Annotated in this window: 47 protein-coding genes and 1 pseudogene (1 of these 48 only partly in view); 19 read left to right on the top strand and 29 right to left on the bottom strand. The window is 37.9% G+C overall.

The genetic code is table 11. The features are described from left to right. Window positions 1-144: 144 nt before the first annotated feature. From AC27E9_RS11630 to AC27E9_RS11580, 11 genes are all read right to left on the bottom strand, one after another. Complete coding sequence (locus AC27E9_RS11630; protein ID WP_487130338.1) at window positions 145-1371, bottom strand: class I SAM-dependent methyltransferase; 1227 nt, start codon at window positions 1369-1371, stop codon at window positions 145-147. Between the two features lie 9 nt (window positions 1372-1380). Beyond that, a complete protein-coding gene (locus AC27E9_RS11625) occupies window positions 1381-2151 on the bottom strand; it encodes a DUF1365 domain-containing protein (RefSeq protein WP_487130336.1) in 771 nt (256 codons plus the stop codon). Beyond that, complete coding sequence (locus AC27E9_RS11620; RefSeq protein ID WP_487130334.1) at window positions 2151-3428, bottom strand: NAD(P)/FAD-dependent oxidoreductase; 1278 nt, start codon at window positions 3426-3428, stop codon at window positions 2151-2153. Before AC27E9_RS11620 ends, AC27E9_RS11625 begins: the two co-directional genes overlap by 1 nt. Continuing rightward, a complete protein-coding gene (locus tag AC27E9_RS11615; protein WP_487130332.1) occupies window positions 3425-4150 on the bottom strand; it encodes an SDR family NAD(P)-dependent oxidoreductase in 726 nt (241 codons plus the stop codon). The genes AC27E9_RS11620 and AC27E9_RS11615 overlap by 4 nt, the downstream gene beginning before the upstream one ends. Further along, the gene (locus tag AC27E9_RS11610) at window positions 4150-4611 is read right to left on the bottom strand and encodes a nuclear transport factor 2 family protein (RefSeq protein ID WP_487130330.1); all 462 of its coding nucleotides are present in this window, start codon (window positions 4609-4611) and stop codon (window positions 4150-4152) included. Before AC27E9_RS11610 ends, AC27E9_RS11615 begins: the two co-directional genes overlap by 1 nt. A 52-nt stretch (window positions 4612-4663) precedes the next feature. Beyond that, entirely contained in the window at window positions 4664-6049 is a 1386-nt protein-coding gene (phrB, locus tag AC27E9_RS11605) for a deoxyribodipyrimidine photo-lyase (protein ID WP_487130745.1), read from the bottom strand. A gap of 15 nt (window positions 6050-6064) precedes the next feature. Continuing rightward, complete coding sequence (locus AC27E9_RS11600; protein ID WP_487130328.1) at window positions 6065-7024, bottom strand: YbgA family protein; 960 nt, start codon at window positions 7022-7024, stop codon at window positions 6065-6067. Between the two features lie 25 nt (window positions 7025-7049). Beyond that, the gene (locus tag AC27E9_RS11595; RefSeq protein ID WP_487130326.1) at window positions 7050-7736 is read right to left on the bottom strand and encodes a ChrR family anti-sigma-E factor; all 687 of its coding nucleotides are present in this window, start codon (window positions 7734-7736) and stop codon (window positions 7050-7052) included. Then, window positions 7729-8355 carry a sigma-70 family RNA polymerase sigma factor gene (locus AC27E9_RS11590; RefSeq protein WP_487130743.1) on the bottom strand — a complete coding sequence of 209 codons (627 nt, stop codon included), beginning with the start codon at window positions 8353-8355 and terminating at the stop codon, window positions 7729-7731. The genes AC27E9_RS11595 and AC27E9_RS11590 overlap by 8 nt, the downstream gene beginning before the upstream one ends. Before the next feature lie 71 nt (window positions 8356-8426). Continuing rightward, entirely contained in the window at window positions 8427-9005 is a 579-nt protein-coding gene (locus AC27E9_RS11585) for an LON peptidase substrate-binding domain-containing protein (RefSeq protein WP_487130324.1), read from the bottom strand. 138 nt (window positions 9006-9143) lie between these two features. Next, window positions 9144-10946, bottom strand: coding sequence for a fasciclin domain-containing protein (locus AC27E9_RS11580; RefSeq protein WP_487130742.1), 1803 nt, complete (start codon window positions 10944-10946; stop codon window positions 9144-9146). Window positions 10947-11168: 222 nt separating this feature from the next. Here AC27E9_RS11580 and AC27E9_RS11575 point away from each other — a divergent pair, with 222 nt between their 5' ends. After that, the gene (locus AC27E9_RS11575; protein WP_487130322.1) at window positions 11169-12071 is read left to right on the top strand and encodes a TIGR01777 family oxidoreductase; all 903 of its coding nucleotides are present in this window, start codon (window positions 11169-11171) and stop codon (window positions 12069-12071) included. A gap of 152 nt (window positions 12072-12223) precedes the next feature. Here AC27E9_RS11575 and AC27E9_RS11570 read toward each other — a convergent pair whose 3' ends face one another. The 4 genes from AC27E9_RS11570 to AC27E9_RS11555 all read right to left on the bottom strand — a co-directional run bounded on the left by AC27E9_RS11570 (window position 12224) and on the right by AC27E9_RS11555 (window position 14890). After that, on the bottom strand, window positions 12224-12784 hold the full coding sequence (locus AC27E9_RS11570; protein ID WP_487130321.1) for a DUF3833 domain-containing protein: 561 nt from the start codon (window positions 12782-12784) through the stop codon (window positions 12224-12226). After that, entirely contained in the window at window positions 12774-13334 is a 561-nt protein-coding gene (locus tag AC27E9_RS11565; protein WP_487130319.1) for a chalcone isomerase family protein, read from the bottom strand. Before AC27E9_RS11565 ends, AC27E9_RS11570 begins: the two co-directional genes overlap by 11 nt. Next, window positions 13324-13818, bottom strand: coding sequence for a DUF2878 domain-containing protein (locus tag AC27E9_RS11560; RefSeq protein ID WP_487130317.1), 495 nt, complete (start codon window positions 13816-13818; stop codon window positions 13324-13326). The genes AC27E9_RS11565 and AC27E9_RS11560 overlap by 11 nt, the downstream gene beginning before the upstream one ends. Before the next feature lie 247 nt (window positions 13819-14065). Next, complete coding sequence (locus AC27E9_RS11555) at window positions 14066-14890, bottom strand: DUF2059 domain-containing protein (protein ID WP_487130315.1); 825 nt, start codon at window positions 14888-14890, stop codon at window positions 14066-14068. Window positions 14891-15184: 294 nt separating this feature from the next. Between AC27E9_RS11555 and AC27E9_RS11550 the strand changes: the two genes are divergently transcribed. From AC27E9_RS11550 to AC27E9_RS11510, 9 genes and pseudogenes are all read left to right on the top strand, one after another. Then, entirely contained in the window at window positions 15185-16120 is a 936-nt protein-coding gene (locus AC27E9_RS11550) for a M61 family metallopeptidase (RefSeq protein ID WP_487130314.1), read from the top strand. A 135-nt stretch (window positions 16121-16255) separates the two neighbouring features. Next, window positions 16256-16645, top strand: a complete 390-nt coding sequence (locus AC27E9_RS11545) for a response regulator (RefSeq protein WP_487130312.1) — start codon at window positions 16256-16258, stop codon at window positions 16643-16645. A 237-nt stretch (window positions 16646-16882) separates the two neighbouring features. Next, on the top strand, window positions 16883-17542 hold the full coding sequence (locus AC27E9_RS11540; RefSeq protein WP_487130310.1) for a peptidylprolyl isomerase: 660 nt from the start codon (window positions 16883-16885) through the stop codon (window positions 17540-17542). 37 nt (window positions 17543-17579) lie between these two features. Continuing rightward, window positions 17580-17948 carry a VOC family protein gene (locus tag AC27E9_RS11535; protein WP_487130308.1) on the top strand — a complete coding sequence of 123 codons (369 nt, stop codon included), beginning with the start codon at window positions 17580-17582 and terminating at the stop codon, window positions 17946-17948. Window positions 17949-18084: 136 nt separating this feature from the next. Next, window positions 18085-18885 (top strand): annotated as a pseudogene (locus AC27E9_RS11530) (trypsin-like serine protease). A gap of 31 nt (window positions 18886-18916) precedes the next feature. Then, a complete protein-coding gene (locus AC27E9_RS11525) occupies window positions 18917-19588 on the top strand; it encodes an adenosylcobinamide amidohydrolase (RefSeq protein WP_487130306.1) in 672 nt (223 codons plus the stop codon). Window positions 19589-19772: 184 nt separating this feature from the next. After that, entirely contained in the window at window positions 19773-20252 is a 480-nt protein-coding gene (locus tag AC27E9_RS11520) for a DM13 domain-containing protein (protein ID WP_487130304.1), read from the top strand. A 494-nt stretch (window positions 20253-20746) separates the two neighbouring features. Beyond that, window positions 20747-23992 (top strand): S41 family peptidase, encoded by a 3246-nt coding sequence (locus AC27E9_RS11515; RefSeq protein WP_487130302.1) that lies wholly within the window; start codon window positions 20747-20749, stop codon window positions 23990-23992. Window positions 23993-24212: 220 nt separating this feature from the next. Next, the gene (locus AC27E9_RS11510) at window positions 24213-24716 is read left to right on the top strand and encodes a GNAT family N-acetyltransferase (protein WP_487130300.1); all 504 of its coding nucleotides are present in this window, start codon (window positions 24213-24215) and stop codon (window positions 24714-24716) included. A 74-nt stretch (window positions 24717-24790) separates the two neighbouring features. Here the strand turns inward: AC27E9_RS11510 and AC27E9_RS11505 are convergent, their stop codons facing one another. Both AC27E9_RS11505 and AC27E9_RS11500 read right to left on the bottom strand, forming a co-directional pair. Then, window positions 24791-25042, bottom strand: coding sequence for a DUF2999 family protein (locus AC27E9_RS11505; protein ID WP_487130298.1), 252 nt, complete (start codon window positions 25040-25042; stop codon window positions 24791-24793). Window positions 25043-25159: 117 nt separating this feature from the next. Next, on the bottom strand, window positions 25160-26359 hold the full coding sequence (locus AC27E9_RS11500; RefSeq protein ID WP_487130296.1) for a DEAD/DEAH box helicase: 1200 nt from the start codon (window positions 26357-26359) through the stop codon (window positions 25160-25162). 298 nt (window positions 26360-26657) lie between these two features. On the opposite strand from AC27E9_RS11500, the gene AC27E9_RS11495 reads away from it, so the two are divergent. From AC27E9_RS11495 to AC27E9_RS11480, 4 genes are all read left to right on the top strand, one after another. Further along, window positions 26658-26990 (top strand): GIY-YIG nuclease family protein, encoded by a 333-nt coding sequence (locus AC27E9_RS11495; RefSeq protein WP_487081559.1) that lies wholly within the window; start codon window positions 26658-26660, stop codon window positions 26988-26990. 120 nt (window positions 26991-27110) lie between these two features. After that, window positions 27111-28568 (top strand): Gfo/Idh/MocA family protein, encoded by a 1458-nt coding sequence (locus AC27E9_RS11490; RefSeq protein WP_487130294.1) that lies wholly within the window; start codon window positions 27111-27113, stop codon window positions 28566-28568. Window positions 28569-28596: 28 nt separating this feature from the next. After that, the gene (locus AC27E9_RS11485) at window positions 28597-29520 is read left to right on the top strand and encodes a sugar phosphate nucleotidyltransferase (protein ID WP_487130292.1); all 924 of its coding nucleotides are present in this window, start codon (window positions 28597-28599) and stop codon (window positions 29518-29520) included. 9 nt (window positions 29521-29529) lie between these two features. Next, window positions 29530-30624, top strand: coding sequence for a phosphotransferase enzyme family protein (locus tag AC27E9_RS11480; protein WP_487130290.1), 1095 nt, complete (start codon window positions 29530-29532; stop codon window positions 30622-30624). A gap of 145 nt (window positions 30625-30769) precedes the next feature. Here AC27E9_RS11480 and AC27E9_RS11475 read toward each other — a convergent pair whose 3' ends face one another. Continuing rightward, window positions 30770-31132 (bottom strand): DUF4156 domain-containing protein, encoded by a 363-nt coding sequence (locus AC27E9_RS11475; protein ID WP_487130288.1) that lies wholly within the window; start codon window positions 31130-31132, stop codon window positions 30770-30772. Window positions 31133-31386: 254 nt separating this feature from the next. On the opposite strand from AC27E9_RS11475, the gene AC27E9_RS11470 reads away from it, so the two are divergent. Together AC27E9_RS11470 and AC27E9_RS11465 are read left to right on the top strand one after the other, a co-directional pair. Then, entirely contained in the window at window positions 31387-32757 is a 1371-nt protein-coding gene (locus tag AC27E9_RS11470) for an MATE family efflux transporter (RefSeq protein WP_487130287.1), read from the top strand. A gap of 158 nt (window positions 32758-32915) precedes the next feature. After that, on the top strand, window positions 32916-33656 hold the full coding sequence (locus AC27E9_RS11465; RefSeq protein ID WP_487130286.1) for a PEP-CTERM sorting domain-containing protein: 741 nt from the start codon (window positions 32916-32918) through the stop codon (window positions 33654-33656). Between the two features lie 110 nt (window positions 33657-33766). Here AC27E9_RS11465 and AC27E9_RS11460 read toward each other — a convergent pair whose 3' ends face one another. Continuing rightward, on the bottom strand, window positions 33767-34915 hold the full coding sequence (locus AC27E9_RS11460) for a helix-turn-helix domain-containing protein (protein WP_487130284.1): 1149 nt from the start codon (window positions 34913-34915) through the stop codon (window positions 33767-33769). A 226-nt stretch (window positions 34916-35141) separates the two neighbouring features. Between AC27E9_RS11460 and AC27E9_RS11455 the strand changes: the two genes are divergently transcribed. After that, complete coding sequence (locus AC27E9_RS11455) at window positions 35142-36005, top strand: alpha/beta hydrolase (RefSeq protein WP_487130282.1); 864 nt, start codon at window positions 35142-35144, stop codon at window positions 36003-36005. Next, complete coding sequence (locus AC27E9_RS11450; RefSeq protein WP_487130280.1) at window positions 36005-36613, top strand: TetR/AcrR family transcriptional regulator; 609 nt, start codon at window positions 36005-36007, stop codon at window positions 36611-36613. Before AC27E9_RS11455 ends, AC27E9_RS11450 begins: the two co-directional genes overlap by 1 nt. 273 nt (window positions 36614-36886) lie before the next feature. Here the strand turns inward: AC27E9_RS11450 and AC27E9_RS11445 are convergent, their stop codons facing one another. Beyond that, window positions 36887-37789, bottom strand: coding sequence for a LysR substrate-binding domain-containing protein (locus tag AC27E9_RS11445; RefSeq protein WP_487130278.1), 903 nt, complete (start codon window positions 37787-37789; stop codon window positions 36887-36889). A 299-nt stretch (window positions 37790-38088) separates the two neighbouring features. Here AC27E9_RS11445 and katG point away from each other — a divergent pair, with 299 nt between their 5' ends. Next, on the top strand, window positions 38089-40311 hold the full coding sequence (gene katG / locus AC27E9_RS11440; RefSeq protein WP_487130276.1) for a catalase/peroxidase HPI: 2223 nt from the start codon (window positions 38089-38091) through the stop codon (window positions 40309-40311). Window positions 40312-40566: 255 nt separating this feature from the next. On the opposite strand, the gene AC27E9_RS11435 is transcribed toward katG, so the two are convergent. From AC27E9_RS11435 to AC27E9_RS11395, 9 genes are all read right to left on the bottom strand, one after another. Beyond that, complete coding sequence (locus AC27E9_RS11435; RefSeq protein WP_487130274.1) at window positions 40567-41388, bottom strand: M90 family metallopeptidase; 822 nt, start codon at window positions 41386-41388, stop codon at window positions 40567-40569. Window positions 41389-41950: 562 nt separating this feature from the next. Then, the gene (locus AC27E9_RS11430) at window positions 41951-44533 is read right to left on the bottom strand and encodes a glycoside hydrolase family 3 protein (protein ID WP_487130272.1); all 2583 of its coding nucleotides are present in this window, start codon (window positions 44531-44533) and stop codon (window positions 41951-41953) included. Next, entirely contained in the window at window positions 44533-45804 is a 1272-nt protein-coding gene (locus AC27E9_RS11425) for a sugar MFS transporter (protein WP_487130271.1), read from the bottom strand. The genes AC27E9_RS11430 and AC27E9_RS11425 overlap by 1 nt, the downstream gene beginning before the upstream one ends. Before the next feature lie 169 nt (window positions 45805-45973). Continuing rightward, complete coding sequence (locus tag AC27E9_RS11420) at window positions 45974-48976, bottom strand: TonB-dependent receptor (RefSeq protein ID WP_487130269.1); 3003 nt, start codon at window positions 48974-48976, stop codon at window positions 45974-45976. An 89-nt stretch (window positions 48977-49065) separates the two neighbouring features. After that, entirely contained in the window at window positions 49066-52236 is a 3171-nt protein-coding gene (locus AC27E9_RS11415; protein WP_487130268.1) for a family 16 glycosylhydrolase, read from the bottom strand. Window positions 52237-52498: 262 nt separating this feature from the next. Next, window positions 52499-53329, bottom strand: a complete 831-nt coding sequence (locus AC27E9_RS11410; protein ID WP_487130266.1) for a LytR/AlgR family response regulator transcription factor — start codon at window positions 53327-53329, stop codon at window positions 52499-52501. Between the two features lie 8 nt (window positions 53330-53337). After that, window positions 53338-54444: a sensor histidine kinase gene (locus AC27E9_RS11405; protein ID WP_487130264.1), complete on the bottom strand. Its 1107-nt coding sequence runs from the start codon at window positions 54442-54444 to the stop codon at window positions 53338-53340. Window positions 54445-54754: 310 nt separating this feature from the next. Next, window positions 54755-56359, bottom strand: coding sequence for an ABC-F family ATPase (locus AC27E9_RS11400; RefSeq protein ID WP_487130262.1), 1605 nt, complete (start codon window positions 56357-56359; stop codon window positions 54755-54757). A 475-nt stretch (window positions 56360-56834) separates the two neighbouring features. Next, window positions 56835-57671 carry the 3' portion of an MBL fold metallo-hydrolase gene (locus AC27E9_RS11395; protein WP_487130260.1) on the bottom strand. It continues 30 nt past the right edge of the window, so the window shows 837 of its 867 coding nt (coding positions 31-867); its start codon lies beyond the right edge, outside the window — the gene reads right to left on this strand; the stop codon is at window positions 56835-56837.

Raw genomic sequence — 57671 nt, 5'->3', positions numbered from 1 at the left:
TAATGATTGCTTTCAGTGTGCACTTAACTGCACCTGAAAAGCAAACATTAACGAGTAAATGACAAATAAAGTGTTGAGATAGATTGATAAGACATATTTTTAATTATATGCCCTATGCCGGCTTTAAAAACCAGTAACAACTGTTTATTTTCGTGCGACCAAATGCACAGTGCTGGTAGAGCGCTCTAAAAATGCACCTTCACAATAAGCAAAATAATAAAGCCATAAGCGCTTAAATTTTTCATCGTAGCCATATTTAACTAATTCTGACCAAGCATTTAGAAAGTTTGTTCGCCAATCATGTAATGTTCTCGCATAATCGAGACCGATATCATCAAGTGACTCGACAACAAGCTGACTGTGATCAGTTATATGTTGCGTTAAGCAATTTATGGATGGTAAAAAACCACCCGGAAAGATATAACGCTGTATAAAATCAACATTGTTTTTATAATGTTCAAATCGTTGATCGGCAATGGTTATCGATTGAATTAATAGTTTACCACCTGGCTTTAAACGCTGATTACATTGCTGGAAAAAGCTAGGCAAAAATTCAAAACCAACCGCTTCAATCATTTCTATAGAAACAACCTTATCAAAGCTCCCCAACAAGGCCCGATAATCTTTTTTTAGCAAGGTTATTTTATCTGTTAAACCTAGGCTTTCAACGCGCTCCTTAGCGTATTCATACTGAGCGTCTGAAATCGTTGTCGTTGTAACATTGCAACCATAATGCTGCGCGGCATAAATGGCAAGGCCGCCCCAACCTGTGCCTATTTCTAATAACTCATCGGTACTTTTCAACTCAAGGCGTTGGCAAATAGTTTCCAATTTAAAAAGTTGAGCTTGCGACAGTGTTGTCTCTTCTCTTTGATAAATAGCTGATGAGTACATCATTTCCGGATCTAAAAATCGCGTATATAACTCATTACCTAAATCATAATGGGACAAAATATTGCGCTTTGAACCTGCTTGCGTATTCCTGTTTTGCCAATGACTAACAGCATTTTTTATTTTATTTGACCAAGACTTTTTAGTTTCCAAGCTATCAGTTGCTTGCTGCGCTTTCGCGAAAATACGAATAACATCAGTTAAATTTGGGCTACTCCATTTTCCATCAATATATGCCTCAGCAGCGCCTATACTGCCGCCTTTAACAAAGTCACGATAAACACTAAGATCATGAATATGAATTTTACCTTTAATAGATGCTTCATGGACGGCACTTGGAAAATATAAATGAACTGTACCTTCGACAACCTCCAACTGGCCATAATCGAATTTCGAAAATACCGAATGAACAATACTGCGACAGCGCTTATCTAGCCAATTAAGCTTCTTTGTTACGCTGATATCCTCAATTTGTTCCATAAAATACTCCTAATTATTTTTTTGGTAACCTAAAAAAGGTACTCGCTTAATCAACAGTCTTAACGCTTGCCAATAAATACCGGCAACAACCTTTATGGTCATAACAGGCAGCTGACACCAAACCTTCAACAAATTATGTTTAGTAAATGCCTTACGCTTCATTCGTAAATTAGCATCAAATAATTTTGTCGTTTCACCATTTTGATTATCAATGCGTTTGTTTTCGATATTGATCATCAATTTGTCATTATCATTGTTTGGCGCTTTAACTTGCCAAAAATAAGACATGTCTAAATTCATAAATGGCGAAACCTGAAATGCTTTTTTGTTAACTTTTTCGCCCTTGGCAAGTAAATCAATTAAGTAGCAATGCCTTTCATTCCAAGGCGTATTACTCACTTCAGCGAGCATTTGAGTACAATTTCCATCTTGGTCATAACAAAAGTAAAAATTTGCTGGACTGAAATAAATGCCAAAACACCGTACTTGCACTAACATCACTATTCTTTGGATATCGTGATGTCCATTTAACTGTTGTACTTTTTCAGTAATACGGTGACGTAATGATTTTGGTTCACCCCGCAAGTAATCTTTTTCAACAAAGCGAAGCGGGTAAAACCATGAAAAACCGAATAAACCTAACTTTTGCTCTTTATTTTCGAGATCAGTTAAATCAAGTGCCAACATAAACAAAGAGTAATTAAAACTATGCTTTTTTGGGGCAAATCGTCGATGTGCAATATGGCCGCTATAGATGTAGCTATTTTTAAAAGCTTTCATTAGGTAACGCCATTGGCATGTTCATCTAAATAACAATCAAAACGCTGCGCAACTTCTACCGCACTTCTTACGCCATCTTCATGAAAACCATTGTGCCAATATGCGCCAGCAAAATGGGTATGATTAACGCCGCAAATTACCTTTCTTTGTTTTTGAGCTTGGATAGAGTCAGTTGAGAATATCGGGTGGTGATAGGTAAACTCTTGCAATATCTCGTTAGGGTCAATGGCGGATTTTTGGTTTAAGGTAACGCAAAAAGTATGTTCACTACTGATTCCCTGAAGAATGTTCATATTATAGGTAACACTTGCCGGTTGATGGCGATCTTGGCTAAGCTGATAGTTCCAACTCGCCCAGGCTTTTTCTCGTTTAGGAAGCAGAGCTTTATCGGTATGTAACACCACCGAATTTTCACTATATGGCATTGCAGAAAGTATCGTTTGTTCATTTTCACTGGCATCACTTAACATTGCTAATGCTTGATCAGAATGGCAAGCTATCACCACATCATCAAAAATTTCACTATGGCCATCATCAAAATCTAACTGCACTTTATTATCAACTCTAGTGATGCCAGTAATATTAATATTTAATTTAATATTTTCCTGAAAAGGCTTACATAGTGGCGGTAGATAACTTCGAGAGCCATTTGGAATAACGTACCACTGTGGCCGATCAGCAATATTTAACAAGCCATGATTATGAAAAAACTGCACAAAAAACTTAAACTCGAAATCCTCCATCTGCGCCAATGAACTTGACCAAATAGCCGCTCCCATAGGTAAAATGTAGTGCTCAGAAAAATAAGCACTAAATTTATTTTCACTAAGAAAACTGCCTAATGTATAACCACTGATATAGTTTTCTTGTTGATAAACCGCTTTACATAACTTATTAAATCGCAAAATTTCTTTTACTAACAACCAAAATTTTGGTCGAAAGATATTGCGCCTTTGCGCAAATAGCGTATCTAAATTATGTCCGTTGTACTCCATTCCCGATTGACAGTTATGCACTGAGAAACTCATTTCAGTTGCCTGTTTACCGATACCAATTTCATTTAACAACGCTAGGTAATTTGGGTATGTTTTGTCATTAAAAACAATAAACCCTGTATCAATAGCATAGCGTTTACCGTTTTTTTCGACATCAACTGTGGCAGTATGACCACCAATTCTGTCACTTTTTTCGAAAACAGTGACTTGGTGCTTTTTTGACAAGAGATAAGCAGCAGTTAAACCTGATACGCCTGAGCCTATAACAGCAATATTTTTCATGTTGTTTGCTTCCTTGTCAGCATCGCTTGCCATATTGGCGATGGAAGAAATGAAATTAACTTGAGCAATAAAGTTAATCGTTTAGGAAAGTGTAAATAGCGCTTACGCTTTTCAACACCTTTAATAATCCGCGAGGCCGCTTGTTCACTGGAAATTAAAAATGGCATGTCAAAAGTGTTTTTGTCTGTTAAAGGTGTTTTTACAAAACCAGGATGTACAAGCGTTACCTCAATAGACTCAGTTGCCAAATCAATCCGTAAACTATTGGCGAGATAATCCATACCTGCTTTAGATGCTCCATACGCTTCACTGCGCGGAAAAGGTAAAATTGTCGCACTTGAACTAACAAATACCACCTGCCCGCCTTTGGCAATTTTAGGCAGCAGAAATTGCAATAAGGCCCCCATTGAAGATAAGTTGGTTGCGATAATGTCAGAGAACAATTTGCCATCAAAATGCTTAGCATCGTCAATATATTTACAATCACCAGCATTTAAAATGAGTATATCAATTGTGTCGATATGCCGAGTTGCCGCCGCTATTTCTTCGACATTATTAATATCAAATAAGCAAAGTTGCTCTGCAGTTTCACTTAAGGCAATTAGCTTTGATTGATCACGACCACAGGCAATCACTTTGTCACCACGTTGCGCATATTGCTCAAGCAGAGCTAGACCAATGCCTGACGTAGCACCTGTGATCAAAACATTTTTGGCAGCCATTACTTAGCAGCCTTCGTTTTAATCCATTTGGTGAGCTTGCCAAATAAAGGCAGTTGCTCGTACAGCATGGCTCCTAAATCAAGATAATCACGATGATAAATGACTTTGTCTTGCATACCTCTAATATGAGAGTGGCCATCAACAGTAACAGTATTCCCCTTATTCAACTTAGGGTGCTGATAAGACATCTGCCAATAAATTGCTGCGCTATCATGTTCCAAAAGCACTTTTTCTATAGAGAAATGACAAGTGCTCAAGTTCTGATATAAGTTCGCAAAATAACACTGTAATTGCTCAAGCCCCTCTATTTGATGCATAGGGTCAATAAAGACAATATTTTCATGATAAACAGTTGTCAGTAAACCAAGATTAGTCGTTGATAATGTTTGATAAACATTGACAAAATTACTTAACCATAGTGGCTGATTAGCTGTTTTAGTTATGACGGCAACATTTTCCATTTTAACTACCATTTGTTTAGAAAACTCATTAAAAAATAGACACTACAAGCCATTACCTTTTATAAAAAGCTAACGCCTTAAGCCGTGCTTCTTTATGTTCAACCACAGGGCTCCAATATAACGTCTGTTGAAGTTCTTTAATATACTGATGTGGAAAATGTATATGCTTTACAGGAACTTCCATTAACTCTGGTATATATTTACGAATAAAATCACCATTAGGATCAAATCTTTCACTTTGTCTAATAGGATTAAATATTCTGAAATATGGCTGAGCGTCACAACCGGTACTTGCCGCCCATTGCCAACCACCATTATTGGCAGCTAAATCGCCGTCAATAAGTTTCTGCATAAAGTACTTTTCACCTAAGCGCCAATCAATAAGCAAGTGCTTGGTTAAAAAGCTTGCCACCACCATACGCAAGCGGTTATGCATCCAACCCGTTTGGTTTAATTGTCGCATGGCAGCATCAACCAAAGGGTAACCTGTTTTGCCATCACACCAAGCTTGAAATAAAGCTTGCTCAGAACGCCATTCAATATCCTGATATTTTTCGTTAAAGCTTTGATGTTTACATAAGCGTTGTTCATGAAACAGCAAGTGCCGATAGAATTCTCGCCATATTATTTCATTTAACCAAGCAAACTCGGGGCTATCTGTCGCCACTAAAATATCTGGAAATTTATTGATAAGTGAAAACAGCACAAAGCGAGGACTAATCGCGCCAATAGCTAAATATGGCGAAATTCCAGAGGTACCTTTAATTGACGGAATATCACGGTCGTTAGCATAAGCAGTTAGCTTCTCATTAAAAAAGTGAGGCATTACTTTTGTTTCAAATTCACCCGCAAGTGGCCAAGCACTTGAGGCACCATTATCTAACAAAGCTGTTGCTGAAGGCCCTTTATGATAATCAACGCCTATTTTACCTAAATATTCAAAACCAAACCTTTGAACATATCGCAGCCATGCTTTTTTAAAAGGCGTAAAAACTTTAAAAAATTGCCCTGATTGATTAAGTACCTTGCCTTTTGGCACAATAACGTCAGCTTCGAAAAGCTTTAGCACAATGCCCTGTTTTATGCACTCTGCATCTCGTTGCTGCTCATTGAATTCAAGTTCTCTATTAGCAATGACTTGTTGAATACTATGTTTTTGGCAATAATTTTTTAAATAAGATACTTGGCTTTTAAAGTCATCAACATAAACTATCTCTAAGGCAATGTTTAACTCAGCTAACTCAGCAACAAGTGCAAAAGCATGTCTTTTTATAAAGTCTATTTTAATTACTGACCAATCGTGCTGTTGCCACTGACTTTCACTAACAAAAAAAAACGCCTTACGAGATGATTCTGAACGACTATTATTCAGAAAATAATGTAAGGCGGGGTTATCGTGTGTTCTTAAATCATTACGAAACCAAAGTAACAAGGGAATTCCTTTTATTAACTATTAATATGCATATCTCAGTCTAAGTTCATCGGGATATGGCGATAAATAAGCTTGTTTTGATAAATAGTCTTTTGGGTATTGCAATAAATAGTGTTTTATCAGCGTTAATGGCGCAAAAAGTGGTATTAACCCTTTTCGGTAGGCATCAATTTGCTGACATAATTCTTGTCGCTCATTACTCTTCAAATGTTTAGAAAAATAGCCTTGGATATGCGCTAACGTATTGGCGTGCATTTTACGGGTTGCTTTAACTTTTAACGCAGCCATTAAACCGCCAATATATGTTTCAGCCATTAATTCTAAAGACATGTCAGCGCTTGCCAACAGTTGCCCTAACTTCTTATAAGCAACTAAATCATGACTCATTACGGTATATTTATATTGGCTATGAAACGTTGTTAATTTGTGTTTGGTTAACCCTGACGCTACAAGGTTTTGCCAATGTTTGTATGCGTAAATTCGGGCGACAAAGTTCTCTCTGATTAGAGGGTCATTCAAACGGCCATTTTCTTCACATGGCAATGACGGATTAGCAAGCATAATTTCTTTGGCAAAAGCGCCTATACCATCTGATGCAAGCGCATTACCTTCAGGACTATACACTTTCACTCTTTCCATTCCGCAACTTGGGCTTTTTGCGCAAAATACATAGCCACTTAAATGTTTCGTCATTGATGCGACCTTTTTACCATAGGCACTAAGTGCTTCGGTCACATCGCCAGTGCCATCAGGTCTAGCAACGCTAATTATATTGTCTGTTTTAATCTGACGAATAGTTGGACGTGGAATAGGCAAGCCAACCGCAACCTCAGGGCAAAACGATTTATAGGTAACGTGTTGTCCTAATTCCTTAATACAGAAGTTAGACGGTTTATTACTGGCATCAAAGCGAACTTTTTCACCAATTAGGCAAGCACTGATACCAATATGTAAATCTTTTTTATCAATAGAATGAATCATTATCTCAGCTCCTTCTTGCTTGCTTTTAATAAATAAACGAACCAATTGGATTAAGCAGTTTGTTTATCCCTTGCGTAAAATGTAATGCATCATTTGCAACCGTATAACATAAACAGCCATTGTCAGATATTGGGTGGTGTTGATGAGAACCATCTAACATAATGAAATCACCTTTTACGTACTCTCCTTGCTCGTCGTGAAATGAGCCATCAAGCAACACGGTTAATTCAAAGCCCTTATGGGTGTGTTCAGGCACTGAGCCTCCGGCTTCAATTTGTAGTAAGCTGGTATGAATTTCATTTTCTTCCAATTGAATTCGTGCTCTTGATAACTTACCAATATGTGAAGTTTTACCCATAACCATATTTTGTAACGCCCGCGGTAATTTATAAGTTTTGTCATTAAAAACTATTGTTTTATCAAGTTGCTCATTGGCGACGAACACTTCATTTGATGCAGTAATTTGCTCAGCCATTACATCAAAGTCAAATTCCGCTAAAACGTTTACGTCTTCACTGTCGTCAACAATAAATCTATCAAGAAATGCTTCCTCAAAACTTGCTTCTGCTACTTGGTCAGTTAATTGAGCGATTTGTTTTTGACACTTAGGACACATATCAGCATGAATAGCGATACCTGCTGATAATGAAGCAGGTAAATCACCATTGACAAAAGATTGAATTAATTCAAATGTTGGGTGATGTTTAATCATGATCTTCTCCTAACTGCATTTTCAGTTTCGCCAATGCTAAACGCAATCGAGACTTTATCGTGCCCAATGGCAGGTTTAAGTGCACCGCAAGTTGTTCTTGAGACATTTCCATAAAGTAAAACCCTTTAACCACTTGCTGTTGTGCTTCCGGTAACTTTTCAATGACATGCAGCAATTGTTTATTTTCTAAATGGTCATCAAAGCTTTCATTTTCACTCACCATGCTTTCTGCCAACGGCCAAATATCGTCACTAAGATTATCTTCTTTATTACCTTTAATTTTTCGTAACATATCGAATGTAACATTACGCATTACGGTATATACCCAAGTGGTAGCTGCGCCTTTATCTTTGTTAAACAAGTGCGCTTTTTTCCAAACATTACTCATGGTTTCTTGCACTACTTCACTTGCTTGCGCTTCGTTTGGGAATCTGTTGCGGGCTATTCGTTGAATTTTGGGTCCAAAAAATTGAAACAAGTGCGTAAAAGCCTGCTTATCTCTTGAGGTTGCAACGGCATTAAGCCATTGACAAAGCTGGGGATGATCTATTTTATCTGACATTATACTAGGTTTAGCATTTGTCACTTTGCTTCGCAAGTTAGTTTGCATTGCTTTTATCACCAAATTACCGTGTAAACTATAGGTCAATACGCGCAGTAATAATTTGAGATCACTTTTTTAAAATTATTTTATTTCTGGTGTTTCGTGATAATAGATTGCACTAAGTTTTTCACTTCTTCAAAGTTATGCTGGCGAAAAAATTTAATTTTATCTGATAAGCTAATGGGTAATAATTCTATCCACCTTGCAGTAACCCAGCTCGTATTTTGAAGAGGCTTTTCTGTATACATTTCGTTGAGTAAATCGTTATTTTCAAAGACGTACTGTAAAGATTCAGACAACTCATCAGCAACATTTGCTACAGGCTTCTGTGACCAATGTTCTATCTCAAGAGCATTGGCATATTGCAATTTTTCGTTATCAATATTAACAGATAAAATCTTCATCAATGCCCGACATTTGACGTCAATTTCTAACACGCCATCTTCACCTTTATCAAAATTAATAATTTCAACCCAACTACCCCATTTGTTCTGCACAGGTTCAGCGTCATTATTGGTTAGAATAATCAGAAAACCGTGCTCTTTACTTGCTACTTTAACCAATGTTAAGTAGCGTGGTTCAAATACTCTCAACCGCGTTATGCCGCCAGGAAGTATGAAAACGGGCAGGGGAAAAACTGGCAATTTAAGGTTATGTTTGTTCATGTAGTTTTCAATTTGTCTGTCATATCCTTATATACGAAGCAGCTCTAGGCTTTGATCAATAGATTAAAAAAAAGCCCCTAGTGTAAGGGGCAAATGTCGAGCATGGTTGATGTAAATACGGATTAAAAACCTATTATTTTAGTCGAGAATTACACTATCAATAACGTGAATAACTCCATTGGTAGTATAAATATCCGAAATCACGACATTAGCTCCACCAATTATCAACATACCGGTTTCAGCATCAATTGCGACATCAATTGCAGTGCCTGACGCTGTTGTAAGCATTTTTCCGTTTGCAGCAAATGCATCTAGTGAGCTTAAAGTAGCACCACCAACAACATGAGTAAGTAGTACATTTGTTAACGCGTCAGTATCGGCTAATAAAGCAGATAACGCATCCGGGTCTACGGCCGCAAAAGCAGCATTTGTTGGCGCAAACACAGTAAACATAGCATCTTCATCTGATAATGTTGTAACTAAGTCAGCCGCACTTAAAGCAGTTACTAACGTTGAAAAGTTATCAGGGTCAGCAACCGCTACTTCAACAATGTTTTGGCTTGGTGTTGTCATTTCCGCTGGTGGTAGTAAAACATTATCAATAACATGGATCACACCGTTATCTGCCATAACATCTGCGGTACTAACCTTGCTACCATTGACAAATAACATACTGTCAACAAATGATAATGAAGCCTTATCACCATTAGCCATAGTAATCATGTTTTCCATTGACTGTGCAACAGTAATTGCACCATCTGCGAGTACCTCACTAGGTAGTACATGATACAGCAGAATATTAGTTAATTGCTCGCTTGTTAAACTGTCTAACGTACCTGCAGGTAGTTTAGAAAATGCGTCATCAGTTGGTGCAAATACGGTAAAATCACTATCAAGATCGCTTAATACAGTATCTAATCCCGTTGACTGCAGCGCTGCAACAAGCGTAGTAAAATTTCCGTTAGCTATTGCTACATCAACTAAGGTCATCGCAGGAGCTGGAATATCAATATCACCGACAATTACCGTGTCAATCACATGAATAATGCCATTGGTAGTATAAATATCTTTCATCACAATATTCGCGCCACCAAACATTAATAAGTCCGTCGTTGCATTGATTTGTAACGCTATACTTGTCATCGCAGCAGTTTCAACATTAGCACCATTTAACGAGAACGCTGTTACTGAATCAACAGCACTATCAACAATGACATGTTGAAGTAAAATATTTGAAAGTACGTCGGGGTTTGCAAGCAAGGTGTTGATTGTTTCTTCACCAATTAAGGCAAAGGCTGCGTCTGTTGGTGCAAATACAGTAAAAGTAGCACTTTCATCAGCAAGTACCGTATCTAAGCTTGTCGCTTGTAAAGCCGCCACAAGGGTAGTGAAATTACCGTTCGCAATAGCCGTTTCTACAATACTACTTGTTGGCATGCCCATATCAGCTGGTGGTAACAGTACAGCGTCAATCACATGAATAATGCCGTTATCGGTTTGAATATCTGTCGTTATTACTGTAGCTGTATTAACTAATAAATTACTGCCATCAAGTGATAAAGCAAGAGAATCACCATTGACCATATCAACCTTGGTACCAGCTAAACCAATTGCTGTTGATGCATTAACCTCTCCAGAAATCACGTGATAAGTTAAAATATCAGTTAACGTTTCTGTGTCGGCTAAAAGCGCATCTATAGTTTCCTGTCCCAGTAAAGCGAACGCATCATCGGTTGGTGCGAAAACTGTAAAATCACTGGCAGTATCTGCCAATGTTGCGTCCAAACCTGTTGCTTGCAAAGCAGCAACTAAGGTAGTAAAACTGCCATTGGCAATGGCTGTATCAACAATAGTAGTAGGTGTTTGTGTTGGTGCAACCGCAGCTTCAACAACTTCTGTTTTTTTATCATCGTCATCATCACAAGCTTGTAAAAATAACATAGTAAATAGGGTTAAACTTAGTACTTTAAAATATTTCACTGTCTGATCCTCGTGTTAAATTACACTAAAACCTACGCAGAAAAAACAAGCTAAGATCAGAATATTACAGTAATAAAATTTATATTAATTTTGATGATCTAAGGCAAAATTCAAACGTATTAATGGTGTTAATCCATTTAAAATTTATACTGATAAAAACATGCAAATAAGGTGGTACTGGTTATGAATATTCTTATTACGGGTGGCAGTGGTTTGATTGGGCAACACTTAATTAGCAGTTTAATTCAAACAAAAAACCACATTACAGTACTAACTCGGGATAGCGTTAAATCTGCTCGAAAGTTACCTATCGGCGTGAACTTGATTGAATCACTTTCTCAGAAAAATATAGATAATCACGAAGTCGTTATCAACCTAGCTGGCGAGCCCATAGCTGAAAAGCGTTGGAGCAAAACACAAAAACAAAAAATTTGTCATAGCCGCTGGCATACAACAACACAGCTCGTTGAATTGATTAAAAATGCTAACACGCCACCCAAAGTTTTTATTTCAGGCAGTGCTATTGGTATCTATGGTCGACAAGATCATAAAAAAATTGATGAAAACTTTACCGATTTTCACCAAGAATTCACTCATGATGTTTGTAGTAAGTGGGAAGAAATAGCGCTAGAAGCAATGTCAGCCACAACTCGAGTTGCTGTGATCCGCACTGGCATTGTGCTTGATCCCAATGGTGGAGCCCTGGCAAAAATGCTACCGCCTTTTAAGTTAAGTATCGGTGGTAAAATAGCATCTGGTCAGCAATTTATGTCGTGGATTCATATTGAAGATATGGTGGCAGCGATATTACATATCATGAATACACAAACACTCGCTGGTGCAATTAATATTACGTCAGAACATGCTGTCAGCAATCAAGAGTTCTCCAAAACTTTAGCTCGTACTTTAAATCGCCCTAGCGTTTTTACAACACCTAGTTTTATGCTGAAAGTGCTATTTGGGGAGATGGCTGACTTACTGCTATTTGGTCAAAATGTTATACCCCAGAAACTGGTAAATACTGGTTTTACATTTAAATACCCAACTCTTGATGCCGCTTTAAATAACTTAATTAAGCAGCAATAAAGTTATACCAATTGAAATAAATAATCGATCATTCTAAGACGGCTTAAATATCCAACACCTTCGTTGCTTTCAATCCCAATAGCCAGCTATTATTCATTCAGCGCCTTGCTCTTAAATATTTACTCTCAGTTATAATTATTCACTTACTTAATTCAATTGGAATTACAACGCTTATGCGGTAATTCCTTATCGAAAAATAATGTGATTTTTGCAACTTCAACACCAAATTTTGACATAGAAGTAGTATTCATGACCTTATGTTGATCTATTTGATACATCCAGTCGTCCATATTAACTTGGTATGTTTCGTTATCTAAAGTGAGTAAAAGTTGATACTGAAATTGGAAAGCAAAGCCTTTATGCTTGCCTATTGCAATACCTACAACATCTTCAGCCACTCCTTGATAACTGCCATCAGCCATTAACGTTAACTGCCAGTTTCGATATGAAACTTCACCATCATCAAAATAAAAGGTTTCAGCCAAAACGCCGTTATTATCTTGCCAACTGCCATCAATTTCGACGCAAAAACGTCTTTTCACTTCATTGCTGTAATCTTGTACGATTCCCCAAGCAATAACGTTGCCATTGAAATAGCTTTTGATATTAAACGGCGTCTTACTTTGCTGATATTCTTCCAATTGCACAGAACAACTTGAAATAAGGAGTGCAGTAAAAATACTTAAACATTTCTTTATTGCTTCACTCATCATTAATCTCTCCTAACAGTTCTCGTCTCAATTCAGGTTCACTAGTTTTCTCTGACAACCAAATAGCTAAAAAATCAATAGCAAATGCTGGCTCAACGATTTTGCCAATATATTCACCATTAAAATAAAAGCGACTATGATCCGCTTGCACGAACAGTGCTAAAGTATCACCTTCACTAATATCAGGCCATATTGCGGATAGCTCGGTAATGTACTTCTGATAAACATTGGCACTAATACCTAAGTGCTGCCATTGCTCAACTGTGCTTTCAAGCAAATTTTCTTGAGTAATATCTATCAAGTACTGTATTTCATAAAAGATGCTTTCTCTTTCGATATCAACTGGATATTGACCCGACGAAGTTTGTAATTGGCTTTGATAAATGTCCCAAAATAGAAATGAAAATCTAGCTTCTCCAACGGGCTCTAAAGCAACACTTTTCTTTAATGAGCCAACATTAAAAAAACTGCCTTTTGGGGCACTATTATTGGCAATTGCGTGATTCGAAATTAGAAATAACAAAACCAAGATGACTAAAACTTTAAATCGCATCGTTATTCTCCTTAATCAACAAAAACTCTAATCTAAAAAATAACAGCATTAGAACACTCCAAATAACGCCCAGCATGAAAAAGGTAATTAGCGGCGAATAACTAAACTCAACGGCGTTAAATTTATTACCGGCGAAATAACTAAATGGAGCGATAAAAAGCCCGGTAACCACTTGCAGTACAGGCCAGTTTTTAAGAAAAGATAAGCTATGAGTTATTGTGCAAGCAAAACATGCCCACAAGACAATAAGCCATACAGGTATAAATAAAACTGAATTGAACACAAAAATATCACTTAGCGTTAGAAAGGTATCAACGAGGCTGCCAATGCAAATAATGGTTATCACTAACAAAACCTCATATTCTCCCTTTGAAAGAAAAAATAGATGAATAGCCAGTAGAATAATGGCGAAAGGCACAAAGCTGTTTCCTAACAACACTAATCCAAGCCAACACATTTGAAAACCAAGAGCATTTAAAATCATACAAATAAATATCAGTTAATATTTACTTGATACGAACAATAATCGCCTTAGGTTCATTTCAACTGTAAATGGATTTGCAAAAAGTAAGGAAGTTACTTTCTGCCTATAATCGTAAGTAAAAGGTTTTAAATTTATAAAAAAAGCCTACTTGATGGGCAAGTAGGCTTTATTATAAATTGAAAGTTTCCAGTACAACGCAAGTAATTCTATAACGCCTTACATGGGTACTAAAATAAACTAGGAATATTTATTCAGAAAACTCATTAGCAATTTTGCTAAATGCTTGAGTAGACCAGTGCGTAAGCGCTTGGCCTATGCCGTCATACATTACCGTTAACTCTTTTTTACCAAGTGGTTGCTGATAAAACTGACTGTATTGCTCAATTTCTTGGTCAGTTAAAGAATCATAAATATAATAAGAAACCATAATCATTTGCTGTTCTAACGCTGGTCTCATCATAGCTTCCATTTGACCAATTTGCGCCATAACAGCTTCTTCACTAACTTCGTCTTGTGGGTTAGCCGCTTTCAAGCCTTTAATTGTGCCTTTAGCAACTGACATTACAATATCAACTGTGTGATCAATCATATCTGTAGTTTCAACAAAGGTTCTGATCACTTTTACACGTTCAGCTGTCGGCGGTGTTGATTGCAACTGCGCCATATATTGCATAAATTCTTGGTTAAAGTTTGCAGCCGATGCTTTTTCTTCTGATGATTTAATTCTGCGAGCTAAATCACTATTCAGCCAAGTTAACAGGCTTTGCATTTCTGTTGCTGTAAACTTAGTTTTAATATGATTAGCAACAATCTGCTCAACTTCTTGTTGCTGCCACGACGATTCCAACAATTGCATAACTTTTTGTGCTTCAGCCGGATCTTCAGCCGTCATCTGCATTTGTTGACCCATTGCGCCCATTTGTGCAGGAATGCCGTTAAGCGCCGAATCAACGCCTGATAACGCCATATATTGCTTAACATCTTGATCACTGATACTTTTTGCTGAACTAAGTTGGCTAAATGTACTAAGAAGTAAAAATAAAATGAAGTGGAATGAACTGATTTGTTTCATTGCTAGTCCTTTAACGAGTTAAATATTTAAAGCGGCACCATAGCATAAACACAGACTAGGTTACGAATGGTAATTATTGAAAACTAAAATATAGCAATTAGTTGTTACATAAAATTAGCAATAAAGGCTCAATATATATTAGAAATAGTGCAATTATTAAACAAGCCTTTTAACCACAATTAATCATGATAAATGAAGTTTTTCAAATCAAAAAAACATAGTAACGGATTAATTAAAATAGCATTATCTTGCTCAGCATTATGCAGTTTCATTTTTAATTGCTATGCAGATGATTTGACAAAAGCTAGCTACCTTTCTTTCCCTGAACCAAATACTATTAATGCAAAACACCTAGAATCCTCGGCATCGTCACGGATAAAATTCGATAAAAATTTTCCCATTAACAAAAGAGCTGATATCAAAGCTTGGGTTGACCATGCCGCACAATCCTTACGCTTAGTCTATGGAACATTACCCGTAGAGAATTTTATTACGGTAATTAAAACCAGTAACAGAGGTTCAAGTGCTGTGCCATGGGGTGAAGTAAACCGTTACTCACCACCAGAGGTCATGTTAGTCGTCAATCCCCAAAGTAGCCTTGAGGCATTAAAAGCTGACTGGACAATCTATCATGAACTTAGTCACCTACTTATCCCTTATGACGCAGGCGATTCAAGATGGTTCTCTGAAGGGTTAGCAAGTTATTATCAAAATATTACCCAAGCGCGTATCGGTATGTTCAACGAACAAACCATGTGGCAAAAACTCTATGATGGCTTTGAACGAGGAAATAAGCAGCAAAACTATCGTCATCAAACATTAGATTATGTCAGTGATAACATAGCGACAAACCGCAATTATATGCGCATCTACTGGAGCGGAGCTTTGTATTGGTTACAAGCAGATATTGCCCTAAGAAAAGATTCTAAAAATTTCGATAAGTCTTACTCACTTGATATTGCATTGAAACAGCTACAATCATGCTGCTTTGATACTTATTTAAGCACGTCTGAAATAGTGGAAAAGCTTGATAAATTAAGTCAAAGCAATATTTTTAGCTCTCTATTGGCTGAATTTTCATCAAGTTACGCTATCCCTAATTATCTTCAACTTTTCAGTAATTTAGGTGTTGAAGTAAAAAATAACCAAGTGGTATTAAATAATAGAGCAGAGTTAAGTCATCTTCGAGCCGATATTTATAACGGTCCCCTTAAAAATAAAACAAATTAATTTACAAACTGTATATAGAAAACAAGCAATTAAACTTGAAGTGTATAAAAAACATGCTAAACATTAAGTAATGGATTTATATGATTAACCTAATTGATTTAGCACTTAATCAACATTGCAAAAGGAATCGCAACAATGAGAATATTAGTCGTCGATGATATGGTATCAATGCGTCACGTTATGCTGCATATGCTAAGAAGCCTTGGTCATACAGATATTGACGAAGCTGCAGACGGCCTACAAGCGCTAAATTTACTTAATAAAAAACGTTATGATCTCGTTCTTACTGACTTTCATATGCCTAGAATGGATGGCAAACAATTGCTCAAATCAATTCGAGGCAGCAAAAATTTAGCGGACCTACCTGTTTTAATGATCTCTTGCGAAGATGAGAAAAAACAAATCCAAGCGATTATCACTAGTGACGTAACCGACTTTATTCTCAAACCATTTAGCTTACAAACATTAGAGCGAAAAATTGAGCATATTGAACAACTTTGCAATCCTAATATTCATATAGTGTAATTAGGTGCTATAAATATTCTGTTAATGTTTTATTTAAATTTACTCAATAGCGTTAAGGCTAAGCCTTATCGCTGTACTCCCTCAATAAATACTTAAGCTGTTTTCATACTCACTTTAAGCCATTGAGTTTCAAGTTGAACAACGCTCAATTATTCTCTATTCTGTCGCTTACTATTATTTCTGCCCTACTGCCGCTAACAAATATTTCGGCAAAAAATACTGAAAAGGAAGAGAAAATTGAAAGCAAGATTTTCATCATTAAAAGCTTATTTAATCATTGCAGTTTTAACCGCTGTTGTTGGTTGTTCAAAACCAGATCCGGCAATGGAATCAGTTAATAGCTTTATTGAAACTCAAAAAATAGATAAAACAAAAGCTGACTGGAAAACTACACTTGAAAAGCCTGAATTAGCAACTTTTAATCCTGAAGCAAAATATTTTTGGGATATAGAGACAACCGAAGGCAAATTAGTCGTAGAGTTATTTCCTAAAACTGCACCTATGCATGCCACAAGTACAATTTATCTTACTAACCTAGGTTTTTATGATGACTTAATTTTTCACCGAGTGATCAACCAATTTATGGCACAAGGTGGTGATCCATTAGGCAATGGTAGAGGCAACCCTGGTTATAAATATGCTGGTGAATTTGAAGGCACATTAACCCACGACAAACCTGGTTTATTAAGCATGGCAAACGCTGGCCCTAATACCGATGGTAGCCAATTCTTTCTGACCTTCGTACCAACGCCATGGTTAGACGGAAAACATACCATATTTGGCCAAGTTGTTGACGGTTTAGAAACGACATTGCCAGCGATAGAAGCACTAGGTAGTCGTTCCGGCAGAACTAAAAAAGAAGTAAAAATCATTAAAGCCACTATTCGCGTCGAGTAACAGCGAAGCTAACACTTTGTTAGGGGATAATTAACCTATGATTTCTCATACGACTTTAGGCACTAATGATCTTGAAAAAGCTGAATCATTCTATTTCGAAATACTAGGCTTAATTGGTGGAACACAAATATATAAATCAGATAAGGTAATGTTTTGGGAGTTTGAAAATGGTAGTTCTAAATTAGCTCTCACAGTGCCTTTTGATGGTAAACCAGCATCTAATGGTAATGGAACAATGGTTGCTTTTACTCTTTCTAGTGTTGATAAAGTAAATGAAGTTTTTTCTTTGGCTTTAAAGTTGGGAGCTAGCAGCGAAGGTGAGCCTGGAGAAAGAAATAATGGTGCTTATTATGGCGCCTACTTCAGAGATTTAGATGGTAATAAAATAGCTATTTTTCATAGGTGATATAGCTAGAATTCGTAGCAAGTTGTTCAAGCGGAATAAGTAATAGTTAGCTTATTTCGCTTCATTACACATTTTAGTCATAATTATTTGCCTCTAAATAATGTATTAACTTTCCACTAATTAACATGACATTAATATGAAAATTTGGCTTTTACTATTCTTGTGTTTTTACTCTCTTTTTAGCAATGCTGTAGTAAAGCGTCATGATGTTCTTCCTGAAAGTTATGTTGTTAGTAACGCTCCTGAATACCTAATTGATATGCCCCATGAAGGTCATGGCGTATTAATAAACTCACAGTGGGTTTTAACTGTAGCGCATACTATTTTTTATGATTATGTTGGCAAGGAATTAACTATTGGTTCAAAAGTTTATGAAATTGAACGCGTTCATACTCACCCAAATTATGTTGAACCAAATAAAGATTTATTGAAAGGCGATTTAGCGCCTTTAATGAATTTATTGAAATCTAGAAGTGATATTGCGCTTATCAAACTAACCTCAATGGTTAACGATGTTAAACCAATTAATATGTACACTTGAACGAATGAGAAAGGTAAAACGGTCACTGTTTATGGTAAAGGCGCAACAGGCAATGGCTTAACAGGTGAAAAACTCGAGACCAAATCAATACGCACAACAAATAAATTTCAAAATATTGTTGAGAGCTCAGAAGGCAACTGGTTAACATTTAAATTTGACGAACCCCAAAATGCCCTAGCTCTTGAAGGGATACATGGTTCAGGAGATAGCGGTGGAGCTTCTGTTATATTTCAAGACAATATTCCCTATCTTGTAGGTTTATCAAGTTGGCAATTAGCACATGGCAATATATCTACCTTTAAAGGTGGTTTATACGGTACTACTGCTTATCAAGTTAGAGTTTCAAGTTACTTTGACTGGATATCAAATGTATTGAATCATGAAAAAGAGAATTAAGTTAAGAAAATAACTAACATCGCGAATATTTATGGCTATAAACATTAACTCCTTTACGACACTACAACATAATGATGATCACGTACAGTTAGCCTTTTCATCTCCTCAGCGAGTATTAAGCTCGGCAATATTGAATGGTGGTTTTGTCATAGCTGATCATATTGTTAATCGTAAAGTCCCTAAAAATGGCAATTTTTGCGAAGCTCCAGATAAAAGCCTAAGCAACTATTCCTCAGCCCAAGGTTGGCGTGGTAATATCGTTGGTATGATGACAGCGGCTTCAATGGACTCACTTAGAGTAGAGCAAGTAAATGTTGAAGGTGTTGATATTACTGTTCTGGTTACAACAGGTATAAACAATGCCCGACGTGCCGGTGATAAAGCTGACGTGCAAGAATTATTAGCTATTACAGAGGAGGTTGGCACAATTAATCTTATCTTAGTTTTCTCAGCTAAATTAACTGATACGGCCATGTTAGAGGCGGTAATGGTTGCGACAGAAGCAAAGGCTGCTGCTTTGCAAAATGCCGGCATTTTAAGCCCTATATCTCATCAGGTCGCAACAGGAACGGGAACCGATGCTATTGCAATTGTCAGTGGTGATGGATCTCAAGAAATTGAATTTTGCGGTAAACATGTGTTGCTTGGCGAGTGGATTGGACGCTTAGTTATTGCAGCAGTTACCAGCTCTTTAGCGACATAAATTTCTAGGTTCTATCGCTGTACGGCATAATAAACAGCCACTTCTATGTATTAAAATTGGCGTTATTTATTGCTGGTGATATTTTAAAGTTAGACTACTATGCATAGCACTATTTCAGTCTGCTATAGCATTTTGCCAAACATCATTAGCCTTTAATAAAGGCTTTAGATAACTATAATAGAGTATGATGAAAATCCAAAAATTAGCTTTTCTTACTTTCACACACATTGCTATGCTGGCCTTCGGGTTTGCTATTGGCATTTATGCACTGCCAATACTTACTGCTCCTCCTGCGCCGAGCGAGGCAGATATCAAAGCAATTTCTATTCAGGCTAAATATAGAACTGAATTTATTAGAGATTTAAAGGACAGCGATGCACTCCATTGGGGCGATGGAAAAGTTTCAATTAATCAAAATTATATCACTTTGCTTGGAAAGCTTGCTCCAGGCCCGGAATATCGACTTTATTTATCGCCTACATTTGTCGAAACAGAAGTGGAGTTTGAACGATTAAAGTCCACCATGAAACTCGTTGGTGATGTTAAAACTTTTGATAATTTCATGGTTAAAGTTGCCCCTGGTATTGAGCTAGCTCAATTTAATACTGTTATTGTTTGGTGTGAGGCTTTTAGCGAATTTATTACCTCTGCAAAGTATCGATAAATCATCTAAATTTACAAGGGGGTTGTTGTTTTTTTCGAGGTTATTTTACAGTAATTAGTAAATAATTGAGCAAAGCTGAGTTTGAAAAAGACTCAACTTTAAAAGATCAGCAGCCCCTATAAATGACTATATAAATTGTAAGTAGTCATTTCAGTTTTCTGCAGTTCGGGTTAAAACACTTTATACATTGTTGCCTAAGTTTTATAACTAATGTTCTATACTACTAGCTCAAATCATAGAATAAAAAACACTCTGTAGGCTATGTATTATCAGTTTATATAAGCTTTAATATTAATAAATATTAGCTAAGTACTTTGTCGTTTAAGCTCGTTTAATCAACTTATTAGTACCTTGTAAAGAACTAAACTTTCCTTTCTTGTACATATTTGGGTAGTTGGCATCATTCCCTAGTTGTTATAACATCACATAACTGCTCGTAGAGCATTTAATAATAAAAATAATGGCAACACCTCACGTTGTTAAAGGACATAATAATGCACAAGTCAAAGTATGCATTGTCGGCATTGGCTATTTTCGCCACTGCTGCAACTGCGGCTGATAAAAACGAAGAATGGTTTTTGCACACTAGTATTTCACCCGATAGTAAAACGATTGCATTTTCATACAAAGGTGATATTTATACCGTTCCATCAAAAGGTGGCACTGCACGCCCGCTAACTATTCATAATGATTGGGACGGCCACCCTGTTTGGTCTCGTGATGGCAAAAGCATTGCCTTTGCCAGTGACAGAAACGGTAATTTAGACGTTTACGTAATGCCTGCAAAAGGCGGAAAAGCGAAACGATTAACGTACCATTCATCGCACGACATTCCACAAGATTTCAGTAAAAACGGAAAAGATGTACTGTTTACATCAAGCCGAATGGATTCTAAAAATTCAACCGTATTCCCTACTTCTCGCTTATCAGAAAGCTATACCGTTTCTGTTAAAGGTGGGACACCTGAAATGTTTGCCACTATTCCAGCATCTGAGCTTCAGTACTCCCCAAATGGTAAGAAGGTACTTTATCGTGATGAAAAGGCGTATGAAAACCAATTCAGAAAACATGATGTTTCAGCCTTTGCTCGTGACATTTGGGTACATGACCTTAAATCAGGCAAGCATACTCAGTTAACAACGTTTAAGGGTGGTGATCACAACCCGGTTTGGAAAGACAAAAATACCTTTTATTATACGTCTGAAGAAAAGTCAGGTGCGTTTAACGTGTTCCAAGCTGACTTAGACGGTAGCAATAAAAAGCAAATTACTAAGTTTAAAGAGTACCCTGTTCGTAGTTTATCAATCAGTGATAACGGTACTTTAGCTTTTGTTCATCACGGTAGTGTTTACACCAGTAAAAAAGGCTCGCCTAAGCATGTTGACATAACTATTGCGAATGATATTCAAGAAGATGAATTACTGCCTGTTTCATTAGGTGGCAAAATTTCAGAATATTCAGTATCGCCTGATGGTAAAGAAGTTGCATTTATTGCCCGTGGTGAAGTATTTGTTGCCAGCACAGAGTTTAAAACGACACGTGCTATTACGAATACACCGCAGCAAGAACGTTCAGTGTCTTTCCATAAAGACGGTAAAACCATTTTATACGCAGCTGAGCGCGAAGGTCATTGGGGTTTATACGAAACCAGTATTAAAAATGACTCAGAGCCATACTTCTTTGCTGCAACTACGCTAAAAGAAGAAGTGGTTCACTTAGCTGATACAGACAGCTTCCAACCGGTTTATTCACCTGACGGTAAAAAGATTGCTTTCTTATCAAACCGTGATGAAATTCAAGTGATTGATCGCGAAAGCAAGAAAGTTAACGTAGCGTTAGGAAAAGAGAATAACTATTCTTACGCTGACGGTGATATTTCATTTGCGTGGGCACCTGATAGTTACTGGATGACAGCAAGTTTCTCTCCTCGAGGACGTTTATTCGTCAACAATGTAGGCGTTTTCCCGTCTGATGGCTCAGAAAAGCCAAAAGACATTAGCTTATCTGGTTATAGTGACGACGCGCCAACTTGGCATACGGATGGCAAAGCCGTTCTATGGTGGAGCGCTCGTTTTGGTAAACGTGCTCATGGTAGCTGGGGGCGCGAGGGCGATGTACTAGCAGCGTTTTTAACCCAAGATAGCTATGACAAGTTCAGTATGTCAAAAGAAGAGTATGAGCTACAAAAAGAGCTAGAGAAAGCGGAAGAAGAAGCAGCTAAAAAAGACAAGAAAACTGATGATTCAAAAGATGAAAAGAAAGATAAAGAAAAGGCAGAAGAAATAAAACCTGTTGATATTGAATGGGACAACATTGAACGTCGTACCGTTCGTCTTACTGCTCACTCTTCAAATTTAAGCCAAGCGTACTTAACTAAAGATGCTAAAGAATTATATTACTTAGCACGCTTTGAAAAAGGTTATGACTTATGGCGTCAGTCTATTCGTGATAAGAAAACTGAACTAGTCGCTAAATTAAATGCTAGATCAGTGGATATGTCATTTAGTGAAGATGGTAAAAAAATCTTTATTCTTGCTGACGGTCAGCTAAAGAAAGGTGATTTAGGCAAAAAAGTTACCTTAAAGCCAATTAGTGCAAACCCAGTGATGCAATTGAAAGCAGCCTCTGAGCGTGAGTTCATGTTCGATCACAGCTGGAGAGTAATTAAAGACAAGTTTTATCGTGACGATTTCCACGGAATAGATTGGGATGACGTGGGTGAATCTTACCGTAAGAAATTACCTTCAATTGCTCATGGGCGTGACTTTGCCAACATGTTTGCAGAAATGACCGGCGAATTAAACGCTTCACATATTGGCTCGTCTTACAGACCAAAATCAACTAAAACTGATGATAAGACTGGCCGATTGGGATTGTTTTTTGACTACAGCAATGGCTTAGAAGTTGAAGAAGTATTGGCAAAAGGTCCGTTTGATAACGCCAATAGTAAAGTTAAAGCTGGGGTTAAACTTATCGCTGTTAACGGTGTTGAATTAGATAAGTATCAAAACTTATACCAATTGCTTAATCATAAGGCGGGTAAACGCGTAAGATTTACTTTTGAAGATGCAAAAGGTAAAAGCTTTGATGAAGTGATCAAACCAACATCAGCACGTGCACTAGGTAACTTATTATATGATCGCTGGGTTAGCTCTCGTGAAGCATTGGTTGATGAATTATCAAACGGTCAACTGGCTTATGTTCACGTTCGCAGCATGAATGACTCAAGCTTTAGAGCTGTTTATTCTCGCCTATTAGGTAAGCACTTCGATAAAAAAGCAGTAGTGGTTGATACTCGTTTTAATGGCGGCGGTTGGTTACACAATGACTTAGCTAAGCTTCTTAGTGGTAACGAGTATTTCACTATGCATGTTCGAGGCCGAAAATATGCAGGTGATCCACTTGATCAATGGAACAAGCCATCTGTTCTATTAATTAACGAAGGTAACTATAGTGACGCGCACGCGTTCTCTTACACCTACGATGAATTAGACCTAGGTGAAATGGTTGGTATGCCAGTGCCAGGCACTATGACTGCTGTTTGGTGGGAAACAGGTATCTCAGGTGACTTCCGCGCAGGTGTGCCACAAGTAGGTATGAAAGATACCAAAGGCAATTACCTAGAAAATAGCCAAACTATGCCTGATCATATGGTGAAAAATGACCCTGAATCGTCATCTCAAGGTCAAGATAAGCAAATTGAGAAAGCGGTTGAAGTATTACTTAAAAAAGTAAAATAATACCACTGACTTCAAGGCAATAGCTAAGCAAAAAAAATCCGCGTTTATCGCGGATTTTTTTGACCTTTTAAATCTGACAAGAATTAATTGCATCTTAAATGACTAATATTTAGGTTTGGGAAATGAATAAAAGTTCAGAAAGCTATCAGCAAAGTTAGTGGCTCAATGTTAATATTCACAAAGAACATTAATACAACAAGACAGTCCTCAGGCTAAATCAATGAAATTTGAAACGTTATCAAGCCAACATTTAAATTTACTATTTCAATTTGAGTTGGAAAATAGAGCTTGGTTTGAATCTTTGATCGCTTCAAGGGGTGATGATTTTTATACACTTAGCAATATTAAGAAGCATATCTTCGAATGTATTGCTAATGCAAAACTAGGCATGAGTTATTCAGGGGTGCTTATTGAGAACGGAGCCATTGTCGCACGTGGCAACTTAAAAGATATATGTACTGCAGAGAATAAAGGCAGTGTTGGTTATCGTGTTGCAAAAAACAGCACTGGTAAAGGTTATGCTAGCTTTTGTCTTACAGAATTGATGAATATAGCAAGCAACACCTACTCACTCAGCGAGTTAAACGCACTAGTTTTGGATAACAACCCAGCTTCTGCAGCAGTACTAAAAAAGCAAGGTTTTAAGATTCAATCTTATCAGGCTAACTTTTTAGCATTAAACGGCGGGAAATTCGGATGTACAACCTATAGCTATACACCCTAACTGCTGAGAGCCTAAGAAAAATAGGCTTAATTGGCTGCAGCTACGCAAAAAATTACGCATTACAGTATTCCTGATTACTTATTTAAAGCAGCCTTAGCAGCTTCAACCTTGCTAAAATCTAAACCTAATTCATCGACTGCTTCTTTAATTAATGCTGGGTTTTGCATTAATAACATCATCATTGATTGCAGTTTTTCTTGCGGAATACCTAACTGTTGCACTGTCGCCATTGCCATCAATGGATTTTCTGTCAACGCTTGAAATACTTCTTTGGTTTGTTCATCGCTAACGTTATGTTCTTTTAAAATTGCAATAATTGGATTCATCTACATTCCTATTAATTTATTAACTTGTTTATGCGTACTACTAGCGCAAACATCAGCAAATATTCTAACATTGCTGACATAGATTTAAAAACACGCGCTTATTTATATTGAATTAAATTATGGTCGTTTATTCTTAGGCACATAATTCAAAATGGACACTGGCACGACTTTCTTAACAGGGAATTCCTCAAAAACTTTTCGCTCGATAATATGCCCTAAGCGGCTTTCTATCGCACACAAGTTTCTAAAATTATCTTTTGCTACAAGTGACACTGCCACACCACTTTGCCCTGCTCGACCGGTTCTGCCAATACGGTGAATATAGTCATCAGCTTTATCAGGTAAGTCGTAATTTACAACCCGTGACAATTCACCAATATCAATACCACGAGCAGCAATACCTGTTGCAACAAGAAAGTTTATTTTCCCTGATTTAAAGTCGGCCAATATTTGTTCTCTCACAGTTTGCGTTCTCCCACTATGAATTGATTCAGCTTTAATGCCTCGCTTTTCCAATTGGCTAACCAGTTTTGCAGCTCCGTGTTTGGTTTCGATAAAAATTAACGCTTGTTGCCATTGCTGCTCTTTAATTAGAAAGCTTAATAGCGCCGACTTATTAGTTTTATCGACGGTTACTAACCATTGCTCAATTTTAGGTTTAGATGCGCTGTTTTTAACAACAGAGAGCTCTTCTGCATGAGAGATCGTTCGTTTGGCAAGTGCCCTTACATCGTTAGATATCGTTGCCGAAAATAGTAGGTTTTGACGCTGCGATGGCAAACGCTCAATAATTTTATTAATATCATCAATAAAGCCCATGTCTAACATTCTATCGGCTTCATCTAGCACAAAGGCTTCAAGTTGGTCAAAATTTACGGCACGTTGGTGCGTCATATCAAGCAATCGCCCTGGCGTTGCTACGAGAATATCGACTCCCCAAATTAACTGCTGCTTTTGCGGCCCAATTTCAGTACCACCATACATTGCCATTGATGTTAAATTTAAATATTTGCCATACTGAGCAATACTTGCTTCAACTTGCATTGCCAGCTCACGCGTTGGCGTTAATATCAAAGCTCGAATACGTTTACCGCGTAGCTTTCGCTCTTCATCTTTTTCAATGGCACACAGCTTTTCCAACAGTGGTAACACAAAACTTGCCGTTTTTCCGGTACCCGTTTGCGCTGCCGCAATTACATTTTTACCCGACAACACTACAGGTATTGCCTGCTTTTGAATCTCTGTTGGCGTTGTATATTCTAATTCTGTAAGTGCATTGACTATCGGTGAAGACAATCCAAGTCTAGAAAACGGCATTAACTACCTCTATAGGTTTTTACAAGGAGGATTAGGCTCAAATAGCCTAGTCAAAACAAGAGCGCGATTATAGCACCAATTATCATGTTCATGCAGTCAAACATAACGAGAAAACATCATAGTGCGCAGATACAAGTAGTGGAATGAATATCCAGAATGGTTACCTATTGTTATCAGTTAAATCATAATACTGTTTTTTTTATTGTTTTTAGTATAATAACGGCACTGTTGCATTATAGTTGGATTTTGCAATACTTATAAAACAGCTAAATTAATCATTAACTTAGGTTATTACGTAATGGAAAATACTGAACAAGACTCTCAAAGCAACGATATTTCCTATGGCAACGTCTACGTGATGACGCACTCGTTTTTTAGTGATGTAGTAAGAATTGGCTGTACACCTAAAGATCCTGAAGATTATGCCAAGCAAATATCTCAAAACACACCCGGTGATTATTCTGTTGTATTTTCATTAAAGTGTATGAATCCATGTAAAGTGAAAAAGCAAATTCGTGAGTATTTGAATGCTCAAGAGTACGTTAATGAATTCTACCAAGTGCCTGCTGAAGTTGCAGAAAGCTTATTGAAAAGAGAAACCTTAAGAATCCCCATTCTCAACGCAAGTTAATACTTGTAGATAACATCCCTTTTTTAAAGAAGTTATGATGTGCTAATTACCTAAGCTTGCATCTGACAACGCTGTCACGTAAATTATTAGTCATAAGAATAATAGACAGGGTAAGTTTTAATGAGCAGCAATGATCGCCGTAATTTTTTAAAGTCGGTTGCAGCCGTCACAGCCGCAGGAGTTGCAAGCGGTTGTGCGACATCAAATTCACAAAATTCTACAACGTTAAAAGCTCAGGGCAAATCTGTAATGGGCTTAATCGTTCCAAAAATGGACGTTGTACGTATCGGTTTTATTGGTGTAGGTGAGCGCGGCTCCGGCCATGTTAAACACTATTGTCATATTGATGGTGTAGAAATAAAAGCTATTTGTGATACTAACCCGCTGGTATTAGACCGTTCTATTAACGATGTGGTTGAGAAAAACTTACCTCGCCCTGATCGCTATACGGGTTCAGATCATGCCTATCGAGAAATGTTAAATCGTCAAGATATTGATATTGTTATTATCTCGACACCTTGGGCTTGGCATACCCCTATGTGTGTGGAAACCATGGAAAGTGGCAAGCATGCGTTTGTAGAAGTGCCTGCCGCAACCACTGTTGAAGAGTGTTGGCAATTAGTCAACACCGCTGAACGTACGCAAAAAAATTGCATGATGATGGAAAATGTTTGCTATGGCCGTGATGAGCTGATGGTGCTGAACATGGTACGCCAAGGCTTATTTGGTGAATTATTGCACGGAGAAGCAGCATATATTCATGAGTTGCGCTGGCAAATGAAAGAAATTGAATATAAAACAGGTTCATGGCGAACATACTGGCATACCAAAACTAACGGTAATTTATACCCAACACATGGTTTAGGGCCAGTTTCACAGTATATGAATATAAACCGTGGCGATCGTTTTAATTATTTAACGTCAACCAGTTCACCAGCACTTGGACGACAAGCGTACGCTAATCGCGAGTTTCCAGCAGATCACGAAAGAAATCAGCTAAATTATATCGCTGGCGATATGAATACGACTTTAATCAAAACAAAACTCGGTCGCAGTATTATGGTTCAACATGATACCACCACACCACGCCCTTATTCTCGACATAACTATATTCAAGGTACCAACGGGGTTTTTGCTGGTTTCCCTAATCGTATTGCCTTAGAAAATGTACCAAGTCATATTGCCATGCAAAATGAGAAAAACTATCAAGATCATCTCAAAGCATGGCAAGCAACAGGAAAGCAAGGCACAAAACCTAGAGCGCCAAGTTTTCATCGTTGGGATAAAGATATAACTAAGTGGCAAGCAGAGTTTGACCACCCACTTTGGCTAGCCATGGGACAAGAAGCCCAACGTAATGGCGGCCATGGTGGTATGGACTTCCTTATGCTTTGGCGCATGATTTACTGTTTAAGAAATGGTGAAGCACTTGATCAAGACGTTTACGATGCTGCTGCATGGTCAGCCATTACACCACTGAGCGCTGATTCAGTAACCGATAGAAGTAACTCAAAGGATATTCCTGACTTTACTCGAGGTGTATGGAAAACAGCCAAGCCACTGGGAATTATCTCTTAGTAAATAGTAGTCGAGAACAAACGTTAATATGACACAATTGAAAACTCTAGTTATTTTAGCAGCAGGTAATGGCAGTCGTTTTGGCGGTGCTAAACAATTCGCTTGTTTTGGTGCGCAGGCGAAAACTTTAATGGAATATAATTTAGTCCACGCTGTAGCGGCTGGTTTTAATCATGTGGTTTTTATTACTCAGGCTCAACAAAAACTGCAATTAGAACAAAAGGTAATAGCACGATTACCAAAATCATTAAAAGTAGATATTGCAATCCAAACCTTAAGTGCGTTGCCAGAGAAATGCACCATATCCACGGCAAGAAAAAAGCCGCTAGGCACTGCACATGCACTTTGGTGCGCCAAAGATTTTATTAAAAACCATTTTGTGGTTATTAATGCCGATGACTACTATGGTGAAAAGGCTTTTAATTTACTGACACAACGTCACGCTGCCTGCGCTAAAAGTCAACTCCAACGATACGCTATGGTCGCATATCTAGTTCAAAAAACTCTTTCTAATCATGGCGGTGTTAACCGAGGGCTTTGTGAATACAATCAAAACATGCAATTGACCCAAGTAACAGAAATTGAAAATATTCACACCAAGAACAGTCATAATAATTTCATTATATCTGGACATGACTCCAACAAAAATCAATCAATCAATTTATCTGAAAACTCACTAGTTTCGATGAATCTTTGGGCTTTCGACACCAGTATATTTTCTGCAATCGAGCAAGAGCTCATCAAAACATTAACGGCAATATCTCACGAGAAAATTGAATGTTATTTGCCAAATGTCGTGATGAGCCAGCTAAATCGACATCAGATAAGTGTTGATATATTAACGTCTGACGATGACTGGTTTGGAGTTACTTATGCCGATGATTCTGCTTGGGTTAATAGTAAAATTGATCAGCTCTTTCCTTCTTCTATTTCATCTTTACAAACTCATTAAGTATAATTTATGAACAACAGTTTACTGACTAACAAGCAAAATCAGGTTATCGATAAAGTAGTAGAACATTACCAGGTTTCTCCATCGGATTATTCAATGTCTCCTTTGGGGAATGGCTTAATTAATGACACTTACTTAATAACATCAAATAATAAGCGCTTTGTATTACAGCGTATAAATAGCCATGTATTTCAAAACCCTAAACAAGTAACGCAAAACGCAGACTTAATTAACCAACATTTAATTGCAAAAAAAGCACTTGGTGAGTATCCATTAGCAACAATTGGCCAGTTAACTAATAAAGAAAACAGTACGCTTTTACAACTTGATAGCGACTATTGGCGCGCAATAGCATTTATTCCTAATAGCTGTTCAATTGACGTGGTAGAAACTTGTGAACAAGCAGAAAAAGCTGCTACGGCGTTTGCGCAATTTAGTGCTGCATTAAGCGATTTCCCAACACAAAGCTTAGCTGAAATCATTCCAGATTTTCATCACTTAGCCCATAGATTACAACAATTAGCTTATGCGAAAAATAATGATAGTCAGCAACGAGGTTCATCTTGCCAGACTATCATCGACGACTGTTTTACTCAGCAACATTTTATTAATGAAGTGGCGGAATTGGTGGAAACCCTGCCGATGAAAGTAACCCACAATGATACAAAAATTAACAATTTACTTTTTAATACCGAAACACACCAGGCAATAGCCGTAATCGACCTTGATACCTGTATGCCTGGCTATTTAATGCATGACTTTGGCGATATGGTGCGCACTTGTTGCTCAAGCTTACCTGAAGACGGTATTGAAATAGCACAAATGAGCATAAGATTAGATATTTTCGAAGCTTTAGCAAAAGGCTATATAACAACGCTTAATGGTACAATTAGCAAAGCTGAAATAGACAGTTTAGTTGTTGGCGCTTTACTGATACCGTTTATGATGGCGGTGCGATTTTTAACAGATTACCTTGATGGTGACAAATATTTTCATGTTCAACATTCAGAGCATAACTTGGTAAGAGCTAAAAACCAATTTCAATTGTTTAAGCTTCTCAAGCAACAACGCCAACAATTAAGTGACATAGTCCATTGCATTTAATCTATTTAGCTAATAGCGACAAGCGTTTAATATTTAGCTAATAGCGACAAGCGTTTAATATTTAGCTATTTCAGTTTATCGGTGAGATACGAAAAAGCCAATAACTCGGTATGACCTAATCACTGGCTTCAATGGAAATGCGAAACTAATTAGCACATTTATAAACATTACCTGATAGCGTAACGTTTGTTTGCTGGCTTCCACCACCAAAGTCATCATCGAAATGCCCTGTTTGTCCGGCACGTTGAGTTAAAAGATAGACAGTATCACCACCAAGTTGCTTAGCCTTATTTTTTATGTCATTACGTGCACCAGTTTCTAAATCAGCATTTGAAGTAAACGCACCTGTAAAGAAATCTCCTTGGCTACCAGTAACATCACCTAAAAATGTACACTCTTTACCCGGTTCGTTGTGAGTTAATCTTACGCCAGTTGCTTGAGGTTGAACAGCAACAGAAGAGCATGCGGCTAATGTTGTTACCAAGATCATTGCAAATAGTGTTTTCATATTATTTCCTGTTAAGTAAATCGTTTAATTAAAGCTATTGTAAGTTCTCCTTAAATTATTAATATTTACAAAGTGTGTTGATAATGTAAGAGCCACTTACATCTACCGATCATTTTTTTACAAATGCTTCAAATATAATGCGTAAAAACGAGTTACCTACCAAGGTAAGTAGGTTATGCTAACCGGCTTAAATAGCGTGGTTAAAAACATCAAATAGTTAACATCTCGTTTCGTATCAAATGGATTTCCAGCACATGAAAGATTTAACACAGGGTTCAATACCTAAGCACTTAATTACTATGGCCTTACCAATGATGTTTGGCATGTTTGTACAAACCCTATATTTTCTTGTTGATCTTTATTTTGTTGGTAAATTAGGAGCAACTGCATTAGCTGGCCTAAGTTTGGCTGGAAATGCCATGTTTTTAATTTTTGCCCTAACACAAATTATTAATGTCGGTACAGCTACACTTATTTCTCATGCGGTTGGAGAAAAAGAACAGGACAAAGCTAATAACATTTTTAATCAATCAATGATGATCTCAAGCGTTATCGGTATTGTGGTTTGTGTTATTGGTTATTTAGGAGCTGAAAACTACCTAAATATCGTATCTCAAGACTCAGGTACCGTTGCTATGGGGCTTGATTACTTACATTGGTTTATCCCTTGTATGGCATTACAATTTTTAATGGTTTCAATCAGTGCTGCTCTACGCGGTACAGGGATTGTTAAACCAACAATGATAATCCAAATGCTGTCTATTTTAGTCAACATTATTTTATCACCCATTTTAATTGCAGGCTGGGGAACAGGTTATGCCATGGGTATTGCTGGCGCTGGACTTGCTAGTTCTATTTCAGTTATTTTTGCTGTTGGGTTATTAGCCTACTATTTTAAAACCTCAGAAAAATACGTCAGCATTAATTTTTCCCTTTGGAAGTTCGATAGCGAATGTTTAAAAAAGCTGTTGGCTATAGGTTTACCTGCCGGTGGCGAGTTCTTGCTGATGTTTTTGTATATGGCAACGATTTACTGGCTCATTCAGCAATTTGGTCCTGATGCACAAGCTGCATTTGGTTTAGGCTCAAGAGTTATGCAATCACTATTTTTACCGGCAATGGCGATTGCCTTTGCCGCCCCAGCCATTGCTGGGCAAAATTTTGGTGCAAAAAATTATCAACGAGTAAAAGAGACATTCAAATGGTCAGCCATCATGACCTGTTCTTTAATGACAATGCTAACGCTAATTTGTTTGTGGCAAGCGGAAATTTTACTACAAGGCTTTTCAAGCGATAAACAAGTTATAGTGATCAGCGCGGCGTTTTTGCAAATTATATGTTGGAATTTTGTGCCATCTGGCTTGGTATTTACTTGCTCCGGCATGTTTCAATCGTTAGGAAATACCTGGCCGGCGCTATTAAGCACGGCAACACGCCTGTTAACATTTATATTTCCTGCACTTTGGCTATCACAACAAAGCGATTTTACAATTGAAAAACTTTGGTATATTTCGGTTGCAACAGTTTGTTTACAGGCATTGATAAGTTTTACCTTATTGCGTCGTGAATTTAACAAGCGTTTAACCAAAGGTGCAGTAACAGCACCGTTATCTCAGCTAAGCTAGATTGAACTAAGTTGAGCTAACTATTCTTATCTAATATAACGAAATAACTCCTCAATAAACTGTTCAATTTATTTAAATTGGACAGTTTAGCCATATTTTCACTTATTCGCCTTTCGTATACTCATCAGCACATTAAAGATTGTGTTGGAGGTTATCATATGTTGAATTTAATAAAGAAAATTACCTTATCGAGTATTTTGTTCACCTCAATTACATTAAGTGCTTTCAGTAATGCATCGTTAATTACCAATGGCAGTTTTGAGCAATTAGTTTTTAGTGATGGTACACAATCATCAGGTATTGTTCACAATACAAGTTTACATAACTTTGATAATAAAAATCGCGCTTGGGATGTTTTTGCTACCTTACCCGGCTGGGAAACTAGTTTCGGTAATGGTATTGAGTTACAGAAGAATGTGGTTACTCGCTCTCAAGATGGTTTGCATCACATAGAACTAGACTCGCACCCTCGTGGCGCATCGAACACTGTGATGACGCAAACTTTAGATTCACTTTCTGTTGGTGCTAATTATTTACTAGAGTTTTATTACAAGCCACGTACAAATAACACCAACGACAATGGCATTAACGTATTTTGGTATGACTCAGCCATCAACTTTGATATCAACATGTTAGCTGACTTTAGCACAGATAGTACCCGAAATTTGACTCCGAACTGGGCTCTACAGTCGGTAATGTTTACTGCACAAGCGCAATCAATGGATTTAAGCTTTGGCTCATTCGGTAGACAAAATACTTTAGGTGGCTTAATAGACAACGTATCACTTACACAAATGGCATCGAAAGCCGCAACAACAGTTCCGGAGCCATCAATGTTAGTTTTATTTCTTATCGCTTTAGGTTTTCTTGCAGCAAGACAACGTACGTGGATTCACTAAGGAATTTAACTTAACAACCTAATTTATGGCTTTCTCGGCTAATAACCAGCCCCTAATTTTGTTTGCGGCCGAGAAAGTTCATATCAAAGAGTAAAACATTACTCGTACCGCTACTCTCTCATAGCAATAATTGCTTGTAAATCACTAAAGTTTTCAATATGCAATAGCTCTGCTTTCTGCGCTAAGGAATTGTAATCATTACTTTGCCTGGCTGATGTATATAAACATGACAACATGAAAATAAGTAACTCATCTTGGGCATTACCTTTTACTTGGTGTTGGCTAACCTTTTCTAGGTGCGTTAACTGTTTAACTAATTTAGCGTCGATATGCCATAGCGATAACATTAATGATGATGCAGAATAAATACTAATGCCCATTGCTTGCTTAATATGACGATTTAACGATTGCAAATCATCTATACCTTGCAAAGAATGCAGCATAAGTTCATGTTTATATGTGGCTTTGTGGCTAAGTAAAAAAACACCTAACAAGGCAAATACTAATGTTTGCTCCGTTAACGCTATATCAAACTTAATTTCAGCTGCGATAGATTTACGTAACCACTGAAATAACTTAGGCGCAAACAAAAATGCTTGGCTATATTGTTCGATAATTTTTTGCTCTACTTGGTCTTGCAACGCATCTTTCATAGCAAAAATTACCGCAAAATTAACCACAGTACCAATACCTAAATTTCGACTTACCGCTTCTTGCAAGTTTTTCGGGGTTCTGCCATAAATAGCTTTGCTTGCCTGCCCAATAATACGGCCAGAAAAAATAGCATCTTTATTCACTATTTCGATAACACGTTGTAAATCCAAATTTCCTTGATCTTTCTCTGCAACAAGCTGCTTGCAACTATCAGGCATAGGAGGAATATCTTGTGCTATTTGCGTCAGTTTTTGGTAGCTCGCTTGAGCATTATTAACTAACGAAAGTTCACGAAATTGTGACGGCGTCGTTCCAAACTTTTGTCGAAAAGCTCGTTCAAAGGTGGCACGTTCAGAATAACCTAATCTAGTCGACAATTGCTCAATATTAGCGTGCTTAGTTAACAGCGCTTGTACACACAGTTCATTCAAAAACTTACTTTGGATCAGTTTAAAGCTAGTTTCTTCTTGTGCTAGTTTACGGCGAAATGAAGTCGTACTCATGGCAAGCGCCTTGGCACATTGCTCAATCGTTAAAGAGGCAGGTAATTCACTTTGCTGAAGCAAGTTATTGACAGATTCAGTAAGTTGAAAGGTTTGTGACATATCCATTTGTTCAAAGGCTTAAGTTAATTAACTTGGCTATTAAAACATGTAAACGATCAATAAACACCTGCTTAAGCATATATTTTTATTAGTGATTCACCAATAAACAATAATTTTCTTATACCTTTTAATATTGCAAATAGTTCGACTGTACTATTTACAAAATAGAACAGTCAAACTATTATAAAAGAACAACCGTACTTTTATATATTAATGGATTGATAACATGAAATTTAGCTATTTTAACAACAGCGCTAATAAGTTTGGTTTAGCAACAATAGGACGTGGGCTCACCAGCGCTTTTAGCATGCTCACACCACGATTAAGTGCATTCTTGGGCCAGAAAATATTAATGCGCCCTTATGGGCGACGTTCATATAATAGTGAGTTAATTCAGCCTGATAACGAGCTAAACATACTAACTTCGTTAGGCATTGTGCATGTCAATATATTCGGCTCTGGCAATAACGTGATAGTTGTTAGCCATGGTTGGGAAGACAATAGCCAAAGTTTTCAACATATGATTTTGTCGCTAACTGAGCAGGGATATCTTGTTGCCGCAATTGATCATATTGGTCATGGCAAATCCACAGGGAAGAAATCTCACTTATTAAGTTTTATCGAAACAATGAATTTGCTCGTAGAACATTTCAATGAAGAAAGAACGCCGGTACAAGCAATTATTGGCCACTCAATGGGGGCGATTGCCACCCTTAACTTACCTTATAGCCTGCTAAGCAATAAAAAAATCATACTGATTTCATCACCGATAAAATTCTTTGAGCTTATGTTTCAAAAGGTAGAACAAGTAGGAATTTCGCGGAAGTTATTGAAACGTGTATTAGAAAGCATCAGCTATAAATACGGTAAAAATTGGCAACAATTAACAGCAGAGCATCATAGAGAAAAATTAGATTTAAATGTTACTTTCATCCATGATCGCAATGACAGATTTGCTCCATTTGACGACGTTAAGCATTTTTTAAATCAAGAAAAAAACACCTTAATTACCACTGAAGGACTTGGTCATAGAAAAATTTTAGGTGATACTAAGGTAATTGAAAATATTAGTCAGGTTTTAGCTTCTTAATGAATAAAGGCGAACGCACCCGTAATGAAATTTTAAAGCAAAGCATCATACATAGCAGTCAATATGGTCTAGCAGATATTACCATAGGTACTATATCTAAACTTTGCAATATGTCTCGGACGGGCGTTATTTCTCATTTTGAAAATAAAGAAGACATGCAAATTGCAATATTAGAATATGGTGAAGAGTTATTTAAAAAACGTGTGATTCAACCTGCTTGGCGTGAAGATCCGTTAGATCATGTTATTGCGTTACTTGAAAATTGGGCTGACTGGGTTCGAGAAATGTTTACCGAGCACCAAGTCAGCTGCCCATTTATTAAAGCTGTTGTTGAATTTCAAAACCGTCCAGACTCTAAAGTTCGTACCTTTACCGTTAGCCAGCAAAATCGCTTAATCGACTATTTAACACATCGTATTAATCGTTGTATTGAGCACGGAAGACTCAAAGAAAATACAGATAGTGTTGCTGTTGCTTACGAGCTTTATAGTTTGTATTTAGGCCACGCTATTACCCAACATAGTGTTGCAATCAATACCCCTAATACTATGTTTAAAAGCAGTATCGTCAGGTTATTAAAGCAATACCAAATATCCTCACAACCTTAATAGCTCTAATGAGTACAAATTAATTAGCTAATTTGACACTTCTGATCGCCATAATAATTATCGGCATAATTACATTCTATTGAATGTTGTTTATTCGCGTTATCGCTATTTGTTGTAAAAGTAACTAACGCTTTTATATATTTAATTATGTTTTTCATCACTTTATTCCTTATTTCGTTTAAGTCATTATCGATAGAGTTATTATTATCTAAGTTGGTAATTCAGTAAATTTAATAAAATTAATAAAGTTATCCTAAAAAACAGATTAAAAATCTAACAACACTTTGCGTTTAACTGCTCAGTAAATATTTCTTTTAAGGTAGTCAGTTCATTGGTGCGAACATAATTAGGGCGGATAATTAAAGCAATTGTTCGATGCGGGCCAGGTTCGTTTAAATGCACAGCCCTAATTTCTGACTCATTATAAATTAACTGATCTAAAGCCATTTGAGGCACCAATGTTGTACCAAGCTTACCTGCAACCATTTGAATAAGTGTATGTAAACTTGCTGAGTCAAAATCAGAATCTTGTTTGTCATTTTGCAAACTACAAGCCGCTAAGGCGTGATCTTTTAAACAATGACCATCTTTCAATAACATCAACTTTTCAATCTCAAGCTCTTCACTGGTGATTTCTTTGAGTTGGCTTGGGCATTCATCTTTATGGCTAACCCAGTAAAAGTCCTCTTGCCAAAAATCAAAACTCATTAAGCCCTCAATTGGATAAGGTAATGCTAAAATAGCGGCATCTATTTCACCATTTCTGACCATATCAACCAGCACGTGAGACTGCTCTTCAATAATTTTCATTTTAAACTCAGGAAAGCGTTTTCTCACTTCAGGTAATACTTTTGGCAACAGGTATGGACCAATGGTTGGAATCACTCCAAGTGTCATAGCATTGCTAAATGGTTGGTTATCGGATTGCGATATCTGCATTAAGCCATCTAGCTCTAACTTAACCGTTTTCGCTTTATTTAAAATAAGCTGACCTTGGCTAGTAATTAACACTTGCTTGTTATTACGCTCAAATATTGTCGTACCAAGCTGCTTCTCCAGCTCAATTATTGCTGTACTTAATGCTGATTGTGACACATGACATGCGTCTGCTGCTTTTTTAAAGTGCAACGTTTTTTCAACAGCTAAAGCATAATGGAGTTGCTTCAATGAAATCATAAATATAGCTACCTATACAAAATAAACTACGGACAAAGCTCTGTCCATAGTTATTAGTGAACATAAAAGCCAGTTTAATTAGTTTATTTGATTATACCAGCCTAGGTTAACTGCTCTTTATGTCAAATCGTCACAATAAAATCATAAACATCTGTTTATAAAGAAAATTAAATCATCATTAAAAAAACAGAATAATATCTTTCAATCAATCAATTATAAAAACTAACTCACCAGTTCTACGCTTGAATAACTAGGGCTTATCATCAACGAATAAGTCAGTGTTACTACTGGGGAATAACATGTTAAAAAAAACACTACCGCTTGCCACAGCAATAGGTGTAGCCATTTCATCAATGACCTTATCAACTTCAGCTTTCGCTGTAGGTGAAGCAAAAACCAACCAATTCTGGTGGCCTGAACAACTCAACTTAAGTCCTTTGCGCCAACACGGCGCAGAATCAAACCCTTACGGTGAAAACTTTAACTATGCCAAAGAATTTGCCACGGTCGATTTACAACAACTCAAAAAAGATATTGAAGTAACTCTTACTGATTCAAAATCATGGTGGCCAGCTGACTGGGGACATTATGGTCCGTTAATGATCCGTATGGCATGGCATAGTGCTGGCGTTTATCGTGTAAACGATGGTCGAGGCGGCGCATCAGGTGGGCAACAACGTTTTGATCCACTTAATAGTTGGCCAGATAATGTTAATTTAGATAAGGCACGTCGCTTACTCTGGCCGGTGAAACAAAAATATGGTCGCAAAATATCATGGGCTGATTTAATGGTACTTTCCGGCAATGTAGCCTTAGAATCTATGGGCTTTAAAACCTTTGGCTTTGCCGGCGGCAGAAGCGATGATTGGGAACCCGACTTAGTATATTGGGGACCCGAAACAGCCATGCTTGATGATAAGCGCCGAGACAAAAAAGGCAAACTCAAAGGGCCACTGGCTGCTGTTGAAATGGGCTTAATTTATGTCAACCCTGTTGGCCCACATGGTAAGCCTGATCCTCTTTTAGCAGCAAAAGATATTAGAATGTCATTTGGCCGTATGGCGATGAATGATGAAGAAATTGTCGCGCTTATTGCCGGTGGACATACTTTAGGTAAAGCCCACGGCGCTAAAAAACCAGAACAATGTGTTGAAGCCGAGCCTGCTGTAGCTGACATTGAACAACAAGGCTTAGGTTGGAAAAACAAATGTGGAACAGGCGTTGGTGCTGACACCACTAGCAGTGGTTTAGAAGGAGCTTGGACTACAACACCAACACAATGGTCTTCTAACTATTTAGATAACTTAATGAATTTCGATTGGATTATCACAACAAGCCCTGCTGGCGCAATTCAGTGGATACCTAAAGATAAAGCTGCGGCAAATTTAGTACCCGATGCCCACATTCCAAATAAACGTCATGCACCTATTATGTTTACCACTGACTTGGCACTAAAAGAAGATGCCGAGTTTTTAAAAATAGTTCAACGTTTCAGAGCAGATCCTAGAGAATTCGATACAGCATTTGCTAAAGCTTGGTTTAAATTAACCCACCGCGATATGGGGCCACGGGCACGATATGTAGGCTCAGAAATACCAGCAGAAGTTTTATTGTGGCAAGACCCAATTCCAGCAGTAGATTACTCACTAATTAATGAACGCGATATTAATAAACTTAAAAAGCAAATCATTAGTTCAGGGATATCAAATGCCGAACTTGTTAAAGTTGCATGGGCAGCAGCATCAAGCCATCGAGTTACAGATATGCGTGGTGGTGCTAATGGCGCGCGTATTAACCTCGCCCCACAAAATAGTTGGACAGTAAATAATCCTAAAAAGTTAAAGAAAGTACTCTCAACGCTAAAAAATATTCAGGAACAGTTCAACCGAAAATCAGCAAATAATAAGGTATCTCTTGCTGACGTTATCGTTCTTGCTGGCGCAACAGCGATTGAAAGCTCTGCTAAAAAGGCTGGCTATAATATCAATGTGCCATTCGCACCTGGTCGTGCTGATGCAACTCAAGCGCAGACCGATATCAAGTCATTTAATTATTTACAACCTACAGCCGATGGCTTTAGAAATTTCTACAGCAATGACAGTTATATGTCGCCGGCAGAAATGTTAGTTGATAAGGCGAATACCTTAGGTTTAAATGTGCCAGAAATGACCGTACTCATTGGCGGTATGCGAGCATTAAATGCCAACTATGATGGTTCATCTTTAGGTATATTTACCGAAACCCCTGGCGTGTTAAGTAATGACTTTTTTATTAACTTACTAGACATGTCAACAACCTGGCAGAAAGACAGTTCACAACCAGGGCTTTACCAAGGTATTGATCGTCATTCTGGAAAAATGAAATGGCAAGCAACTCCGGTTGATTTAATTTTTGGCTCTAGCTCTGAATTGCGTGCTATTGCCGAAGTTTACGCCTCTAATGATGCTAACGACAAATTCATCAATGACTTTGTTAAGGCTTGGGTGAAAGTAATGCAGCTTGATAGGTTTGACTTAAAATAAGCTCTAGCTAATGAATTTAGAGCTACTCTAGATTAAAAAGAAAGGAGTAATGAATAAATAGCCTTACTTAATCGATAAATAAATACATGGTTAAGGAACTTTATGTTAATTCCTTGTTCATACTATATGAGAGGCTTTTATTTCCCTTAGTGTTTCATGTTTTTATAATGCGTTTACTTTTAAAGTAAACGCTTTTTTTTGCCTATTTTATTGCCGACTCTCACTCAAAATAACTAACCTTAGCATCAAAAACTATCACCAATGTAATGGATCAATGGTGTAGTACTGGGTTAATTGTCGGTAAAGTTTCGGATATTCTCTCGCTAGCTGTTGAGATTGCTCAAAGAATACTTCGCTGGCGACAGCAAAAAACTCAGCAGGATTTGTTGCACCATAATAATCAAACAAAGATGGCGAGCCTGTTTGTGCTTGTTGTTGTAAAATTGCAAACTGCGCCGAAAAAACTTCTGACCAACATTGATAACTTTGTTGTTTATCGAGAATTGGTGCTCCATTAGCTGGGCCATTCTCTTGATCAAGTTGATGAGCAAACTCATGAATAACAACATTACGGCCATCATTAGGAATTTGTGCTCCATCTAGAGTGTCCTGCCACGACAAAACAACTTTACCAAAGTCCCATGACTCACCCGCTAAAACAACTTTTTGAGAAAACTGTACACCGTCTGCATTTCTATTTTGTTGCTCTTTAACAAACGCTCTTGGATATACCAATATGGTTTTTAATTTCGGGTAGTAATTAGTTTCTCGGTTAAGAAGCAGTAAACATGCTTGCGCAGCAATAGTTATTTTAATTTCATCTGTTATAACGACACCATTGCAACCAACAAACTCTTTTTCCGCCAAGAATACTTGAATATGTTGTTTTAACTGTAGCTGCAAATCTGCTGGCATAATACGAAAATATGGCATACGTTGCTGAATAATTTTACGCCACGATTTTTTAAAAGGTTTACGTTTGATCATTGAGCGTTTATAGCTTTGCCAATAAGGTTTTCCAGCCAAATAGACAATTAATATCACACCAATAAATATTGGTAGGAAGTAAGATAGCATAACGTATAAAGCACCCTAGTTTCTTTAAGCTTATTTAAAGAAGTGCGTACGCAAAAGTGAAATATCAAGTCATGGACAAAATATTACGTTAACCAATTACAATCAAATCTACTTAATTAACAAAATAAAAAAACAATTTGAACTAATTAAAACTTCACGACTCTTAGTATACGAGAGGCTTTATTTCCCTTAGTGTTTCATGTTTATTTATAATGCGTTTACTTTTTAAGTGAACGCTTTTTTTTGCCTTAAATATTCTGCCTACCTTCTTTTATTTGATCGTTATCCGTTATTTAAGATGAGTTATTTAATACTGAATTCAAATTACTTTACTCGTGAAATAGTACCGTTATAAGCCGTGTTATTTGGATTAAACACAACAATAAGACTGGGTATTAGCAAAAAGCTTGCTATTCGTAATCATAGAGCGATATATGGTGATTTAACTCCATTATAATTATTTATTGGTAAGAACTATTTTTAATAATTATCACTAAAATAAAAAGCCAGCAAATAATCGCTGGCTTTTTTAATTAAATAAACAGTGTTTAGCTAAAAACGTTTATTCTTTAATGCATTTATTATTTTCGGTAAATACATTAGGCATAAAACGAATATCGCTAATTGACAACTTTATTGCACCATGGGTGCTAAGAGCAAACGGTGAAACAATTTTATCTAACTGAACACCATTTTTTGCAAAGCATTGCAAATCAATAGCAATTTCCCGCCACTCTCCTTTAGGAATAGCGCTTAATTGCTGCTGAATATTAACTTCTGCCCAGCAACTACCAGCAACATCACCTTCAGATTCACAACTCATAGCGATCATCATCGCATCTTGAATGTCGCTATCACGTTTTACTGTCATCACTAATGCAGAGTTTTGTTCCAGCTCAAAAGATAAATCTTCTCTAAAGCTACTCGCAAACTCGATTCCTGCTTTAGCGCTGCCATAAGTTTCAAGACGAAAAGCGTCTTCTTGTACATTTTTATCAATCGTACGGTAACCAACCCCGGGTAACACACCACTATTTGAAAGTAATTCGGAATGTTGCGTGTTAGAAGTTAAAAACATCCGCCAAGGCTTCTTAACTTTACCAGTAAATACTTCGGTATTTTTTACCCTAGCTTCATCACTCTCGATATGCTCAGGAAGATTATCCGGCAATAATTTGGGGGCTGCGCTTTCATTAGATACATAACTTAAGCCATAACCGTAAGGCAGTAATGGATCGTATTTTTTGTCAAATCGATTGACAATTTGGTTTGCCGTTTTTGGCCATGAGAAAGATAACTTCCCTTTAAAATCAAATGGAATATTATCTTCTTTATCTTTAAAAAGTACATCTGCCACCGCTTTCCCTTCAGAGCCGGGTAACCAAGCAGCAACGAAAGCATCACTGGCATTAAGCTCAGCATTTACCCACATAGGTCTGCCACTGATAAAAATACTAACCACTGTAACGCCTTGGCTCTTCAATTTTTTCAATAATGCTAAGTCAGTCTTTGTCCCGCGTTGATAGGCGAGATTATCTTTGTCGCCATGACCCTCGGCATAGGGTTCTTCACCAAAAACAACGATGGCGACATCTGGTTTTTGCGAAAAACTACCATCTTCACTTAAACTAACATTACCACCAGCGGCCGTTACTTGTGCCGCAATACCATCATAAATAGAGGAGCCACCTGGAAAATCATTGTTACTATTATTTGTTCCTTGCCAGGTGATACTCCAGCCACCAGATTGCTTACCAATGTTATTGGCAGCATCACCAGCGACTAATACATCTAATTTTGGTGCTAGAGGTAAAATATTGTTTTTATTCTTTAACAATACCAATGACTCTCTTACGGCTTGCCTTGCAACTTCGCGGTGTTGCTCACTACCTATAAGTTCGGTCTTTCCTGAGAAAATTCGGTCTTTAGGGCTCGGTTTACTGAAAAGTCCGGCACGTAATTTAACTCGTAGAATGCGAGTCACTGCATCGTCAATACGCGATAACGGAATGATGCCTTGATTAACCTGAATAATGGTGTTTTCCATTAAAGGCTTCCAAGCATCCGTTGGCACCATAAAAATATCTAAGCCAGCATTGGCAGCTTGTGGGCAACTTTCATTAGTACAGCCAATAATTTGCCCATGACCATTCCAATCACCAACAACAAAACCATCAAAACCCATTTTATTTTTCAAAACATCTGTTAGTAAGTAACGATTACCGTGAATTTTGTCGCCATGCCAACTATTGAATGACGCCATTACGGACTGAGCGCCTGCAGTTAACCCGCCAACATACCCTTGGGCATGAAGATCAAACAGTGCTTGCTCCGAGGCTATATTATTACCTTGGTCGTCCCCATCAATCGTACCGCCATCACCAATGAAATGCTTAACAGTGCTGATCACCCTGTCATCATCTAAAAAGTCATCTCCAGCATGACCTTGCAAACCTTTAACAACAGCCGCAGCATAATCTTTAACAATATCAGGATCTTCAGAGTAACCTTCATAAGTCCTGCCCCAGCGATCATCTCGAACCGTTGCCACCGTTGGCGCGAATACCCAGTCAATACCTGTAACCATGACTTCGGTCGCGGTAATTTGAGCTATTTTCTCCACTAACTCAGGATTATTAGCAGCACCTAAACCGATATTATGTGGAAATAGCGTCGCACCAATAACATTATTATGACCGTGGACGGCGTCCGTGCCCCACATGGTTGGAATTGTTGAACCATCAATTGAATCATCAATAGATGCTTGATACATCTCTTCGGCTAAGGCAATCCAGTCTTGCGGTGTTGAGTGCTTATTATTGTTTGGAAATGCACCACCACCATTAAGATAAGAGCCAAAGCCATATTTGCGCATATCTTCAGGTGTAATATCACGAATTTCAGGCTGAATCATTTGTGCGACTTTCTGTTCTAAAGTCATTGTAGATAACAAGCGTTGAACTTGGCGTTCAAGGGCCGTATCAGTGTTAACGTCAGACACTATTTCTGGCCAAATCGACAAATTATTATTTACTAATTTAGTACTAGTTTCGTTATCTTTATCCGACTCTTTAATCGCGGTATTACAACCTTGAGTAACCAGTAAAGTTAGTGTTGAAAACATCAGGCAAGTTAACTTATTCATTATCTTTGCTCCTGATTATTTGTCAAAACAGGCGTAGCACCGCTCAAACCGTAATAAACGATATAGCTATAGCAGAGAACAGGAATAACAAATGATAATTGCACACCAACAACATCAGCCAGCACACCTTGAATTAACGGCACAATAGCACCGCCAACAATAGCCAGACATAAAATTCCAGCCCCTTGACTCGTATGTTTATCTAAACCATTTAGCGCTAAGCTAAAAATAGTTGGAAACATTATCGAATTACATAAGCCAACTAAAAGTATCGCCCACATCGCCATACTGCCACTGGTTAAAATGGCTACAGATACTAAAAGAACAGCAAAAAAGGCATTAAAACTAAGAACCTTAGTAGCAGATACTTTTTGCATAACTGCTGCACCAATGAATCGTCCAACCATAGCTCCAGCCCAATAATATGTGAGATACTTGGCTGCTTCAGATTCTTCTAAAGAAGCAATGTTAGCTTCACCAAAAAAGTTAATAAGAAAACTACCAATTGATACTTCAGCGCCCACATAAACAAATATACCAACGGCCCCTAAAACTAAATGACGATACTGCCATGCAGAGCCTGATACCACCTCATCAGAAGAGGTCTCGGCGCTACTAATATGAGGAAGCTTTAGCCAAGCAAAAATTGCCGCAAGTAAAAGTAACGCAGCAGTAAGTATCAAATAAGGAACTTTGACAGAATCAGCAGAAGGCGCTGACATTGAGTGTGCCGCTTCATTAAGAATAAACAAAGCACCTAAATAAGGAGCAACCGTTGTACCTAAAGAGTTAAAGGCTTGAGTCATAGTTAAGCGCGACGATGCTGACTCTTTTGGCCCAAGTAGCGTTACATAAGGGTTTGCAGAAACCTGTAAAATAGTGATACCGCTAGCCAACACAAATAGAGCCGATAAAAACATCGGGTAGCTGTGCATTGACGCAGCAGGATAAAACATCAAACAGCCAAAAGCTGCAACAACAAGTCCAGCTACAATTCCTTTTTGATAGCCAACTTTTTTCACTAGCTGCCCTGCTGGTAATGAAACCAAAAAGTAAGCACCAAAAAAGCAAAACTGCACCAACATTGACTGTGTGTATGTTAAGTCAAATATTGCTTTTAAATGAGGAATAAGAATGTCATTTAGGCAGGTAATAAAGCCCCACATAAAAAACAATGTTGTTAATGAGATCAGAGCAAAACGGTTTTGACTAGGCGAAACAGCATTAGTTACGCGTTGTTCTTGCTCTAAAATGACCGAATTCCCAGCCATAATAAAATTCCTATATCGAGAAGTATCGATATTTGCTGCACACGAATATAAGCTCGCTCACAGCAATATCGATGTAAGAAGTACACTTATAATGTTTAATAAGTGCGGTTTACAAGTATCTAAAATCAAACATTACCGACTTTAATTAGTCGCTTTATGTCAGTTGCACTTAGTTATCCATAGTGTATCTAAAGCCAAGAGCATATCTTGGGCCGTATTGCGCGGCGCTTAAGAACTGACTTTCAAAACGGCTAAATGAGCGTTCAGTTTCGTTGGTTAAATTCACACCTTCAAAAAATACCGTCATATTGTCATTAAGTTCATAGTTAACACTTAGATCCCATTGCAAGTACTCTTCGGCATATTGTGGAGGAGAACCAGCAGCATCAGGTAAACCTTGGCCAATCAGGTACTCATCACGCCATGCACCGGTAATTTTTACTGATAAACCATCTTTCTCATAGAAGCCTTGTAAGTTTGCTGAATCACTTAAGCCTGACAACACAGCTTGAGACGCAAGTACATAGTTATCATATTCAACATCACCATCAACAAAAGTGGCATTAAACCCGGCGCCAAAGCCAGACTCACCAAATAAGTGTTGAATAGCAATCTCAATACCATTGACTTTACGTGAGCCAACATTCTCTGGAGAGCTTATGGTCCATTCGATAAGAGGATCAGTTGCTGCGTCTGGTAACACGCGGTTGTTCTCGCCAATACCTACGCCATTGGCAACAATTTCATTGTATATTGCTGAGTCTGTCGCTTGTTCACCACGTCCTTCAATAGCAGCAACTGCGTCATTCCAACGCTGGCCTAAATAAACATCATGAAGACCATCAAATGTTGTTTTAACTTCAGCATTATCAATCCAGTCGTCTACATCTTTCCAAAATAACCCAATCGCGGCATAGCTAGCTTCGTCGTAGTAATATTCAAGAGTTAAATCAATATTAGTCGACTTAAATGGCTGCAAATTAGGGTTACCGCGACTACCACTTCTCGAGTTAAGTTTTGGAGATGATGTTAAGCTAAGGTTTCCAAGCATATCGCCTAATGTAGGCCTAGTGATAGTTTGACCCCAAGACGCTCTTGCAACTAAATCATCACTGAGATCAACCTTGATATCTAACATTGGAAGGAATAAATCATAATTCCCTTCATAATCGACTTCAACTAACTCGCCACCACTGGCAAACTGAGTGATCCACTCAGAGCCACCAGCCCAATAAACAAGTTCAGCTACCCGACTTTTAGCGGGACTAACAATATCAGTTTCTTCATAACGTACACCAAGATTAACCTGTACATCGTAACCACTAACTTCAAAGAGCCAATCAGTAGAAACGTACAAACTAATAGTTTCTTCTTCGACTTCATTAACAGGGAAATCATCAAAACTACCTATTTGATAAACATCACTACCAACCACATCTTCCGTCAAAAATAAGGCTTGTCTTGTGAATGCTTCATCAAGATTAAAAGTGTAGGCATAGCCAGGAGAAACACCACCAGAGCCAAAAGAGAACTGATCAAGAAAGTCACTTAAATCAACTCTTTCAAACATACCGTCTGGGAATATCTCAGCAAAAGTACCGTTATTAAACCCTGGTGCATTTGCATTATTTGAACCACCCCAGCCACTTAATGTTTGTTTAGTGTAGGCGGTACCAAATTTAACGGTTTCCAGACCAAAATCAGTATCTAATAATAGTTTTCCGTCTAGCTGTACTTGTGAAACTTCCGATTCACCGGGCGTACGAGTAAAAATACTAAAGTTAGAACCAATTTGGTTCGGGTTAATTTCTTGAGTGCCATTATTCCAGTTAATGTTAAAGCCGGGAATATCGCCCTCGGTAAAGAAATACTCTTTGGTAGACAAGTCAGCAGAGCCCAATATGACCCGAGCATTAGCACCTAAGCCTTTGTCTTTACCATTATCAGTGGTTGTTTTAGAGGTATGAGCGTCAAAGGTGAAGCTTAAATTATCGCTGGCAAACCACTCAATGTTAATACCAGTCGCTTTCGAATCAACTTCATTGGTCTCACGAAAGGAAGTAAACGAGCCATCGTCGCCAGCAGAGTTATAATAAACAGCCGTGCCATTTTCATCCAATTCATAAGAATTGGCATTACCTCCGAATGAACCATTCCACATGCCCCAAGAAAGGGAATTATTGCCAGTAACGGCATTAGATACAGTGTGATCTACAGTAAAAATTAAATCATCTGTCGCAGCAAATTGAAAGGTAACTTGTGCATTGGTGCGCTCACGTTGAATATCCTCTCTAGCGTAGCTTATCTCTTGTGGAAAGAAAGAAGCAGAAACATATTCACCGTTTTCGCCAGCAGTTGGATCAAAAAACTGCTTAGCGACATTTCCTTCTGCATCAACAGGTCGATTATCTATAATATTTTCTGGGTCAACACTTAGCGATGGGTTCACTAACCATGAACGAACATTAGCAGCTTGACGTTGAAAATCTCTTCGGTGATAAGAGAAATTTGCTGAAACGCCAAAACGATCATCATCAAAGGTATTGCTATAAATACCGGCTATTTCAGGTGTAACATCATCGCCATCTTCAACAGAGCTATCATGAATCCCTTTTGCCATAAAAGAGAACTTTTCACCTGGGTTTTGAAAAGGTTTAGCCGTAACAATATTTACTGTTGCCCCTAAGCCTCCGGTAGGAACCTCAGCACGTGCAGTTTTCATAATTTCGAGAGAACTAACACCTTCAGATGATAAGTTTTCAAAATTAAACGAGCGAGTAAAACCCGTTCCAGCCATTTGCCGACCATTTAAGGTTACCAAGTTAAATTCAGGACCGAAACCACGTACCGTAATCTGGCTACCTTCACCGTTACTGCGACTTACGGAAACCCCAGTAATACGCTGTAATGATTCAGCTAAGTTTGTATCAGGAAACTTCCCCATTTCTTCAGCAGAAATGGCATCAACCACACCTGACATATCGCGTTTAATGTTCATTGACCTAACTAATGAACCTCGAATGCCCTTTACTTCAATAACTTCAATATTTTCATCATTATCTGTTAGTGCAGCTTCTTCTTCAGCGGCTAAAACTTGTTGGCTAAAACCTGTCGCAATAATTGCTGAAATACAAACAGCTAAATGTTTTTTTGAGAATGTTAAATGTTTCATGTTAACCCTACTTAGTTAAATTTAGTTTTATTTATGGCGGCTACTTAAAGTCAGCCGCACATTTTTAAATTAGGTTTTTGAATTACGTGCTATGGTGCAGTTATTGCGACATTATCAAGTCGATAAACTGCTCCATCACCCGTTCCCCAAGCAGGGAAAACCATAATCACATCAATTTCACTAACATCTAAGCCAGCATCAAATAGGTCTAAAAGTGTATAAGTGTAGGTTTGCCACTCGCCAACAACTGGTGCAGCGCCTTCTTGGCTAGCGGTTAAATCCAATTCAACCGCACTTGCTGTATCACCTGATTCAATTTTAAATTTCCATACTGAACCAGCATCATTTGGCGCACTAACAACTTTCATATCAAATTTCACTACACCATTTTGTAATAATGAACTTGCATCGAAATAAACACCGTCATTGGCTAAGAAGCCCATTACCGTTGGTGAGGCGCCAATAACAAACTCTGCAACCATACCGTGGTCAGCATCATCTTCTTCTTCGGTGGGAGTTGAACCAGCACAGCAATCCCAAATCGGCCATTCGGCATTTTGTGCATTGTCGTATAAGGTTAAACCTTGCGGAGCTGGTACGCTGCTTGGATCAAAGATCATCACATTATCAAGGCGATATACAGCACCTTCTCCTGTTCCCCACGCTGGGAAAACCATAACAACGTCGATAGAACTTAGGTCTAACCCAGCATCAAATAAGCTTTCAAGCGAATAAGTATAGGTTTGCCATTGACCAACAACTGGCGCAACACCTTCCTGACTTGCTGTTAGATCTAGTTCAACAGCAGACGCAGTATCACCTGCTTCAATTTTGAATTTCCATACCGCACTAGCATCGTTTGGCGCATTTATCACTTTCATTTCAAACTGGATAACGCCAGTGCTTAACAAGCTTGATGCATCTAAATAAACATCATCATCAGCTAATAAGCCCATCACGGTCGGTGCAGCACCAATAACAAATTCTGCCGTCATGCCATGCTCAGTATCATCATTTTCTAAGGTCGGCGTCGAACCACCACAACAATCCCAAATGCTCCATTGCTCTTTCACATCGTCAGCAAATAGCACATGACCATTAAAGTCTGTAGAAGCATTGGGATCATACATTTTAACGTTATCAACACGATAAACAGCGCCTTCACCTGTGCCCCATGCTGGGAATATCATCAATACGTCGATAGCACTCGCGTCTAAACCAGCATTGGCTAAATCGGCTAAATTGAATGTATATGTTTGCCATTGGTCGACTACTGGCACCACACCTTCAACACTGTCTGATAACGGTAACTCAACCGCTGTTTCGGCATTATCCGCTTCAATTTTGAATAACCAAGTCGCGCTAGCATCGTTTGGCATAGTGACAACTTTCATATCAAATTGCACAACACCATTGGCTAAGATCCCTGTCGCATCAAATGGCGCAGGCGAATCGGTATTGCCTTCTCGAGAAATAAAGCCCATCACAGTAGGGTCAGCGCCTATACTAAATTGCGCTACTGCACCGTGTTCAGCATCATCTGTTTCTACTGTAGGTGTTGAGCCACCACAGCAATCCCACATAGGCCAACTTGCATTTTCTGCATCTTCAAATATGGTCACCTGTGGCGAAGCAACTGCATCACCTGCAATAGTTAAGTTAGTAACCTGATAAACCGCGCCTTCACCCGTTCCCCATGCAGGGAAAATCATAACAACATCAATAGCACTTAAATCTAAGCCCGCATCAGCTAGTGTTTTCAAAGGAAAAGTATGTGTTTGCCAAGTACCTGTTTCGGGCGCAGCACCTTCTGTACTATTAGTTAAAGGCATTTCTACCGCAGTGGTGCCTTCTTGACTTTCAACTTTTATTAACCAAGTTGAATCAGCGTTGCTTGGCGCGGTGACAACTTTCATGTCAAACTTTAATGTGCCTGTGTCAATTAATGGTGAAGCATCAAATGGAGATGGTTGTCCTGCTGGATCATCAATAAAAGCTTCTCGAGAAATAAAGCCCATTACTGTTGGTTCCGCACCAACAACAAATTCAACTACGTCGCCTTTTTCAGCATCATTAACTATGCCCGGAGTTGAACCACCACAACAGTCCCACGCTGGCCAATTTGGATTAATAGTGCCAGAGAAAATTGTTAAGTTTTGAGGGATACCAGTAGATGGCGGCGATGGAATTGGCGCTTTACCTTCAACCATAGCATCATCAAAACTATCGTATCCTGGGCGAACAGTTTCACAGCCTCTACCTGTTAAGGTATCTTGCTGACATTGATACACACGCACATAATCAACAATATAAGAGTTACCATTTTCAAAAGCACTAGCATCAATACCAGTATCATTTACTGATGCAGGCCAATTACCTCCAACAGCAAAATTTAACAATAAATGGAATCGTTGATCAAAAGGAGCATTTTCCCATTGCGTTTCAAGCTCACCCGAAACAATATTGAAGTTCTCTGTAAACCAACCACGATGAGATAAACCAACGGCTTCGTCTTTGCTGTTATAACGTACAGTCGATTTACGCTGTGTAGCATACAAGTAATCATCAACGTACCAACGAATCTCTCCTTCTTGCCACTCTATTGCATACGTATGGAAATCATCAGCGGGGTTAATATCGTCAGGTAATAAGTATGATTGCCCTGAGAAACTATTATCTGGCCATTCTTTACCATAATGTAAAGTGCCATAAACATTAGCTTCGCTACCACCTTCATTGGTGCCAGCTTTTAAGTTAACCGCCTCAATAATATCGATTTCACCAGATCGCGGCCAACCACCATACACTTCATCGGTAGGTAACATCCAAAAAGCCGGCCATGCACCCTGCCCCGCAGGTAATTTTGCACGCATTTCAAAACGACCATAAGTCCAACTTTGGCTGCCTTTAGTATTAAGACGGGCAGATGTATAAGGTTTAGCAGAGCCCTCCGCTGCAGGTAAGGCAACAATATTCAACATGCCATCGGCAACAAAAGAGTTCTCTGGTGAGTCGGTATAACATTGCTCTTCTTGGTTACCTCCGCCATCACAATTAACTTCATGCGTCCATTTGTTAGCATCAATAGAAGAACCGTCAAATTCATCACTCCACACCAGTTGCCAGTCAGTCACCGGCAGTTGTGGATCTACGGCATCAACTTTTGTTTCAGTTTCTACACTACCACCACCACAACCTATTAAAGTTGCTGTGGAAAGCAACGCAATTAACTGTGTAATATTCTTTGCAGCTTTTATCATAATTTATGTTCCAGTTACCCAACTATTTTAATGTGCTAACAAAACGCTTTGATTTTAATATTATTTAATACGAGTTTATTGAGCACTATAGTTTAGTAGCCATATCGAAATATTTACTAAAACGACAGACTACCCCCTGAAATAATACTGGTTTAAATTACAAATAGTTACAATTGAAATGCGCTATGGTGGGTGCTAGATGCGGTATTGGCGGTTTTTAATGAAATAACAAGATAAGGCGAGTTAATAATACGACAAGTGGTTAAATTTGCTTCGCTTCAACAATTTTTTGAATATCTGAACTGAAGTTTCGACTCACTTTTAACTGTACTTCATCACCCAATTCAAGAATGCTTTCACTGTTTCGTAATGGTTTAATACTCTTAATACAATGAATGTTAACTAGCGTGGATTTATGAATACGAGAAAATATTTTTGGATCTAACTGGCTCTCTAGTTTTTTCATGGTAATTCGTACTATATGTGTTTCATCATGAGTATGAACACACATGTAGTCACCGGCCGCGTCAATCCATCTGATATCTTTTATTGGCAAAAATACTTTTTCATTGTCATTGTTTTTAATCACTAATTCCTGAATAAAAGGACTCGGTAGTGGTAAGTCAGATTCAAGCCAATCTTCAAGTTCAGAGATAGCAATACCGGAACTTTCGCCGAGCGCGCGTAATAGCTTAAATTTTTCTTTACCGGAATCGACAGGCTCAACTCGTTGTAAAATACGTTCTACTGTTTTTTGTAAACGCCCCAAGTTTGCCGGTTTCATAACATAATCAATGGCGTTTAATTCAAATGCATCTAAGGCATATTCACCATAAGCGCTGACAAAAACCACCATAGGAAGAATATCAGATTGCAATGCTTGTACCACTTCAATGCCATTAAGCCCTGGTAACCGTAAGTCTAAAAATAACACGTCAGGCGATAAGGTTTGGCATAACTGTATAGCTTGGTCACCATCACTCGCCTCGGCAATCACTTCTATTTCAGGAATTTTCTCTAACCTTAAACGCAAACCTTCTAGGGCTAGAGGTTCATCATCAACAATTAAGGCTGTCAGTGGTTTATTAATCATTTATCTAGTTACTTCTCAAATGGAATAGAAATCGAGACCATAGTTCCACCGTCTTTTGTATTAGTAATATCGACATGATAATCACCGCCAAACATGGCATTCAATCGTGCTTTAGTGTTGCTCATGCCAATACCAAAGCCATCACTTACTTTTACTGGTGTCTCTTGACCATTATCAGCGACTTGAATGACTAAGCGCTCAGTAACTTGCTTAGCAATAATGCGTATTATGCCGCCAGACTTTCTCAGCTCTATCGCATATTTAATGGCATTTTCTACTAGTGGTTGCAACAACATACTCGGTACTTGGCAACTTAATACACTTTCACCTACATCAATTTCAACACTAAGACGATTAGCAAATCTAACTTTCTCTATTGATAAATATAGATCAATTAATTCAAGTTCTCTTTGCAAAGTTGTTTTACTTTTATCATTTTTATCAAGCGAGTAGCGAAAAAACTCACACAGCTTATCAATCATCTCATTGGCAGTGTCATTTTCGTTTTTGTAAATGAGAGTCGAAATGGCATTCATAGTATTAAACATAAAATGCGGATTAAGCTGGTAACGTAACATTTGAAGTTGTGCGTCTTTAGCGGCCGTTTGTGCCCGCAATAACATTTCATGCTCACGTTGTAGCTTAGTGTTATAAAGCATAATGAAGTAAATAGAGGTCCACACAAACATGGTGGTTAAAGAAAAGAGCAACCAGCCACCAAATTCAAGCATGTCCCATGCTTCATTCCATTGCTGTTGATAAACCAAAACTTTATACGAGCTCAGTTTTATCACATTAAAGATAAACCCTAAACTCGCTGCTGAAACGAAGCTTAATACTAAAGTTTTCTTTAAGGGCAAGTGGACAATTTTTCGTATCATTTGCCACTGTAAATAAGACAAGAGAAAACCACTGAGTGTTTCAACAACAAGATTAATAAGTTGCCCAGAGAGGTTAAAACTCTCTTGCCCTATTTGCGGACGAATAATGGCAATAAAAACTACAACCGAATAACCAAGCCAACCGGCAATTTGCAAAGTCCAAAATTGGTGACTTTGCTTAGAAAACGCTTGTGGCTCTAATTCAAGTGTACTTTCAGTAGTGGCTGCTTCCATAGATTTCGCTTCAAGTCACACGGTAAACTTACAGTTATTAATCATTAAGATATAACAAATACTATGAAACGAACAACAAATGCGACAACATGAGATTAAGTTGCGATGACATGGTACGCGAGCTCAACGACTACTACCATTTAACTATAGAGAGCTTATGATAAGCAACTGTTCTTATTGCCTAGCTTGGTAATAATTAAAATATAACTTTATCACTTTAAAGTTCAGTCAGAGGAAATTCCGAATAAATAAAAAGGCACAAACATTGTGCCTAATAAAATAAAAAACTACTTGCGACTAAAACTAATCGTTAAGCGATTTTTTTTACATCTTCTTGGCTATCAAGATATTCATCTAAAGAGCCATGAAAATTCACCAATTTCTTATCTTTAATATCAATAATGCGGCTAGCCAAACTTGAAACAAACTCACGATCATGACTAACAAATATCAAGGTACCTTCAAAGTCTTTTAATGCATTGTTTAGTGCATCAATGGCTTCAATATCCATATGGTTAGTCGGCTCATCCATTATCAATACGTTGACATCACCCATCATTAACATGCCAAATAACAAGCGGTTTTTCTCTCCACCTGAACAGTTGCGTGCTTTTTTGTTGGCATCGTCATCAGTAAATAACATGCGGCCTAACATACCACGAACACTTAAATCGTTGTGGCAAGGTCTACGCCATTGTGACATCCATTCCATTAACGTTAAGTCGTTATCGAAAAAGTGACCACTGTCTTGTGGGCAATAACCAATAGAGGCATTTTCAGACCACTTAACCACACCGTCTGAGTGCTCTAGCTCATTCATTAAACAACGTAAGAATGTGGTTTTACCGACACCATTCTCACCAATAATCGCTAATTTAGCTCCTGCTTCTAGCAATAATTCACCTTTTTCAAATAATACTTCACCATCAAAACCATGGCTTAAGTTCTCAAGCTCTAATGCTTGGCGATGCATTTTTTTACCCGGTGCGAAAGCAATTTTGGGTGTGATACGGCTTGATGCTTTAACTTCATCAAGCTTAATTTTATCCATTTTTTTAGCACGTGAACTTGCTTGCTTTGCTTTTGAAGCATTAGCACCAAAGCGGTTTACAAAATCTTGTAGTTCAGCAATTTCCTCTGCTTTTTTGGTGTTGCCTGCTAATAATTGCTCACGAAGCAATGAAGATTGTTGTAAAAAGAACTCGTAATTTCCTGGGTATATGCGCAATTCGCCATAATCAATATCAGCCATGTGAGTACAAACAGCGTTTAAAAAGTGTCTGTCATGAGAAATAATTATCATGGTGCACTTACGTTTATTCAACTCACCTTCTAACCAGTTAATCGTATGAATATCCAAGTTGTTGGTGGGTTCATCAAGTAACAAAATATCAGGGTTTGCAAACAGCGCTTGAGCAAGCAATACACGTAACTTCCAACCTGGTGCAACTTGTTGCATTGAACCGTAATGAAGCGACTCTTCAATACCAGCATCAAGTAGTATCTCTCCAGCGCGACTTTCTGCTGTATAACCGTCCATTTCAGCAAACTCGCTTTCTAATTCGCCTGCGCGCATACCGTCTTCTTCCGACATTTCAGCTTGAGCATAGATAGCGTCACGTTCTTGCTTTACTTTCCATAATGGCATATCACCCATGATCACGGTATCAATAACATTGAATTCTTCAAAAGCGAATTGGTCTTGACCTAAGGTACTAACCTTGTTGCCCGTACTGACTGAAACATTACCTGAGCTTGGTGCAAGTTCGCCGCTGAGTATCTTCATAAATGTAGATTTCCCACAGCCATTTGCGCCAATTAAGCCATAGCGGTTGCCATTGCCAAATTTAGCTGAAATGTTTTCAAATAAAGGCTCAGCGCCAAATTGCATGGTAATGTTTGATGTAGTGATCAATGAAGTCTTCCTATATTCCGTTAACTAAAAATCATTAACTATTAATCGCTAACGGATAGCTTAAAATGGGTAGTTAATACTGTAAATTTTGTTAGTTAAGTAATCCGAATAAAACTCAAAATAACTCAACCAGCTTAATAAGGCCGCGCATTATACAGCAATAAAATCTTGACCCCCATCTAAAATTCGCATTTAAATGATTATTTTCTAATCAACATGCAGTTTGTTGGCTTTTTCACAAAAAAGATATTTAGCTTTTTAGAGAGTCGTAATGTAAATTTACTAGCAACATAATATCTGCTGCGAGCTATTAGGTCGTCATTGAAATGTCACAAGACATCTTGGAAATTCTAAAAATTGAAGGGCAAAAACAACTAATTTCTTGAAGTTAATAATCTTTACATCAAGATTTTTTCTTACATAGAGGGAGGAGAAGTAGCAGAACTACTGCTACTTTATTACTATTTAAATAAAGCTACCACTTCATTTCACCTTTATGTACTTTGGCGCCAATATTTAATGCAATTGGCAATTGCGCATCTGGGTATTTCGTCGTCATTTCATTAATCAGTACTTGGCTATTTTTACTATTATCTCGAGCACTTTCAAAATGTTGTAAATAACGTTTTGTAAAAGAAATATTACCTGCATTTAATGCTGTCCCTTTTTTCATATGCCCTGGCACCACAATTTGGGGTGATAAACTTGCCATTTCATTTAGTTGAAGTAGCCAAGCATCCCATACTGCTTGCTGTTGCACATCCGCAGTCCACACATGTAAATCACCAAATACAGCTACATTACCCACTATCGCCTGTTTTGAAGGGATCCATAAATACGGTCGGTGTGCTAACAAACCTGTTGTGCCCTTTATTTCAATTTCGTAACCATCAACCGTAAAAGAACTTTTGTTATATGCAGTAGGAATTATCGGGGTTTTCGGTGCATTAACTGCCATTTTTGGCACCCAATAAGCTAACTTTCCAGACAATTTCTTTTCAATTACCTTTCGTACCCTTGGTGTTGCTATTACACGTGCATCAGGGAAAACTTGTTGTAGTGTTTCAGCACCAAAATAATAATCAGGGTCGGCTTGGCTAATAAAAATCGTCGTTAATTTTTTTCCTGAATCTAAAACATTAGCAGCAATACGCAGAGCATCAGCTCTAGTAAAACCAGCATCAATCACTGCTGCTTCATTCTCACCATAAATCAATGTTGAATTTACATGGAAGCTATTACTGTCAGCGTTGTATATCTTTAATGATAGTGGTGTTTCGTCTGCTGCATAACTAGCGCTGGTGAAAGCCAG

This window comes from Colwellia meonggei (genome assembly GCF_057537295.1).
This window is presented reverse-complemented; position numbering and strand designations above follow the sequence as displayed.

Bases quoted from the DNA above. Each gene is read 5' to 3' on its own strand.
- AC27E9_RS11630 (WP_487130338.1), bottom strand. From the start codon at position 1,371: ATGGAACAAATTGAGGATATCAGCGTAACAAAGAAGCTTAATTGGCTA.
- AC27E9_RS11625 (WP_487130336.1), bottom strand. From the start codon at position 2,151: ATGAAAGCTTTTAAAAATAGCTACATCTATAGCGGCCATATTGCACAT.
- AC27E9_RS11620 (WP_487130334.1), bottom strand. From the start codon at position 3,428: ATGAAAAATATTGCTGTTATAGGCTCAGGCGTATCAGGTTTAACTGCT.
- AC27E9_RS11615 (WP_487130332.1), bottom strand. From the start codon at position 4,150: ATGGCTGCCAAAAATGTTTTGATCACAGGTGCTACGTCAGGCATTGGT.
- AC27E9_RS11610 (WP_487130330.1), bottom strand. From the start codon at position 4,611: ATGGAAAATGTTGCCGTCATAACTAAAACAGCTAATCAGCCACTATGG.
- AC27E9_RS11600 (WP_487130328.1), bottom strand. From the start codon at position 7,024: ATGATTCATTCTATTGATAAAAAAGATTTACATATTGGTATCAGTGCT.
- AC27E9_RS11595 (WP_487130326.1), bottom strand. From the start codon at position 7,736: ATGATTAAACATCACCCAACATTTGAATTAATTCAATCTTTTGTCAAT.
- AC27E9_RS11585 (WP_487130324.1), bottom strand. From the start codon at position 9,005: ATGAACAAACATAACCTTAAATTGCCAGTTTTTCCCCTGCCCGTTTTC.
- AC27E9_RS11580 (WP_487130742.1), bottom strand. From the start codon at position 10,946: ATGTTATTTTTACAAGCTTGTGATGATGACGATGATAAAAAAACAGAA.
- AC27E9_RS11575 (WP_487130322.1), top strand. From the start codon at position 11,169: ATGAATATTCTTATTACGGGTGGCAGTGGTTTGATTGGGCAACACTTA.
- AC27E9_RS11570 (WP_487130321.1), bottom strand. From the start codon at position 12,784: ATGATGAGTGAAGCAATAAAGAAATGTTTAAGTATTTTTACTGCACTC.
- AC27E9_RS11565 (WP_487130319.1), bottom strand. From the start codon at position 13,334: ATGCGATTTAAAGTTTTAGTCATCTTGGTTTTGTTATTTCTAATTTCG.
- AC27E9_RS11560 (WP_487130317.1), bottom strand. From the start codon at position 13,818: ATGATTTTAAATGCTCTTGGTTTTCAAATGTGTTGGCTTGGATTAGTG.
- AC27E9_RS11555 (WP_487130315.1), bottom strand. From the start codon at position 14,890: ATGAAACAAATCAGTTCATTCCACTTCATTTTATTTTTACTTCTTAGT.
- AC27E9_RS11545 (WP_487130312.1), top strand. From the start codon at position 16,256: ATGAGAATATTAGTCGTCGATGATATGGTATCAATGCGTCACGTTATG.
- AC27E9_RS11535 (WP_487130308.1), top strand. From the start codon at position 17,580: ATGATTTCTCATACGACTTTAGGCACTAATGATCTTGAAAAAGCTGAA.
- AC27E9_RS11525 (WP_487130306.1), top strand. From the start codon at position 18,917: ATGGCTATAAACATTAACTCCTTTACGACACTACAACATAATGATGAT.
- AC27E9_RS11520 (WP_487130304.1), top strand. From the start codon at position 19,773: ATGATGAAAATCCAAAAATTAGCTTTTCTTACTTTCACACACATTGCT.
- AC27E9_RS11515 (WP_487130302.1), top strand. From the start codon at position 20,747: ATGCACAAGTCAAAGTATGCATTGTCGGCATTGGCTATTTTCGCCACT.
- AC27E9_RS11510 (WP_487130300.1), top strand. From the start codon at position 24,213: ATGAAATTTGAAACGTTATCAAGCCAACATTTAAATTTACTATTTCAA.
- AC27E9_RS11505 (WP_487130298.1), bottom strand. From the start codon at position 25,042: ATGAATCCAATTATTGCAATTTTAAAAGAACATAACGTTAGCGATGAA.
- AC27E9_RS11500 (WP_487130296.1), bottom strand. From the start codon at position 26,359: ATGCCGTTTTCTAGACTTGGATTGTCTTCACCGATAGTCAATGCACTT.
- AC27E9_RS11495 (WP_487081559.1), top strand. From the start codon at position 26,658: ATGGAAAATACTGAACAAGACTCTCAAAGCAACGATATTTCCTATGGC.
- AC27E9_RS11490 (WP_487130294.1), top strand. From the start codon at position 27,111: ATGAGCAGCAATGATCGCCGTAATTTTTTAAAGTCGGTTGCAGCCGTC.
- AC27E9_RS11485 (WP_487130292.1), top strand. From the start codon at position 28,597: ATGACACAATTGAAAACTCTAGTTATTTTAGCAGCAGGTAATGGCAGT.
- AC27E9_RS11480 (WP_487130290.1), top strand. From the start codon at position 29,530: ATGAACAACAGTTTACTGACTAACAAGCAAAATCAGGTTATCGATAAA.
- AC27E9_RS11475 (WP_487130288.1), bottom strand. From the start codon at position 31,132: ATGAAAACACTATTTGCAATGATCTTGGTAACAACATTAGCCGCATGC.
- AC27E9_RS11470 (WP_487130287.1), top strand. From the start codon at position 31,387: ATGAAAGATTTAACACAGGGTTCAATACCTAAGCACTTAATTACTATG.
- AC27E9_RS11465 (WP_487130286.1), top strand. From the start codon at position 32,916: ATGTTGAATTTAATAAAGAAAATTACCTTATCGAGTATTTTGTTCACC.
- AC27E9_RS11460 (WP_487130284.1), bottom strand. From the start codon at position 34,915: ATGTCACAAACCTTTCAACTTACTGAATCTGTCAATAACTTGCTTCAG.
- AC27E9_RS11455 (WP_487130282.1), top strand. From the start codon at position 35,142: ATGAAATTTAGCTATTTTAACAACAGCGCTAATAAGTTTGGTTTAGCA.
- AC27E9_RS11450 (WP_487130280.1), top strand. From the start codon at position 36,005: ATGAATAAAGGCGAACGCACCCGTAATGAAATTTTAAAGCAAAGCATC.
- AC27E9_RS11445 (WP_487130278.1), bottom strand. From the start codon at position 37,789: ATGATTTCATTGAAGCAACTCCATTATGCTTTAGCTGTTGAAAAAACG.
- katG (WP_487130276.1), top strand. From the start codon at position 38,089: ATGTTAAAAAAAACACTACCGCTTGCCACAGCAATAGGTGTAGCCATT.
- AC27E9_RS11435 (WP_487130274.1), bottom strand. From the start codon at position 41,388: ATGCTATCTTACTTCCTACCAATATTTATTGGTGTGATATTAATTGTC.
- AC27E9_RS11430 (WP_487130272.1), bottom strand. From the start codon at position 44,533: ATGAATAAGTTAACTTGCCTGATGTTTTCAACACTAACTTTACTGGTT.
- AC27E9_RS11425 (WP_487130271.1), bottom strand. From the start codon at position 45,804: ATGGCTGGGAATTCGGTCATTTTAGAGCAAGAACAACGCGTAACTAAT.
- AC27E9_RS11420 (WP_487130269.1), bottom strand. From the start codon at position 48,976: ATGAAACATTTAACATTCTCAAAAAAACATTTAGCTGTTTGTATTTCA.
- AC27E9_RS11415 (WP_487130268.1), bottom strand. From the start codon at position 52,236: ATGATAAAAGCTGCAAAGAATATTACACAGTTAATTGCGTTGCTTTCC.
- AC27E9_RS11410 (WP_487130266.1), bottom strand. From the start codon at position 53,329: ATGATTAATAAACCACTGACAGCCTTAATTGTTGATGATGAACCTCTA.
- AC27E9_RS11405 (WP_487130264.1), bottom strand. From the start codon at position 54,444: ATGGAAGCAGCCACTACTGAAAGTACACTTGAATTAGAGCCACAAGCG.